Below are 55,982 nucleotides of genomic sequence, written 5' to 3'. Positions count from 1 at the left end.
TCGGCGCACTCGCAGCGACAATCCTGTCGTTCTGCGGGTATGGTGGAGGCACGACTCGGGTTGTGCACGTAAAGGAGGGTTCACATGGTGCTGATGCGTCAAGAGATCGGCGACGTACTACGTGACTTCCGGTTGCAGAAGGGCCGCACGCTGCGTCAGGTAGCGGGCGAGGCCAGTGTCGCACTCGGGTACCTCAGCGAGGTCGAGCGCGGTCAGAAGGAGGCGTCCAGTGAGATTCTCGCTGCCGTCGCCGATGCGCTGGATACGCCGCTGTCGGTCATTATGGGCGAAGTGAGCGAGCGACTCGCGGTGGTCGAGGGGCTGTCGCTCCCGATGGTTCACCGGGTGCCCGACACTGTGCCAGCGGAATTGGTCTCGGGCTTCGCGCCCGAATTGGTGTCTTAGTTCGTGCGTATGGATTGCGCCCGGAGCACCGCGCCGGATAGCGCCCGCCCCCATCGGGGCGGGCGCTTCGCTGTGCTCAGGGTTGGTCATGGTCGCGAAAGAGCACGCACGTGCGCATGAGTGAGTTCCGCCGGGCGTGCCGCGCGGAGTTCGGGTCGGAGTATGCGCCGATCCTGCTGCGAGATCACTGGCTCTCGGTACTCGGGGGGACGGCTGACGAGGCGATCGCGCGCGGCGTGTCCCCTCGCGCGGTGTGGGATGCGCTCTGCGCCGACCTGCAAGTTCCTGTGGCGCGCAGACACGGCCGCGGACTCCCTGATCCGCGAGGCGAAGCTGGTCGCGCGCTTTAGAGGCCGTTCAGCCAGTCGGGCTGAGCGAATCGTTCACTGATGTCTGCCAGCAGGCGGCCGCTGTGAAGACCGTCTGCTGCAGCGTGGTGCACCTGCAATGCGAGCGGGAGCAATACGCGGCCATCACGTTCCGCATATCTGCCCAGCGTGAAAATGGGTGCCAGGTGCTGCGTGCTCTTCGGAATGCTCAGTGCAAACGACGTAAAGCTCGCCCACGGCAGGCTGGAAATGTCGAAGGTGTTCGGCGGGGTGTCGTGCTGAGGAAACATCTGGGTGGCGCGAGATGCGCGATCGATGAGTTCGCTCGCGCGATCGTGAAACTCGGTGAAGTCGCGGGAGTAGGGCGCCCAAACTGCGCTGAACGTCTCTCGCTCCGGGTTGAGCACGGTGAACATGGGGTGCGTGCACTCCCAGATCGCGGGGGCGCCTGAAGCCATCGCAGTCATGCGGAACGGGTCGTGGCGCTGCACGGCATCGGAGATGGCCCAGATCTGAGCGGCGTATGCGCGCTTCCGGTACGCGCGTGTCGCGGCGACGAATTCGGTGACATCGACCTCGACGGTGATGGCGTAGCTGCAAGGAACCCGCGAAAAGTAGTGTTCAAAGGCTTCGCGGCGGGGCCAGTGCTCGAGGTCGATCGGTACGGCGGTATCCATGCTTCATTGTCCCAGGGGGTACCGGCGGTCGGGTGCGGCGGACACGCCGTGCACATATTCGAAACTGTGTTCGAATGGTGTTATGTTCGTCCACAGGTGGTTGTGTGCACGTATTCATCCACAGTTCCGTCAAACTGAGCTCGAATGTCGGTGGCGGAATCTAGGGTAATCAGCACACGGCACCCAACGCCTTGTCTGCCCCAATCGGGGCCGAGACAGTATGCAGGCACCACCACCCAGCGGCTCGCCGCGCAGATGAAAAGGAACCCAGCCATGGCAGCACCGAAAGATCGCGAGAAGGCCCTTGAAGCAGCACTCGCGCAGATCGACAAGAACTTCGGCAAGGGCGCGATCATGCGCATGGGCAGTCAGGAGCGCGCGCCGGTCGAGGTGATTCCCACGGGCTCGGTCGCACTCGATGTCGCCCTCGGTATCGGAGGCATCCCGCGCGGCCGTATCGTCGAGATCTACGGCCCGGAATCTTCGGGCAAGACCACGCTGACGTTGCACGCAATCGCGAACGCGCAGCGAGCCGGAGGCATCGCTGCGTTCGTCGATGCCGAGCATGCGCTCGACCCCGAGTATGCGAAGAAGCTGGGTGTCGACATCGATGCACTGCTCGTGGCACAGCCCGATACGGGTGAGCAGGCGTTGGAGATCGCAGACATGCTGATCCGGTCAGGCTCGGTCGACCTGGTCGTCATCGACTCGGTTGCGGCGCTCGTGCCGAAGGCCGAGATCGAGGGCGAGATGGGCGACGCACATGTCGGTCTGCAGGCTCGACTCATGTCGCAGGCCCTGCGCAAGATCACCGGTAGCCTCAGCGCGACGAAGACGACCGCGATCTTCATCAACCAGCTCCGCGAGAAGGTCGGGGTCTTCTTCGGCAGCCCAGAGACGACCTCAGGCGGTAAAGCACTGAAGTTCTACGCGTCGGTGCGACTCGATATCCGCCGTATCCAGACTCTGAAAGACGGTACTGACGCGGTCGGCAACCGCACGCGCGTCAAGGTCGTCAAGAACAAGATGGCGCCGCCCTTCAAGCAGGCGGAGTTCGACATTTTGTACGGCATCGGCATCTCGCGTGAAGGTTCGCTAATCGATTACGGTGTCGAGCAGGGCCTCATCAAGAAGAGCGGCGCCTGGTTCACCTATGACGGAGACCAGCTGGGCCAGGGCATGGAGAACGCTCGTCGCTTTCTGATCAATAACCCTGATATCGCGCTCGAGATCGAAGAAAAGATCCTGACGAAGCTGGGCGTGAACGGGCGCAAGGAAGAGACTCCTGCGGAGCCCGCCGCTGCGGCGAATGCAGCTCCCGAACAACGGGCGAGCGCGTAGCCCATGGCCGTGCGCTTCTTGCCTCCGTCTGACGCGGAGCGCCCGCGTCAGACGGAGGACCGAGGTGACCTCGCCGAGGTGATCGAGCTACGCTCACAGCTGCGGCGCCCTGATCGGGTTGCCGCCGCCTCACCGGAAGCGGCAGAGCCGCGCACGGGGGGCGAGCCTACGGTGTCACAGGATCGTGCTGATTCCGAGGCGACGATGGGGACGCGACCGATCGTTCGTGCGGATTTCGGAGGCGTCGCGTCGCTGCTGCAGACCTCGCTTGAGGAGTCGGCGGCCACTGAAACCGCGAGCGTGCCCGACCTCGACGACGAGCCCGAGAAGCCGATGCGTACTGCGCATGAAGACGGCGTGCGCGTGCTCGGCCGGCGAGCGCGCTCCAGCGGGGAGCTCCGCGCGGAGCTCATGCGACTCGAGCACGATGCAGATGAGATCGAAACGGTGATTGACGAGTTCACCCGCAGTCTGTATCTCGATGACCTCGATCTGGCCCGCGCGCTCACGGAGAAGCTGCGTGACGCGAAAGGGGCGAGTCGCTCCCAGATTCGGGTCAAACTGAGAGCCCGCAAACTCCCCGATGATGCCATCGAAGCGGCTCTCGGTGAGCTTGACGTCGATCAGGAATTCGAGCTGATGCGCGAGACAGCGAGGCAACGAGCGGCGAAACTCGGTGGGTTGGAGCAGCACGTCGCCGAACGCCGACTGCTCGGCTTCCTCGCTCGACGAGGCTGGTCGGGTGAGCCCGCGATGCGCGCGGCGCGCGAAGCACTCGAAGGGTCACGCCGAGCTTCGCGAGGCTCGAGGGGTGGGTCTGGCGTGCGGTTCCACTGACCGGTGCCAGCGTTCAGCGTAGGAGCGTGGCCCCCAGTACGCAGGTGTGCCCGTCGCTCGCGTTGTGTTGCGTCGCCGCGTAGCCGTTTCGCGCGGCGAATTCGGCCGCCGCATCGAACTGCTCGACGTGCAGCTCGATCAGCAGGGTCCCCGCCTCCAGCTCACGTGCATCCTCGATCAGTCGGCGCACGTGATCCAACCCATCAACGCCGGCAGTCAACGCGGTGCGCGGTTCATACTCGGATGCTTCTCGCGGCAAGAGGGCGAGCGCGTCGTCCGGTACGTACGGCGGCACCGCCGCAATCACATCAATCCGTTGATCGCATTGCCGAAGCAGCGTCGACAGCCCGTCGCTGACGCGCGCCTGCCCATCCGGTCCGAGGTTCACCGATGCATGAGCGACGGCGCGTGCATCATGATCGACCGCCCACACTGCAGTGCTCGGACATGCGCGTGCCACCGACGTCGCGATGGGAGCGACCCCGCAATAGGCCTCTACAAAGACAGTCGATACACCAGCGCGTGCCACTCGCTGCACCCGCTCGACGGCGAGCGACGCCAGAAAGAGCGAACGCTGACGCGGCACGAACTCGCCTGGGCCGACCGACAGTCGGAGGCCGCCGAAATCGACCCACCCCACCAAAGGCTCGAGAGGCTCACCCGCGGCCCGGCGTCGCTCCATCGATTCGAGCAGACGCCAGTCACCCGCTGCCCGTTCCAGAAGGATTTCGGCTTCTTGCTCGGCGAAGACGCTGCCGGCGGCCCGCAGCCGCGCGGTCACCCGCTCGTGCGACCAATGCTCCGCTGCTGCGGCATCAGAGGAACTCGGCATGCGTCGAGTGTACGCGCGCACCGGAGATGATCTCGCGGGTACCGCCCGCGCCCGTCAGGGAAGGCGCCGAGCCCGTGAGTACACTGAATCCCATGAGTTCCGCCCTTGCCGACCCCATCGAAATCGCTCCGTCGCCAGCCGCATTGCGCAGCGACGGCACGCGACGGAGCTTCACGGTGCGCACGCTCGGCTGCCAGATGAACGTCCATGATTCCGAGCGCCTGTCGGGTTCTTTGGAGGCCGCGGGGTACGTCGAGGCCGAGCGCGCAGACGACGCCGATGTCGTCGTCATCAACACCTGCGCCGTGCGTGAAAACGCGGCCAACAAGCTCTACGGCAATCTCGGGTACCTGGCTGGGGTAAAGCGCGAACGCGACGGCATGCAGATCGCCGTGGGTGGGTGTCTGGCTCAAAAAGACCAGGGCACGATCGTTGAAAAGGCGCCCTGGGTTGACGTGGTCTTCGGCACCCACAACATGGGGTCGCTGCCGGCTCTCCTTGAGCGCGCACGCCACAATGCCGAAGCGCAGGTCGAGATTCTCGAGTCGCTCGAGGTCTTCCCGTCGACACTGCCGACGAAGCGCGATTCGGCGTCGAGCGGTTGGGTGTCCATCTCGGTCGGGTGCAACAACACGTGCACGTTCTGCATCGTTCCCTCCTTGCGCGGTAAGGAGAAAGACCGCCGCCCCGGCGACATTCTCGCCGAGGTGCAGGCGCTCGTCGACGATGGTGCGATTGAAGTCACGCTGCTCGGCCAGAACGTCAACACGTACGGCGTCGAGTTCGGCGACCGTGGAGCGTTCGCGAAGCTGCTGCGCGCGATGGGAGATATCGAGGGGTTGGAGCGCGTGCGCTTCACGAGCCCGCACCCCGCGGCGTTCACCGACGACGTGATCGATGCGATGGCCGAGACCCCCAATGTGATGCCAGTGCTGCATATGCCGCTACAGTCAGGCTCCGACACGATTCTGAAGGCGATGCGCCGCTCCTACCGGTCGAAGAAGTTCTTGGGGATCCTCGACGCCGTGCGAGAGCGCATTCCGCACGCTGCGATCACTACCGACATCATCGTCGGCTTCCCCGGAGAGACCGAGGAAGACTTCGCCGACACGCTCCGTGTGGTTGAGCAGTCGCGATTCGCCAGCGCTTTTACGTTCCAGTACTCGATTCGCCCGGGCACTCCCGCGGCCGAGATGGACGGGCAACTGCCGAAGGCCGTGGTGCAAGAGCGGTACGAGCGGCTGCACGCGCTGCAGGAGCACCTCTCGTTCGAAGAGAATCAGGCGCAGATCGGTCGCACGGTCGAAGTGCTGGTCTCGGCCGGCGAGGGCAAGAAAGACGCGGCGACTCGCCGGCTCTCCGGGCGCAGCGAAGACAACCGCCTGGTGCACTTCGCCGTTCCCGAGGGTGCAGACGAACCTCGCCCGGGCGACGTGGTGCGCGTCGAGGTGACATCGGCGGCTCCGCACTTCGTCATTGCGGATTCCGGCCTCCCGACTGAATCCGGCGTCGCAGGCACGTACGCTGTGCGTCGAACGCGCGCGGGCGACGCCTGGGATCGCCGGCAGGCCGAGAGCTGCGGCGTGCCGGCAGCGCCGGCCTCGGGCGACACGGCGCCCCGCGTAGTGAGCCTCGGGCTTCCCGCGATCCGCACGCGATGATCGCGCCGCAAGACGCTGCTTCACCGCGTCTCTGGGCGATCGTCGGGGCAACCGGCACCGGCAAGTCCGCGCTCTCGCTCGACCTCGCTGAACGGCTTGCCGCATCGGGGGTGCGCGCGGAGATCGTCAATGCCGATTCCATGCAGGTGTATCGCGGAATGGATATCGGCACAGCGAAACTGCCACCCGGTGAGCGCCGGGGGATCCCGCATCATTTGTTCGACGCGCTCGAACCCCGAGACGAGGCGACGGTCGCCTGGTATCAGCCCCGGGCCCGCAGCGTGATCGAGGAGATTCACGCGCGCGGTGCCGATGCGGTCCTGGTCGGCGGATCGGGGCTGTACGTCTCAAGCGTGCTCTTCGACTTCCAGTTTCCGCCCCGCGATGACGCGTTGCGCGCCGCACTGGAGGCCGAACTGGCAGAAGACGGCGTGCAGGTGCTGGTTGAACGGTTGCGCGCGCATGACGCGGCGGTAGCCGATGCGGTCGACATACGAAACCCGCGTCGGGTCGTGCGGGCGCTTGAGGTCGCGCTGCTCGGTGGAGATGCGCAGGTCACGCTGCCAGCGGAGCCGAAACTCTGGCACGATGGTGCGCCCGGTGCGACCCGCATCGTCGGGGTGCGCGCGGAACGAGCGAATCTCGTCGAGCGGCTCGACCGACGCGTCGAGCAGATGTGGACCGAGGGTATTGTCGACGAGGTGCGCGGCTTGCTGCCCCACGGGATCGCCGAAGGGCCGACCGCCTCGCGCGCGATCGGCTACGCGCAGGCGCTGGCGCAGCTCGAAGGTCGCCAGACGCAGGGCGACGCCATCGCCGAGACGCAGGTGCTGACCCGGCGCTATGCGCGCCGCCAGGTGAGCTGGTTCAAACGCTACCCCGCGGTCGAATGGGTGGAAGCGGGGGAGCTTCCGCGATCCTGCACTGCCTCGGCCCCCGCACACCCGCCGAGATCAGCACCTGACCGCGAGGAGTGACGCATGACGAACCTTCCCCAATCGACCGTGAGTGAAACACCGCAGATCCGCGCCTGCGCAGACGACGATCGCGACGCCGTGATTGGGCTGTGGGAGGCAGCCGGGCTCACCCGTCCGTGGAACGACCCGCACGCTGATTTCGCCCGCAAACGACTCGTGCAGCCGGAACTCTTTTTGGTCGCGGTCGACGGCGGAACGATCACCGGAACGGTCATGGCCGGCTATGACGGGCACCGCGGGTGGTTGTACTACCTCGCAACCGATCCGGCACGTCGCGGCGCCGGGATCGGGTCGTCGCTCGTGCGCGAGGCCGAGCGTCGCCTCGTCGAGATGGGATGCCCGAAAGTGCAGCTCATGGTGCGTCCCGACAACTCCGGCGTGATCAGTTTCTATGAGGGCCTGGGCTACGGCGAGGGCGAAGTGCTGCTGCTCGGCAAGCGCACGATCGAGGACGCACCACCCGCGTAAACTGGGCGGTATGGCGACGCTCGCATTCACCAAGGGACACGGCACTGGCAACGACTTCGTGCTCTTCACCGACCCCGATGGCGAACGGGCGTTGACCCCGGAGCAGATCCGCTTTCTGTGTGATCGCCGGTTCGGTATCGGTGCTGATGGCGTGATTCGCGCCGTGCGCTCGCGGGCACTGCCCGAGGGTGCCGCGATCCTCGCCGAAGAGCCCGATGCCGAGTGGTTCATGGATTACTGGAACGCCGACGGTACGCCGGCCGAGATGTGCGGCAACGGCGTGCGGGTCTACGCGCACTACCTCATCTCGGAAGGGCTCGTTGCGCCCGAGCGCCGCGACACCCTCCCGATCGGCACGCGCGCGGGCGTGAAAGACGTGCTGGCCGGAGTTTCGGGGTACACGGTCGACCTGGGGCGCTGGCGGCTCGCAGGTGAACGCCTGGTCGCCGCGCGGGGGCTCGACGTGGCGCGACCGGGGCTCGGTATCGACCTCGGCAATCCGCATGTCGTGACGGCGCTGGCGGATCCCGCGGAGCTCGAGGGGCTCGACCTTGCGCGGGTGCCCGCGCTCGACCCGGTGCCCGCCGACGGTGCGAACGTCGAGTTCGTCGTGCCCGAAGAACCGCTGATCCAAGACGGGGTTGCGCGCATTCGCATGCGTGTTCACGAGCGCGGCGTCGGCGAGACGCTGTCGTGCGGCACCGGCACCGCGGCAGCTGCACTCGCGTTCCGCCACTGGGGTGGCGAGGGCATGCCCAACCACTGGCGCGTCGACGTTCCGGGCGGCCGGTTGGCCGTGCGGATGTTTCCAACGGAAGAGGGCGAGCACGTGTCGCTCAACGGGCCGGCAGAGCTCGTCTACTCGGGCGAGATCGAACTGCCCGACGCCTGACGCGCGTTTAGCGCTCGATACGGATGATGTGGAAGCCCTTGTCGCGGGCCGCCCGCTCCACCTCGAGTCCGGTGAACTCCTCGGCGATCCAGCGCTGCAGCGAATCCGCTCCGAGATGCTTCGCAACCACGAGGTGAGCGAAGCCGCCCTCGTCTAAGCGCGGCAGCCAGGTGCGCAGAATGTCGTGCAGGGCCTCCTTGCCCACACGGATGGGCGGGTTCGACCGAATCTCACCGAAGCGCAGATCGGCCGGCACCTCATCGGGTGCGGCAACATGCACATTCGTGAGCCCGAGACGAGTGACGTTGCGGCGAGTGAGCTCGCGCGAGCGCTCGTTCACATCGATCGCCCACACGTCGCGCTCAGGCGATTCGAGTGCGGCGTCGAGCGCGATCGGGCCCCAGCCGCAGCCGACGTCGAGCACCGGTGCTGCGCCCGCGCGGCCGAGGGTTTCGGCCGCGGGCAGCTCGCGGAGCAGAATCGCCGTGCCTCGATCGAGTTGCTCGGGGCTGAAGACGCCGCCGGCGGTGAGCACGGTGCGGGTCGCGCCCGCGAGTTCGACCTCGATCTCGCGGGGTCGGAAGTCGCCATCGGGTGCTGCGGAGAAGTAGTGCTGCGTCACGTGACCAGTATCCCAGCCCGAAGTGGGATGCGCCGACGGCGAACGCGCGACGCGCCCGGGCGCACGCCGCGTACACTTGAGGTCAGATGACGAAACGTAGTGCAGAAGATGCAGGCCTCGCAGTCGAGGACGCTCCCGTGACCGGCGAGCGCGAAACCACCCCCGCCGACTCGGTCGATCCGCTCGACCGAGTGCTGGCGCGCGCCCGCGCGACGGGCTCCGCCACGGTGATCCGCGATCTGACGAGCGGCGCGCAGGCGCTCGGCGATGCCGCGCACGACGAGCTCGGAGCGAACCTCGACGCGATTCGCATGGAGCGCGAAGATCGCGCCTCCCTGAAACGCGTCGTCGGGCTCTCGACCGAGCTCGAAGATGTCACCGAGGTCGAGTATCGCCAACTGCGGCTCGAGAACGTCGTGCTTATCGGCGTCTACTCCCAGCGCACGACCGATGACGCAGAGAATTCGCTGCGAGAGCTCTCGGCGCTCGCCGAGACCGCGGGCGCCCGAGTGCTCGACGGACTGCTGCAGCGCCGTGCGAACCCCGATCCGGCGACGTATCTCGGCAAAGGCAAGGCCCAGGAGCTGGCAGAACTCGTCGCGGCCGTCGGAGCCGATACGGTCATTGCCGACACGGAGTTGGCCCCCAGCCAGCGCCGCGCGCTCGAAGACGTGGTGAAGGTGAAGGTGATCGACCGCACCGCGGTGATTCTCGACATTTTCAGCCAGCACGCGAAGAGCCGCGAAGGTAAGGCGCAGGTCGAACTCGCTCAGCTGCAGTACCTGCTGCCGCGACTGCGCGGGTGGGGCGAGTCGATGTCTCGCCAGGCCGGCGGCCAGGTCGGATCGGCAGGCGCGGGCATGGGATCGCGCGGGCCGGGTGAGACCAAGATGGAGCTCGACCGACGCAAGATTCACACGCGCATGTCGAAGCTGCGCAAGCAGATCGCCGGCTTCGCCCCCGCGCGCGAGGCGAAGCGCGCGAACCGCAAGCGCGGCGAAGTGCCGTCGGTTGCCATCGCCGGGTACACGAACGCGGGCAAGTCGAGCCTGTTGAACCGATTGACCGGCACCCAGGAGCTGGTACAGAATCAGCTGTTCGCGACGCTCGATACGGCGATCCGCCACGCCGAGACCGCGGATGGCCGCACGTTCACCTACGCCGACACGGTCGGGTTCGTGCGCAACCTGCCGCATCAGCTCGTCGAGGCATTCCGATCGACGTTCGAAGAGGTGGGCGACGCCTCGGTGATCTTGCACATCGTCGACGGATCGCACCCCGACCCCGAAGCGCAGCTGCGCACCGTGCGCGACGTCATCTCCGAGGTCGACGCGCAAGACATTCCCGAGCTCGTCGCCTTCAACAAAGCCGATCTGCTCGATGATTCGCAGCGGTTGGTGCTGCACGGCCTCGTGCCCGATGCGGTGTTCGTGTCGGCGCGCACGGGTGAGGGAATCGAGGAGCTGCAGCGGCGCATCGATGCGGCTCTGCCGGTTCCGGATCGCGAGGTCACGGTCATCGTGCCCTACAACCGCGGAGATCTCGTCGCCGAACTGCACGAGCGCAACCGCGTGCTCGAGACGGAGTACGTGGAGGCGGGCACCCGGGTGCGCGCCTACATCACCGCCGAGATGGCGTCGAAGATCGAACCGTATCTGATCTAGGAGCGTGTGTTCCGGGCGCCGACTGCAGCGCGGCGCCCCGAACACACGTTTCGCCGTTGTCTCGACGCGTTCCCGTGTGGCAGCGTTACACCGAGCCGACGGCCGAAGCGCCGATCGCCTGCGGGTAGGAGGCGGGGGCACGCTCGGTCAGGTGTCGCAGTGCCTCGGGCACCGGCCGACCCTGGGCCTGCATCGTCTGCGCCCAGAGCCGACCGGCGCGGTACGACGAACGCACGAGCGGGCCGGCGAGTACCCCGTCGAATCCGAGCGACTCCGCCTCTTGCTGCAGCTCGACGAATTCTTCTGGCCGCACCCATCGGTCGATCGGGTGGTGCAGCGACGATGGGCGCAGGTACTGCGTCAGCGTGATGATGTCGCACCCGGCGTCGCGCAACTCGACCATGGTGTCGGTGATCTCGGCGCGGGTCTCGCCCATGCCGAGAATGAGGTTGGATTTCGTCACCATGCCGGCATCGCGGGCGAGCGTGATGACGCCGAGTGAGCGCTCGTAGCGGAACCCCGGTCGGATGCTGCGGAAGATACGCGGAACGGTTTCGAGGTTGTGCGCGAACACCTGTGGAGCGGCCTCGAAGACCTGCGCCAGATCTTCGGGTCGCCCGCCCAGGTCGTCGGCGAGCACCTCGACGCCGGAGCCCGGATTGAGTTCGTGAATCTGCCGGATCGTCTCGGCGTACAGCCACGCTCCGGTATCGGGCAGGTCATCGCGCGTCACGCCCGTGATCGTCGCGTACTTCAATCCCATGGTGCGCACCGACTCGGCGACGCGGCGCGGCTCGTCGCGGTCGAGCGGCAGCGGTTTGCCGCTCGTGATCATGCAGAAGTCGCACCGACGCGTGCAGATTGACCCGCCGATGAGGAAGGTCGCCTCGCGATCTTCCCAGCACTCGAACACGTTCGGGCACCCCGCCTCTTGGCAGACGGTGTGGAGCTTCTCGCTGGCGACGAGGTTGCGCACCTCTTGATACTCGGGGCCCAGTCGTGCGCGGGTCTTGATCCACTCGGGCTTCTTCTCGATGGGCGTCTCGGCATTGCGTGCCTCGATGCGCAACAGCTTGCGACCCTCGGGCTCCGGGCGCACGCCGGTCGAGGGGAGGCGCCGCACGCTCATGCGATGAGCTCCGCGATTGCCTCGATCACGAGTGGGTACAGGATCGGGGCGACTTCGGCCGGCCGCACCGTGCGCCCGGCGAGCGCGCTGATGGTGGTCACTCCGGCATCGCGAATGCCGCACGGTACGAACTGCGTGAACGGGGCAAGATCGTTACTGCAGTTGATGGCGAGGCCGTGCGTGATGACTCCGGCCCGCGCATGCAGGCCGATTTGGGCAACCTTCGCCGGGGGATCGGCCGGTGCCGTCGCGTCGCACCACACACCGGAACGCCCCTCCACGCGGTACCCGTCAACGCCGAGCGCGTCGAGTGTGGCGATAATGGCGGTCTCGAGCGAGCGGACGAGATCGACCACGCCGGCTCCCGGCCGCAGCCGTACGATCGGGTAGGCAACGAGCTGCCCCGGTCCGTGCCAGGTGACCCGGCCGCCGCGGTCGACTGGGACGACAGGCGTACCGTCGGGGGGGTACTCGTCGCGGTCAGCGCGTCTGCCAGCCGTGTAGACCGCGGAATGCTCGAGCAGCAGGAGCGTGCCGGAGTCGGCGCCGCGGGTCACCCGTTCCGCCGCTGCGGCCTGCAGGCGGAGTCCGTCGGCGTACTCCACGAAGTCTGGCGCGAGGCCAATGACGTCCACGCGGGGTGGTGTTCCGAATCGGGCGACGGCGTGCGGCGATGCGGAGGAGGTCGCAGGTGCTGCAGCGATGCTGGACATGCGAACAGATTAGATACACTCGGTACAACAAATCAAATCGCGTGAAAAAGGCGCGCACATCGATGAAGTGACGTGCGCGCCTCGGGTCGTGGGGTGCAGGGATTGGTTGCGTTGCTATACCGAGCGGAAGACCGCTACTACGCGACCGAGTACTTCGGCGTGGTCGCCGAGAATCGGCTCGAACGCGCTATTGCGCGGGAGGAGCCACGTGTGACCGTCGCGGCGACGGAATACCTTGACCGTGGCCTCGCCGTCGAGCATCGCGGCGACAATGTCGCCATTCTCCGCTTCGCGCTGCTGGCGAATGACGACGAAGTCACCATCGCAGATCGCAGCATCGATCATCGAATCGCCGACGACGCGGAGCATGAAGAGCTGGCCGTCTCCGACGAGTTGCCGGGGGAGCGGAACGATCTCTTCGACTTGCTGGTCGGCGGTGATGGGCACGCCTGCTGCAATCTGGCCGACGAGCGGCACGTATGCGGCTTCCTCGACCTGCTGGGTCGGGGCGTCTGCGACTGCGTTCGACGTCGAAGCGAGTTCGACGAGGATCTCAAGGGCCCGAGGGCGATTCGGGTCTCGCCTGATATAGCCGCCCAGCTCGAGGCGGCTGAGCTGATGGGTCACGCTGGAGAGTGAGGAGAGGCCGACCGCATCCCCGATCTCGCGCATGCTCGGCGGGTAGCCGCGGCTCTCGACGGAGCGCGCGATGCACTCGAGAATCGCCTGCTGCTTTTCGCTCAGGGGCTTCGTGGAACGGGGCACGGCGGTGTCGCTCATTGCGGTCCTTTCTCGAGCCCAGGGGGCTATCTGGCGGCGGCGATCCATGAATGTCGGTGGTGCCTGATTCAGTGATCCCGTTGACGAAACCATAGCCGCGACATTCGAACACGGGCAAACACGTGTTCGAGTGTCGGAGAAAAAGATCGAAACATATCTTCGAACTCGGGCTTGAAGTTTCGATTCATCGAATATATATTCGAAACAGATGTTCGCACGGATGCACGTTCGTGGCGATCACAACCGAAGGGACACCATTATGAGCGCAATCGCGACCCTGACTCACGAGGCAATGCCGGCGCCGCGCGCGGCAACGGCGGCGTTTCGACTGACACGTCGTGGCCGTATGGTGTTCGGCGCGCTCGCGACGGTGCTGGTTGCCGGAGTGCTCGCCCTGTTGGCAGCCTTCGCGGCACCGGAAGCGATGGCAACGGCGCAGGGCTCCGATGGTCAGCAGTTTGAATATGTGGTGGTGCAGCCGGGGAGCTCGCTCTGGTCGTTGGCGACAGAGCTCGACCCCTCCGCCGACCCCCGAGACCTGGTCTCGGAGATCGTGCAGCTCAACCAGCTCGACGGGTCGTCGGTGCAGGCTGGCGAGGCGATCGCTGTGCCGCTGCGATACTCAGAGAACCCGTTGGTCGTGTCGGGCGACGAACTCGGAGCCTGAGGTTCTCACGCCTCTAGACTGGTTCGGTGACCAGTCTGAGCGACCTTCCTCTCCGTGACAACCTCGTCGGCAAAGAGCCATACGGGGCTCCGCAAGATGCGGTTCCCGTCAGCCTGAACGTGAACGAGAACACGCATCCGATTCCGGAGCACGTCGCCATTGACATCGTGCAGTCGCTTGCACACGCGGTGACTGACGTGAACCGATACCCCGATCGTGAATTCACCGAATTGCGTGAGGCGTTGGCCGGGTATCTCGGGCACGGTCTCATTCCGGAGCAGCTCTGGGCGGCGAACGGGTCGAACGAGGTGTTGCAGCAGATACTGCAGGCCTTCGGGGGGCCTGGTCGCAGTCTCCTCAGCTTTACGCCGACCTACTCCATGTACCCGTTGCTCGCCTCGGCCACCGACACCGCGTGGATTCCGGTCGAACGCCCCGCCGACTACGCGCTGACGCCCGAGCTGGTGGTCGCTGCGCTGCGCGAGCACCAGCCCGACATCGCGATTCTCTGCGGCCCGAACAACCCCACCGGCACTCCGCTCGATCGCGCCGTCATCGAAGCGGCTTACGACGCCTTCGACGGCATGCTCATTGTTGATGAGGCCTACCACGAGTTCGATGCGCAGCACGAGAGTGCGGTCACGCTGCTCCCCGGGCGTCACCGGCTGATGGTGTCTCGCACGATGAGTAAGGCGTTCGCCTTTGCCGGAGTGCGCCTTGGCTATCTCGCGGCCGATCCCGCGGTTGTCGACGCGCTGCGGCTCGTGCGTTTGCCATATCACCTTTCCGCGCTGACGCAGGCGGCAGCCACGGCAGCGATTCGTCACGCCGATGCTATGCTTGCCACTGTCGCCGACATCCGGTCGCAACGCGATCGGCTGGCCGAGGCGCTGGTGCAGCTCGGCTACCGCGTGCACGATTCGGGTGCCAATTTCCTCTTGGTTGGTGGGTTCGCCGACCCCGAAGCGACCTTTGCCGCGCTGCGTGAGCAGGGCATCCTGATTCGCAACCTGAGTATTCCAGGGCACCTCCGCATCACGGCCGGTACCGAGGCCGAGACGAGCACGGTGATCGCCGCGATCGCCGCGCTCGGCGTCGGCGGAGCCCGCTCCTGAGCGAGCTCCCGCAGCCGGATAGACTGAACACCATGACCGCAGCACCGCGCACCGCCTCTCTCGAGCGTTCCACGAGCGAGTCGCAGATCAGCCTGAGCCTCAACCTCGATGGGTCGGGCAACTCCGACATCGACACGGGGGTTCCGTTCTTCGATCACATGCTGACGGCGTTCGCGCGCCACTCGCTCACCGATCTCACGATTCGTGCGACGGGCGATGTGCACATCGACGTACACCACACGGTCGAAGACACAGGCATTCTGCTCGGGCAGGCGATCCTCGCCGCGCTCGGCGACAAGTCGGGCATTTCACGATACGGCGATGCGCTCGTGCCGCTTGATGAGGCGCTCGCCCAGGCGGTTGTCGATATCTCGGGCCGACCGTACCTCGTGCACTCGGGCGAGCCCGCAGGGTTCGAGTTCCACCTGATCGGTGGGCACTTCACCGGGTCCATGGTGAGGCACTTCTTCGAGGCGCTCACCCTCAACGCACGTCTCACGGTCCACCTCCGTGTGATCGAGGGGCGCGACCCGCACCACATCGCCGAAGCGGAGTTCAAGGCTCTGGCGCGCGCATTCCGCGTCGCCAAGGCGCTCGACCCCTTGGTCAGCGGAGTTCCCTCGACCAAGGGTGCTCTGTGAGCGCAGGTGCTGGAGCCGGCAAGACGGTCGTCGTACTCGACTACGGTTCGGGCAACGTGCACTCTGCGGTGAAAGCACTCGTGCGCGCTGGTGCTTCAGTCGAACTCACGCGTGACCCCGCAGTGGTGATGGAAGCCGACGGCCTGCTGGTTCCCGGAGTCGGTGCGTTCGACGCGGTGATGCAACAGCTCAGCGCCGTTCGCGGCGACGAGTTGATCGACCGTCGTCTGGCTGGTGGGCGGCCGGTGCTCGGCATCTGCGTGGGCGAACAGGTGATGTTCGAGCGTGGCATCGAGCGCGGTGTCGAGACCGAAGGCCTCGGCCAGTGGCCGGGCACCGTCCGTGAACTTGACGCAGAGGTGCTGCCGCACATGGGCTGGAACACGGTGGTAGTGCCCGAGGGGTCGCGGCTCTTCGCCGGAATCGAGCAGGAGCGCTTCTATTTCGTGCACAGCAACGCGGCGACGGAATGGACGCTGGAGGGGCGCACGGAGGCGACCCGGCCGCTGGTGACCTGGGCCGAGCACGGGGAGCGCTTCGTCGCCGCGGTAGAGAACGGTCCGCTTGCTGCGACACAGTTCCACCCTGAGAAGTCTGGCGAAGCGGGCATCCGTCTGCTCCGCAACTGGATCAACACGTTGTAATCTGCACCCGCGCGTCTGTGCGCGGAACCGGCGCGTTGCGCGCGGAATCGACTCGAGGAGAATTCCACATCATGACCGAACTGGCCGAGGGCCCGAAGCTCCAACTGCTGCCCGCCATCGACATGGTCGACGGCAAAGCCGTGCGTCTCACGCAGGGCGAGGCCGGCACCGAGACCAATTACGGCAGCCCGGTCGACGCGGCGCTCGACTGGATCGATCAGGGCGCTGAGTGGATCCATCTCGTCGATCTCGACGCGGCATTCGGTCGGGGCAGCAACGTCGCGGTCGCGCGCAAGATCATCAAGCGCGCCGGGTCCGTGAAGATCGAGTTCTCCGGGGGCATTCGCGACGACGCCTCTCTCGAGGCAGCTCTCGATATGGGGGCGACGCGCGTCAATCTCGGTACCGCCGCGCTCGAAAACCCCGAATGGACCCAGGCCGTCATTGCGCGTTTCGGGGAGCAGATCGCCGTGGGTCTCGATGTGCGCGGTGAAACACTCGCCGCCCGGGGATGGACGCAGGAGGGCGGCAACCTCTGGGACGTGCTGGAGCGCCTCGAATCCGTGAATTGCGCGCGCTATGTCGTCACCGATGTCACGAAGGACGGCACGCTGCAGGGTCCGAACGTCGATCTCCTCGCAAAGGTCTGCGCGCGCACCGATCGTCCGGTCGTCGCCTCGGGAGGCGTCTCGAGTCTCGATGATCTCGCCGCACTGCGCCAGCTCGTCCCCGCCGGGCTCGAGGGGGCGATTGTCGGCAAGGCGCTCTACGATGGGGCCTTCACGTTGCCCGCAGCGCTCGACGTTGCCGGCCGCTGAGCCTGCTCGACTGACCGAGCACCGCCAGCTCGAGGCATCCTGAGCGGAACTCCGCGCAGGTGAACGGAGGATTCGATGGCCATCAAGAAACTCCCGTCGACGGGTGACGCGCCGCGAGCAACCGGTGTCCCCGAAAGTTTGGTCGCGGGGGGAAACGGCGATTCAGCGGGGTTCCCCTGGGAAGGGCGCACCTTCGATCACCACGACACCGCGTTCGCGGGTGATGACGGGAGCACCCCGGAGGGGGTGACCTCGCTCATCGAGGCGGTGCGGCGGTCGGCGGCGAGTGCCGCTTCCGCGGCGACAGCGGGCGACTACTGGGACGCCGTTCGCGATGTCGCAGATGCGCACGCCGACGCGATCGCCGGTCTCGGCACCGAACGGTTCCTCGTACCGATGCTCGCGGAAGCCGGCGCGCTCGGAGAGACGCCCGATGGGCGCACCGTCGAGAAATCCCAGGAACTCTCGATCGTCACGGTCGCGGCACCCGACGGTCGTCGGGTGCTCCCCATTTTCAGCTCAGTCGAGACGCTCGCCCACTGGAACCCGGAGGCTCGGCCGATTCCCGTGCCCGGTGCGCAGGCGGCGCTCGCGGCGGCGCAAGACGGTACCGCGATGATCATCATCGATGCGGGAACCCCGGAGCGTGAGTACGGAGTTCGGCGTACGGCGCTGCAAGCGCTCGCACTGGGGGAGCGCGTGCTTCCCGCCTGGGCTGACGCCGAGGTGCAGGAGGCATTCCGTGAGATCGGTTTGGCCGATCCGCGTATCGATTTGGTCTGGCTGGCTCCCGACGATCTGGAGGGCCGCCTACTCACACCCGAAGTATCGGTGCTGGTCCGTCTGAAGCCCGGCGCGGAAGCGGAGCTCGCGGATGTGCTTGAGCAGGTGCAAGCGCGAATCGCCGCATCCGAGATCGTGGCGGATCGCGTGGACTCCTTGTCTCTGCGTCCGACGCACGCGGCGTAGGCGCGCTCACCCGAAGTTGATGAGCAGGATGTAAGCGGCGGTGCCTGCCGCGATGCTGACGAGTGCGCGGCGGCGACTGATCAAATGCACGATGATGGTGATCGCGGTCGCGACGAGCACTGCCCACCAGCGCTCGGGCGCGGCGACGATCTGATCACGGAGCACGACCACCGCCAGGATGAGCAGAATGCCGGCGGGCATCCATGTGCCGAGTCGTGCGATGAATCGTGAGCGGCGCAGCGGCTGCACCACGGCGAAAGGCAGTGCGCGCAGCGCAAGCGTGATGACCCCGGCGGTTGCGATCGCGACGATGAGGAAGACGGTGTCAGGCATCGTGCCCCTCTGGCGGCTCCGTATGCGCCGCTGCGGTATCGCGCTCCCTGATGCGCTGCCACAGGAAGCGCCCGGTCAGGAGCGCCGTGAAGAGGAGGAGTGCGACGAGCAGGGCGTAGTCGGGGGCGGTAAGGAGTGCTGCGGCGACTGAGAGCCCGGCAAGGAGCACGGTCGGGATCTCGCGTGTTCCGCGTACGGCGTCGAGCGTCATGACGACGAACAGCGCGACGAGCGCGAACTCGAACCCCTCGATCGGAGCGGGCAGCAGGCCTGCCGCAGCGACGCCGAGCATCCCACCCGCCACCCAGTAGGCCTGCATGGCCAACTGCCCGGTCACGATGCGCGCGGAGGTCACTCCCGCGTCATCGCGGAGTACGTACGTGGCGTAGGCCTCGTCGATCATCGCGTAGATCGCGTAGGCCCGAGCGGGGCCTCGGTTGACGTGGTCGATGGGAAACGAGAGTGCGTAGAAGACGTGCCGGAAGTTCACGGCGAACACCGTGACCGCGATCGTCACGAGCGGCGCTGCGGTGGCGAGCATCGACACCAGCAGGAGCTCGACGGAGCCCGCGAACACGCCGATGGACAGCGCCGGGGCCACCCACCAGGGAAGGCCGGCCTGAATGACCAGCACGCCGAGCGCGAACCCGAGCGGAGCAATGCCGATGCCGACACCCAGAGAGTCGCCGATTCCCGCAGCGATCTGGGACCGTCGCGAGCCGCCAGGCTCCGCCGCTGCGCGCGACACGGAGTCTCGCACGAAGCTCGAGTTAGTTGACGGGCCCGGTGTACTTCTCGCCCGGACCCTTGCCCGGCTCGTCAGGAATTGCGGACGCCTCGCGGAAGGCGAGCTGCACCGAACGCAGCCCGTCGCGAAGCGGGCGGGCGTGCGAGTCGCTGATCTCGGGCGCACCCGCCGTGATCAGACCGGCGAGGGCATTGATGAGCTTGCGGGCCTCATCGAGATCGGTCTGAGTCTCGGGGTCATCCGCCAGGCCGCACTTCACGGCGGCGGCGCTCAGCAGGTTGACGGCCGCGGCGGTAATCACCTCGACCGCGGGTACCTCGGCGATGTCGCGCGTCGCCTGGGCGAGGTCATCGCGCTCATGCTCAGCGCCGGGAGCGGTCTCGTGCGGGTGATCGGCGGCGTGCTCGCTCATCGTGTCCTGTTCTTTCGCGCGGTAGGTGTGCTACCATAGGTTCGGTTCTCGGCGTTTTGCCGGGATACGGAAGAGGAGATTCTCCCACCCGGCACCGCTTTAAGGTTACCGGGTAGTTGACACCCCGCCGGTCATCCGGCAGCTCGACAAAGGGTGTAGGGCAGCGCGTGCGCGGCCCTGATCTCAATTTCCGTGGCTCCGCATCGGAGCGTCCACCCATTGAGATCAGAGGAGCCGGCGATCAGCGATCCCCGTACGAATGACAAAATCCGCGTCCCCGAGGTGCGACTGGTAGGACCCAGTGGCGAGCAGGTCGGCGTCGTGCCGATTGAGACTGCGCTGCGCCTGGCGGCGGATGCCGATCTCGATCTCGTCGAGGTTGCTCCCGGCTCGAAGCCTCCGGTCGCCAAGATCATGGACTTCGGCAAGTACAAGTACGAAGCTGCTCAGAAGCAGAAGGAAGCCCGTCGCAACCAGGCGAACACGGTGCTGAAGGAAGTTCGCTTCCGCCTGAAGATCGATACGCACGACTACGAGACCAAGACCAAGCGCGCTGTCGGCTTCCTGTCGCAGGGTGACAAGGTCAAGGCCATGATTCTGTTCCGCGGTCGCGAGCAGTCGCGTCCGGAGATGGGTGTGCGCCTGCTGCAGCAGTTCGCAGAAGATATTGCGGAATTCGGCACTGTCGAATCCAACCCCCGGATCGATGGCCGCAACATGGTCATGGTTGTCGCGCCGGTCAAGAACAAGTCCGAGGCCAAGGCGGAGCAGAACGCCCGCCGCGCCGAGGAGAAGGCCACTCGCCGGGCTGACAAGTCCACTGGAACGGTTCCGGCCGGCGAATGAACTGCGGGGCGCTGCTCGCGCAGCGCCCACCCGCAATCCGCGGCCGTGAGGCTCGCACACAACAAGGAGAAATCGATGCCCAAGCAGAAGACCCACTCGGGGGCCAAGAAGCGCTTCAAGCTCACCGGTTCCGGCAAGCTGATGAAGCAGCAGGCCGGCATGCGCCACAACCTCGAGGTCAAGTCCTCGAAGCGCAAGCGCCGCCTGAACGCCGAGCAGGTGCTCGCCAAGGGCGACGCCAAGCAGGCAATGAAGCTCCTCGGCCACTGAGCCGACGCGAGCGCACAGCTTTCATCTAAGAATTTTTGTAAGGAAGAACTGAAATGGCTAGAGTCAAGCGGGCGGTCAATGCCCACAAGAAGCGTCGCGTCATCCTCGAGCGCGCCGAGGGCTACCGCGGTCAGCGTTCGCGCCTGTACCGCAAGGCAAAAGAGCAGGTTATCCACTCGCTCGTCTACTCGTACAACGACCGTCGCAAGAAGAAGGGCGACTTCCGTCGTCTCTGGATCCAGCGCATCAACGCGGGTGCCCGTGCGAACGGCCTGACCTACAACCGCTTCATCCAGGGCCTGAGCCTGGCCGGCGTCGAGGTCGATCGCCGCATGCTCTCCGAGCTGGCCACCAACGAGCCCGCAGCATTCGCCGCGCTCGTCGAGGTCGCGAAGAACGCGCTGCCCGAGGACACCTCGGCTCCGAAGGCTGCGTAATCGTCGCATCCTGAGTCGGCTGCTCGCGCAGCCACACCGCAGAGAACCCCCGCTCCATTCGGAGCGGGGGTTCTCGCGTTTCACGCCGGTACGCTGGGAGCGTGAATGATGCGATCCTGAGCAACCCGAAGTCCGAGCGCGTACGCCGTATCGCCTCGCTCGCCCGCAAGAAGGATCGCCAGTATCACGGCCGCTTCCTCGTAGAGGGGCCGCAGTCGGTGCGCGAACTGCTCGTACACCGCGCCGATCTGGTGGAAACGGTCTATGCGACTCGAGGTGCCGAGCCTTGGCAGCCCGAGCTCGATCGACTCGCGTCCGAGGCGGGCGTGCGTCTCGAGCACGCAACGCCCGAGGTGATCGCGGCAATGGCCGAGACCGTGTCGCCGCAAGGAGTGGTCGCCGTCGCGCGGATGTGGGAGAGCGATCTCGCCGAAACTCTGTCGGGCGCGCGGCTGGTGGCGATCCTGCACGAGATTCGCGACCCCGGGAACGCCGGCACCGTGTTGCGCGCCGCCGACGCCGCCGGTGCAGATGCGGTCGTGTTCGCGGGAGAGAGCGTTGATCCGTTCCACCCGAAGGTCGTGCGTTCGACGACTGGGTCACTCTTCCACCTGCCCGTCGTGGTCGCCGGGAGCCTTGCCGAGGTCATTGGGGCCGCTCGCGAGGCCGGCCTCGCGTCCATTGCGGCGGATGTACGGGGAGCTGACCTGCTCGCCGCCCGCGTCGACGGGGTACTCGACGGCCCGGTCGCCTGGGTGTTCGGCAACGAGGCGCGGGGCCTCACCGAGGCGGATCGAGCGCTCGCCGATCGATCGGTGCGGCTCCCGATCTACGGAGCCGCAGAGTCGCTCAACCTCGCCACTGCGGCGAGCGTGCTGCTCTACGAAACGGCGTTCGCGCAGCGCGCGGCGACCGGCGAAGCCGCGGGCGACTGAGATGCCGGTCATCGACCTGAACTGCGATCTCGGTGAATCGTTCGGGGCGTACACGTTCGGCAACGACGCCGCCGTGCTCGAGACCGTGACGAGCGCGAACGTCGCCTGCGGGTTTCACGGAGGCGACCCGCACGGCATGCGTGAAACGTGCCGAGCGGCAGCGGTGGCAGGGGTGACGATCGGCGCGCATCCGGGGTACCGCGACCTCGCTGGTTTTGGGCGCCGCTTCATCGAGTACGCGCCGCAGGAGTTGACCGATGAGGTGATCTACCAGCTCGGTGCGCTGCGCGCCATTGCCCGCAGCGTCGGCGAAGATGTCGCGTACGTCAAGCCGCACGGGGCGCTGTACAACGCGATCGCGACGCACGAGGGGCAGGCGCAGGCGGTGGCCGAAGCCGTCGCGGCGTTCGATGCGGCGCTGCCGCTCCTGGTGCAGCCCGGCACGGCGATCGCGCGGGCGGCGACGCACGCCGGAGTGCGCGTGATCGCCGAAGCGTTCGTCGATCGGGGGTACGCCGCCGATGGGCGCCTGGTGCCGCGAAGCGCGCCCGGTGCGCTGCTCGACCATGACGCTGCGGTCGCGCAGGCGATCGAGATCGCCGCGCACGGCAGAGTCACCGCGATCGATGGATCGGTCGTCTCGCTGCCCGCTGAAAGCCTGTGCCTGCACGGTGACCACCCGTCGGCCGTGCAGCTCGCGGCCGACGTGCGCGCGGCGCTCGAGGCACGCGGAATCGAGATTCGCAGTGCCGTCTGACGATCCGTTCGGTGCGGCGCCGCCCGGGGTTGGCGCCCCGCTGATTCGGCCAATCGGCGACCGCGCGTGCATCATCGACCTGCCCTCGCTGGACGCGGTGCTCGAGATGGCCGAGTCGTTGCGCGCGGCGGCGCTCGACGGCGTGATCGACATCGTGCCGGCGTCGCGCACCGTGATGATGCGGTGCCGTGATCGGCGCAGTCTGCGGGCGGCGATGGACGTCGCGCGCCGGGCAGCGGCGCAGACGAGCGGCGCCCGCGATGCCGGTGCACCGGGGCGTCATTTCGAGGTTCCCGTTCGCTACGACGGGATCGATCTCGCTGAGGTGGCGCGGCTGACGGGGGTGAGCGTCGATACGGTGATCGCCGCACACACGGGCGCGTCGTGGACGGCGGCCTTCGGCGGATTCGCCCCGGGATTCGTCTACCTCACCGGGGGCGACGAGCGTCTTCGCGTACCGCGTCTCGATACGCCGCGCACGACCGTGCCGACCGGGTCCGTCGCGATCGCCGCGGAGTATTCGGCCGTGTATCCAGGCGCCTCGCCGGGCGGATGGCGGGTGCTCGGGCGCACCGACGTGCCGTTCTGGGATGCGGAGCGCGAGCCCGCGGCGCTGGTCGCACCCGGCGACACGGTGCGCTTCCGTGCGGTGCGGGAAGCGGTCGAGGTGCTCCGGTCGCCGGTCACTGAAGCGCCCGTTTCTCGTGAGATTGCGGATCACCCGGAGCCGAGCGACACCGCGCTGCGGGTGCTCGACCCCGGTCTGCTGACACTCGTGCAAGACGCCGGGCGGCCAGGCTTTGCCGCAGTCGGGGTGACCGCCTCTGGAGCCGCCGATCGCGGTGCATTGCGGCGGGCCAATCGTGCGGTGGGCAATGCCGATGGTGCGGCGGCGTTCGAAACGCTGAATGCCGCGCTGTCGATTCGGGCTGAGCGGCCCATCAACGTCGCCCTCGCGGGTACGAACGCGCATGTCACGATCGTGGACGCTTTAGGGCTGCATCGCGTCGTTCCCAATGATTGCGCGGGGAGCGGCCTGATCGAACTCGCTGCGGGGGAGACCCTCGAGGTCGGGGCCGCGACTCGTGGGCTGCGAAGTATCGTCGCCGTGCACGGCGGCCTCGCGGTGCGTACGGTGCTGGGCAGTGCCGCGCACGACACGCTCTCGGGGCTCGGCGTGCCGCCGGTCAGCGCCGGTCAGTGCTTCGGGCTGGGCACGGCTGACGGTGCGACGCGCGGTGCGGCACATGGCGCGGATGCAGTCGGCGCCGATGGTGCGGTTGAGACGGCAGACGAAGCCGGAGGCTGGGTGCCCGTCGAACCTCGCGCCGACGGAGTGTGCGTGCTGCGCTTCGTGCCCGGGCCGCGCGCCGACTGGTTCGGTGCCGAGGCGCTCGAACGGTTTGCCGGTGGCACCTGGTCGCTTTCTGCCGATGCGAATCGGGTCGGGCTGCGGTTCGACGGTGCGCCGCTCGCGCGCGCGAGCAACGCCGATCTGCCGAGCGAGGGGACGGTGCGCGGGGAGATTCAGGTGCCGCCGAACGGTCAACCGGTGCTCTTCCTCGCCGATCACCCGGTGACCGGCGGGTACCCCGTGATCGGCACCGTCGTCGACGCCGACACCGACCTCGCCGCGCAGTTGCGCCCGGGCGACGCGGTGCGCTTCGTGCCGGTCGAACCCGATGCGATGCCGGATCGTCGTGCGTTCGAGCGACAGCCCGCAGTGCACCGCCGCACCGGCGCACCCGTGCGCTTTTCCATCGAGGTCGATGGGCGCCGGCGCGCCGTGTCGCTCCCCGAACCCGTCGCCGCGGCGCTCGATCAGGCATGGGTGCAGGGGCAGGTCGACGCCGTCGACGTCTTCGCCGCCGCGCTCGCCGCAGCGACTGCCGAAGCGCACGACCGACGGTAAGATCGTTACTCGTGGCAGACACGAATCCCATCACCCAGGAAGCGGCCGACGCAGCCGTCGAGGCCGCGCTCGCGGCCTTCGCTGCGTCAGGCTCCGTCGCCGAGCTGAAAGCCGCGCGCACCGCGCATGTCGGCGACGGTTCGGCCATCGCTCAGCTCAACGCGCAGATGCGCGCGGTGCCCAAAGATGAGAAGGCCGCGACCGGCAAGCTCATGGGGCAGGCACGCGGCCGCATCGAGGGCGCGTACCAGGGTCGCGAGAGCGATCTCGTCGCGCAAGAGGCCGCTGCGCGCCTCATCGCCGAGACCGTCGACGTGACCGCGGCGCCCGTGCGTCGCACCGCGGGCTCGCGCCACCCGTTGACGCAGCTGCAAGACGAGATCTCCGACGTGTTCATCGGCATGGGCTGGGAGATCGCCGAGGGGCCCGAGCTCGAGCACGAGTGGTTCAACTTCGACGCGCTCGGGTTCGATCCGGATCACCCGGCGCGCGCGATGCAGGACACGTTCTTCGTGGATCCCGCCGACCGTCACCTCGTGCTGCGCACGCACACCTCACCGGTGCAGATCCGCTCGCTCCTCGACCGTGACCTCCCGGTCTACGTCGTCGCGCCGGGCCGCACCTACCGCACCGACGAGCTCGATGCGACGCACACCCCGGTCTTCAGCCAGGTCGAGGGCATCGCGATCGATCGCGGTCTCACCATGGCGCATCTCCGCGGCACCCTCGAGCACTTCGCGCGCCAGATGTTCGGCGCCGAGGCAGAGATCCGTCTGCGCCCGAACTTCTTCCCGTTCACCGAGCCGTCCGCCGAGATGGACGTGTGGCAGCCGCACGCCAAGGGCGGCGCGCGCTGGGTCGAGTGGGGCGGCTGTGGCATGGTCGACCCGAACGTGCTCGCCGCGGCGGGCATCGACCCCGAGGAGTACCAGGGCTTCGCTTTCGGCATGGGCATCGAGCGCACGCTGCAGTTCCGTCACGACATCAACGACATGCGCGACATGGTCGAGGGCGATGTCCGTTTCAATCGTCAGTTCGGAGGACTGGTCTAATGCGCGTTCCGCTCAGTTGGCTCGGCGAGGTCGTCTCGCTTCCCGAGAACGTCACCCCCGAGCAGGTGCACGCCGATCTCGTGCGCGTGGGCTTCGAAGAGGAGTCGATCCGCCGCTTTGAGGTGACCGGCCCCGTGGTGGTCGGCGAGGTGCTCTCGCGCGAGCCCGAGGAGCACTCGAACGGCAAGACCGTGAATTGGTGCCAGGTGCGCGTCGCTCCCGAGGGGCTCGAGGCCGCCGATGGTGGAGCCGACGTGCGCGGCATTGTCTGCGGCGCACACAACTTCGAGGCCGGTGACAAGGTCGTCGTCTCGCTGCCTGGCGCCGTGCTGCCCGGAGGATTCGAGATCTCCGCGCGCAAGACCTACGGGCACACGTCAGACGGCATGATCGCCTCGGCGCGCGAGCTCTCGCTCGGCGACGACCACGACGGCATCATCGTGCTGTCGCGCCTCGGGCTCGACCCCGAGGTCGGCGCAGACGCGAAGGCGCTGCTCGGGCTCTCTGACACGGCGGTGGAGATCAACGTCACCCCTGATCGCGGGTACGCCTTCTCGATTCGCGGCGTCGCCCGTGAGTACGCGCACGCCACCGGGGCCTCGTTCACCGACCCGGCGTCAACCGTGACGCCCGTGTCGGCGTCGGGTTTCGCCGTCGCCATCGACGATCAGGCGCCGATTCGCGGCCGCGTGGGCGCCAGCGGGTTCGTGACGCGCGTGGTGCGCGGCATCGATCAGTCGCGCCCGACCCCGCCCTGGATGGTGTCGCGCCTGCAGCTCGCGGGCATCCGCTCGCTCTCGCTCGAGGTCGACATCTCCAACTACGTGATGCTCGAACTCGGCCAGCCGCTGCACGCTTACGATCTCGCAAAGCTCACCGGTGGCATCACCGTGCGCCGTGCCGCCGCGGGCGAGACGCTCGTCACACTCGACGGTCAAGAGCGCACGCTGCACGTCGAAGATCTCGTCATCACCGACGAGTCTGGGGTCATCGGGCTCGCTGGCGTCATGGGCGGCGAATCGACGAAGGCCGACGCCTCGACCGTCGACGTGCTCGTCGAGGCCGCCACGTTTGATCCGGTGTCGATTGCGCGCACCGCGCGTCGCCACAAGCTGCCGAGCGAGGCGTCGAAGCGCTTCGAGCGCGGGGTCGACCCGCTCGTGGCGCGCGCCGCCGCACAGCGCATGGTCGATCTGCTTGTCGAACTCGCCGGCGGCACCGCTGACGCGCTGGGTTCTGAACTCGTCGCCGACTGGCAGCCTGCCGAGGTGCGGCTGCCCCTGGCGCGGGTCAACGGGCTGCTCGGCACGGACTACACCGACGATGAGGCGCGTGTCGCGATCCAGACGATCGGCTGCAGCATCACCGCCGACACCGACGGCGTGCTCGTGGTGACCGTCCCCAGCTGGCGCTCGGATCTCAGTCGCCCGGCCGACCTGGTCGAAGAGGTGGCGCGCATCGTCGGCTACGATCGCATTCCGTCGGTGCTGCCGATCGCACCCGCCGGTCGCGGGCTCACGCGCGAGCAGCGCCTCCGTCGCCGCGCCGCCGACACGATCACTGCGGCCGGCCTGGACGAGGTGCAGAGCTACCCCTTCGTCTCACGTTCGCAGCTCGACGCGTTCGGCGCGGGTGCCGAGCTGCAGACCGCGGAGTCGGCAGCCGTTGCAGCAGACTCCGCTGCTGCACCGATAGCGGCGATCAAGCTGGCGAACGCGCTCGACGCGCAGTCGCCATTCCTGCGCCGCTCGCTGCTGCCGGGTCTCGTCACCGCGGCCCAGCGCAACGTGTCGCGCGGGCTCACCGACCTCGGTCTGGTCGAGTTCGGGCTCGTGTTCGAACCGCGAGCGACCGGCGAAGCGCTGGGCACGCAGTCCGTTCCGCCGCTTGCGGAGCGCCCCTCGGCAGAGGTTCTGGCCGAGGTGAACGCCTCGATTCCGTCGCAGCCGCGCCGCGCCGCCGGCCTGTTACTCGGCGACGCAGTTGCGAAACAGCCGGGCGAGGCGCCCCGTGCGTTCGACTGGAGCGACGCACTGGACGCGGCGCGCACGATTGCCGGCGCGGTCTCGGCCGAGCTCGTGGTCGCGCAGGGCGCGCACCGTGCCTTCCACCCGGGCCGCACCGCCGAATTGGCGATCCGCGTGACCGACGGTTCCGATGTCGACGGTGACGAGGGTGGCCTCGTCGTCGTGGGCGTCGCCGGCGAGCTGCTGCCCGAGCTCGTCGCCGAGCATCACCTGCCCGGTGCCGTTGCCGCCTTCGAGCTCGACCTCGAGCGCATCATCGAGCTGGCCCCGCGCCAGCCCGAGACGGCGCAACTGTCGACGTATCCGGCCGCGACCCAAGACCTGACGATGGTCGTCGCCGAAGACATCGCCGCGGGCGACGTGCTCGCGGTCGTCGCTGCGGGGGCCGGCGAGCTGCTCGAGACTGCGCGCATCGTCGACGACTACCGCGGTACGGGCATCGAGCCCGGCACGAAGGCGCTGACGTTCGCGCTGCGCTTCCGGGCCGAAGATCGCACGCTCAAGGCCGAGGAAGCCAGCGAGGCCAAGCTCGCGGGCGTCGCGGCGGCCGAGCTCGCGTTCGACGCGAAACTGCGCGACTAACGACGCGGCACGGCGTGCCCCGGGAACTGGAGGAAGTGATGGCGGGTCTGACCCCCTACCTGCTGTTCCCGGGCAACGCCGCCGAAGCGCTCGCGCACTACCGTACGGTGTTCGGCGGTGAGCTGCAGTCGCACACCTTCGCCGAGTTCGGGCGCAAAGACGGCCCTGGCGACGCGATCGCCCACGCCACGCTCACCGGTCCCGTCACGGTGTACGCCGCCGATGCCGGGCCTGACGAAGACGCCGTGCACATGGGCGGGATGTTCTTCGCCTTGCTCGGCGCCGCGGAACCCGAGACACTGCACCGCTGGTTCGACGAGCTGGGGGCCACCGGTCGGGTGATCCTTCCGCTCGAATCGCGCCCCTGGGGTGCGAGCGACGGCCAGGTCGTCGACCAGTTCGGAGTTCGGTGGTTGATCGGATACGACGCCGAGACAGGAGCACGCGCGTGAGTATCATCGCAGTAGCCGGCGGCACCGGCACGGTCGGCACCCACGTGGTTGAGGTGGCTCGTGAGCAGGGCTTCGACGTGCGCGTGCTGTCTCGTGCGAGCGGCGTCGATCTGGTGTCGGGCGCTGGCCTCGACCTCACCGGCGTCGACGCGGTGATCGATGCGTCGGGCACGACCACGACGTCGGCCGCGAAGTCACGAGCATTCTTCGCCGCAGCGAGCGCTGCGCTGCTGGCGGCGGGCGCCGCTGCGGGCGTGCGCCACCATGTCGCGCTGTCGATCGTGGGCGTCGATCGCGCCCCGCACGGCTACTACGCCGGGAAGGCCGTGCAGGAGACTGCGGTGACCGCCGGCACAGTGCCCTGGAGCGTGCTGCGCGCGACCCAGTTCCACGAGTTCGCGGCGCAGATGATCGACCGCATGCGGCTCGGCCCGTGGGTTGGCGCGCCCGCCATGCGCTCGCAACCGATCGCCGCGCGCACCGTGGCCGAGCACCTGGTCGCGCTTGCGGTGGGGGAGCCCGTCGGGCTCGCGCCCGATCTGGTCGGCCCCCGCGAGGAGCGGATGGCGCAGATGATGCGGGCGCTGCTCGCACACCGCGGGGACGGCGCGCGCGTGATCGAGCTGCCGCTGCCGGGCGGGTTCGGCCGGGCGCTCCGAGACGGCAGCATCCTACCGAGCGACCCCGCCCATGCCGAGATCGCGGGGCCCGCCTTCGACGCGTGGCTCAGTGCGCAGCCGACGCGATCCTGACCGCGTTCAGTCTGCAGCCTTCGGCGCGAGACTGAACATCCACGGCACGCCGAATCGGTCTTCGAGCATGCCGAACGTGTCACCCCACGGCGCCTGAGCGAACGGCTCACGAATCTCCGCGCCCTGCGAGATGCCGTCCCAGAGCGCGCGAATGCGGGCATCGTCGTCGCCCGAGATACAGACGGAGTTGCCCGGCTTGGCCGCGTCGGGAAGCTCCGACATCGACGCGGGGTAGTCGGCGGCCATGATCGTGAGACCATCGGGGGTGTCGATCTGGCCGTGCATGATCTTCTCGGCCTCGGCCGGGTCGCCCATCATGCCGGGAATCGCGTCGTACTGCATGATGCGGATCTCGCCGCCGAGCACCGAGTGGTAGAACTCGAGGGCCTCGCGCGCGGTGCCGTGAAAGTTGAGGTAGGGATTGAGGCTGATGGACATGGGGTCTCCTTGCAGCTCGGGAGATCCGGAAGCGGACCTCTGCCCACATTGTGCCGCGCCACCCGCGAATTGTCACCGGTCGGACACCCGCTGACCCCTTGTCGCGGGGCAGCAGCGGGCCGATACTGGGAGCAGCGCGACGGTGCCCGGTACACGGATCGGGTGCGCAGCAAGGCAGCGGAGCCGAAAGGAACGGATCATGACCGACCAGTTCATCGTGCCGAACATCTGGTGCACGCGAAACGCGGAGGAGGTCGGTCAGTTCTACGCCGACGTGCTTCCCGACACCACGACCGAGGTCGAGTCGCGCTACCCGCAGACCGGGCTGCTCGATTTTCAAGAACCGTTCGCCGGGCTGCCGCTCACGGTCGCGGTGAACGTCGCCGGATACCGGTTGACCCTGGTGAACGCGGGCGACGAGTTCTCACCGAATCCGTCGATTTCGTTTTTTCTGATGTTCGGTGCGGATCGCTTCGGCAGCGTCGAGCAGGCGCGTGAGGCGCTTGACCGTGTGTGGGTCGGGCTGCAGCCCGGGGCGACCGTGCTGATGGCACTCGACGAGTACCCGTTCAGCGATTACTACGGCTGGGTGCAGGATCGCTACGGCGTGAGCTGGCAGTTGGGTCTCGCCGACCCGGTGCGCGACGACGGTGCTTTTGTGATTCCCTCGCTGCTCTTCGGCGGTGCGGCCCAGAATCGCGCAGGCGAGGCCCGAGCGAAGTACGCCGAGGTGTTCCCCGAGTTCGAGGCGGGCGGCGCATACCCCTACGGCGAGGCGCAAGGGCCGGCGACTCCCGAGGCGCTCATGTACAGCGAATTCCGCATTCAGGGGCAGACATTCGGGGCGATGGACTCGGGTGTCGAGCAAGATTTCTCGTTCACCTGTGGCGTCTCCCTCGAGGTGCACTGCGCCGATCAGGCGGAGATCGATCGCATCTGGGACGCGCTCTCGGCGGTGCCCGAGGCGGAGCAGTGCGGCTGGTTGGCCGACGAGTTCGGGGTGAGTTGGCAGATCGTCCCGGCGAACATGGGGGAGCTCATGGAACGCCCAAACGCGTTCGAACACCTGCTCCAGATGCACAAAATCGTCATCGACGACCTGTGAACTCGAACGCCCGTTCACCTGACGCGCGTGCGCGGTAAGAGAGGACTACACTCGCAGGGTTGAGGATCGAACAGGACGGAGACGGACTGATGCGGGTGCGGGCGACGGCGGTCAGCAAAGGACCGGGTGGGCGGGCGCTCCCGCCGAGCGATGTGACGATGTCATCGGGCACAGCGGTGTTCGTGGAAGCCGAGACGGCCCAGCGCCCAACCGTGCTCGGCCTGATCGTCACCGGGCGCATGAAGCCCGACAGTGGCGAGGTCGCGATCGACGACGTTCCTGACGCGAAGCAATTGCGGCGCCGGATCGCGCTTGTCGACGCCCCCGACGTCAGCGAGCCGCACAGCGACGTTCTGCTAGCCGACGTCGTCGCGGAGGAGCTCATGTTCGCGGGCAAGTTCGGCGGCCCTCCGGCGGTGCGCCGCGAGCTCGAGCGCCTGGGACTGCGCCATCACGCGCGGCTCCCCATCGGTGATCTCGCGCCGGGCGACCGGGTGCGGGCGCTGTGCGAGCTGGCGCTGCAGCGACCGGGCGTCGAGGGCATCGTGCTCGTGTCGCCCGACCGCCACGGGGGAGACCCCGAGGAGTGGTGGCGCACCGCCTGCGAACTCGCTGACGCCGGTGCCGCGGTGCTGGTGATCGCCGGCCGCGCCGCGCGAGCGGCAATCGCTGCGCACCCCGACGGGTGGGGCACGGGTGAAGTCATGCCGCTGCGCGAGTTCGTCGCGATCACCGAGGAGACGTCATCGCGCACGCGTGCGCTGACGCAGCACGTGGAGGATGAGGCGTGAAGATTCCGCAGATGATTCGGGCCGAGTTCGCGCGCCTGTGGGCGACGAAGATGGCGCGTCTCGCGTTCGTCGCGCTAATGTGCGTGCCGTTGCTCTACGGCGGCCTCTACCTGTGGGCGAATCAGGATCCCTACGCCAAGCTCAACCAGGTGCCCGTCGCGCTGGTCGTCTCCGATCAGGGCGTGAAGCAAGGTGACGACGTACGCGTCATCGGCGACGAGGTCGCGAAGAACCTCGTCGAAGACGGCAGCTTCGACTGGCACGAGGTGAGCGAGAACGACGCCGAAACGGGTGTGAATAACGGGGTGTACGACTTCGTCGTAACGCTGCCGAAAGACTTCTCGGAATCGCTGCAGTCGTCGCAGACGGACGACCCACACCGAGCCGAGGTCGTGCTCACCACGAACGACGCCAACAGCTACCTCGCGACCACGATCGGCGAGCAGGCGGTGCAGCGCATTCAGAAGCAAATCGTGCAGTCGGTGAACCGCGAGGCGGCGAAGTCGCTGCTCGACGGGATCGCGGAGATCCGTGGCTCGCTGATCGAGGCGCGCGACGGCGCCACGAAGCTCACCGACGGGGCGCAGAGTGCAGAAGATGGCGCCGGAAAGCTGCACGAGGGTGCACAGCAGGCGAAAGACGGCTCCTCGCAGCTCGCGACCGGTCTCGGCCAGTTGCGCGACGCGACCGCATCCCTGCCCGAGAACACAGAGGCACTCGCGAGCGGGGCGGCGCAGGTCGCCGCCGGGAACGCGACGGTCGCCCAGTACGGCCGCGATGCGGCCGGGCTCAGCCAGCAGGCCGTCGACGCGCTCGCGGGGGATCGCACCGCGATCCTGCAAGATCTGACCGATGCGGGGGTCGATCAGAGCGTCATCGACCGCGTGAGTGCGGCGATGGATCGGGTCGGCGGCGACCTCACGAACGTGAACGCCCAGGTGCAGGGCGCGAGCGCGCAGCTCGACACGCTCGCGAGCGGTGCGCAGCAGGTCGCCGACGGCTCGCGACAGCTCGCGGATGCCACGCCGCAGTTGACGAGCGGCATCTCCTCGGCCGCCGATGGTTCCGTGGCGCTCGACGACGGGCTCGCGCAGCTCGTCTCGGGTTCGGGAGAGCTCCAGGCCGGTCTCGGCACGCTCACCGACGGCGCCGGGCAGCTGCGCGACGGGCTCGCCGATGGCGTGAAGAAGCTTCCGGATAGCTCGGCCGAACTCCGTGCCGATCAGGCCAAGAACATCGCGCAACCGGTCGACGTGCAGACGAGTCGCGTGACGTCCGCGGGCAGCTACGGTGCCGGGCTCGCGCCGTTCTTCATGAGCCTGGCGGCCTGGATCGGCATCTATGCGCTGTTCCTGATTCTGAAGCCGGTTTCGCGTCGCGCGGTCACCGCGCTGCACACGCCGCTGCGCATCACGATCGCGGGCTGGGCCACGCCCGCACTGCTCGGAGCGACGCAGATGCTCGCGCTGTTCGCGATCGTGGCGTTCGCGCTGAGGTTCGACTTCTCGCACCCCGTCGCGGCCTACGGCACTATCGCGCTCGCGTCGGCGACGTTCGCCGCGATCATCCTCGCGCTGAACGTGTGGCTCGGCAGCGTGGGGCAGTTCCTCGGCCTGGTACTCATGGTGGTGCAGCTCGTCACCGCGGGCGGCACGTTCCCCTGGCAGACGCTGCCCGCTCCGCTTGCGACGCTGCACCACTACCTGCCCATGTCGTTCGCGGTCGACGGGCTGCGGCAGCTCATGTACGGCGGTGATCTCGCCGACGCGGCCAGTGAGGCGTTGAAGCTCGGCCTGGTGCTCGTGATCGCGGTGCTGATCTCGGCGCTCGGGGTAGCGAAGACGTTGCGCTCGCGCACGCTGAAAGACCTGCAGCCCAGCCTGATCGGGTAGCGAACGCACGCGCTGCGTATACACTCGGCGAATTATGAGCCAGAGATCTGGCGCAATGGGGCTAGTTTGTATACGCTAGCGGTATGACGGGACCCAGCGAGCGCACGAGCGATCGGGTGTATCGCGAGCTCCTGCGCGACATTCAGACGGGGGCACTCCGCCCCGGCAGCGTGATCGGCGAGGTCGAGCAGGCCGCTCGCCGGGGCGTGAGTCGCACCCCGATGCGCGAGGCCATCGGGCGCCTGGTTGCCGACGGCCTGATCGCGCAGCAGTCCGCGCGCGTGCTGGTCGTTTCCGGCTTCGACGCCGGCGATGTGCGCGCGCTGTTCGAGACCCGGCGCGCGCTCGAAGAGGCGGCCGCCCGGCTCGCTGCCGAGCGCGGCGACCCGCAGGTGTTTCGCGAGATCGCCGACGCCTTCGATGCCGCGCACCCCGACGACGGGGCTGCGGGCACCGATGACTACTACGCGCTCATCGCGCGCTTCGACGCCGCAATCGATGCCGCCGTGCAGAACACGTACCTCACACAGGCTCTGCGCCCGGTGCGCACGCATTTGGTGCGCGCCCGCGGACTCGCCCGAGACAACCACGATCGGCTCATGAGCTCCGTCGCCGAGCACGCGCTCATCGCCCGCGCCATCGCCGACGGCAACGCCGAACTCGCCGCCCACGCCACGCACGTGCACCTGCATCGCGCGCTGACCTCGATCCTCACCTCAATCGCCGACACGGAAGAGAGTGCCTCCGCATGACCGTCACCCACCACGTTCGCGTGTACCGCAGCGATGAAGCGCTGCCCCGCGAGGAGCAGCTTGCGCAGAAGATCGCCCGCGTCGCCACCGATCCCGTCGAGGTCGATGCCGACGTCGTCGACATGATCATCAACCGCATCATCGACAACGCCTCTGTCGCGGCGGCGTCGCTGACCCGCGCCCCGATTGTCTCGGCGCGTGCTCAGGCGCTCGCGCACCCGGTGTCGCGCGGCGGTGCGGGCAGCTCGATCTTCGGCCTGGCGGGCGCGGGAGCGGATGCGGCGCTCACGAGCCCCGAGTGGGCGGCGTGGGCGAACGGGGTCGCGGTGCGCGAGCTTGACTACCACGACACCTTCCTCGCCGCCGAGTACTCGCACCCCGGCGACAACATTCCGCCGATCCTCGCCGTCGCGCAGCACGTCGATGCTGACGGGCGCGCGCTGGTACGGGGCATCGCGACCGGATACGAGATTCAGATGGACCTGGTGCGCGCCATCTGCCTGCACCGCCACAAGATCGACCACGTCGCGCACCTCGGGCCGTCGGCCGCCGCTGGTATCGGCACGCTGCTCGGCCTCGAGACGTCAGTGGTTGCCCAAGCCGTCGCGCAGGCGCTGCACACGACCACCGCCACCCGGCAGAGCCGCAAGGGTGAGATCTCGACCTGGAAGGCGCACGCCCCCGCCTTCGCCGGCAAGATGGCCGTCGAAGCGGTCGACCGTGCGATGCGTGGCGAGACCTCCCCGTCGCCGATCTATGAGGGCGAAGACGGCGTCATCGCCTGGATGCTCGACGGCCCGACGGCCGCGTACGAGGTGCCGCTGCCGGCCGCAGGGGAGCCGAAGCGCGCGATCCTCGACAGCTACACGAAAGAGCACTCCGCCGAGTACCAGGCGCAGGCCTGGATCGACCTCGCCCGCAAGCTGCACGGCGCGCACCCCGAACTCGCCGACCCGGCGAACGTCGCGCGCATCGTGCTGCACACGAGCCACCACACCCACTACGTGATCGGCTCGGGTGCGAACGACCCCCAGAAGTACGACCCGACGGCCTCGCGTGAAACGCTCGACCACTCGATCCCGTACATCTTCACGGTCGCGCTGCAAGACGGCGGGTGGCACCACGTCGACTCCTACACGCCCGAGCGGGCCGGCCGCGCCGACACCGTTGCGCTGTGGCAGAAAGTCACCACCGCCGAAGACGCCGAATGGACCCGTCGCTACCACTCCGAAGACCCCGACGAGAAGGCGTTCGGCGGCCGCGTCGAGATCGAACTCGTCGACGGCTCCACCATCGTCGACGAGATCGCCGTGGCCGACGCGCACCCGCTCGGCGCGCGCCCATTCGTCCGCGACAACTACATCGCGAAGTTCCGGCTGCTCGCGGGGCCCGTGCTCGAACCCGCCGAGATCGAGCGGTTCCTGGAGCTCGTGCAGCGGCTGCCAGAACTCACCCCCGCCGAAGTGCGCGAGCTGAACATCGTCACGCGATCCGGCACCCTCGATCTCGCCGCCGCACCGAAGGGACTCTTCTGATGCTCTACGCCCAGACCCCCGCGCACGAGAAGCGCCGCGCCTTCCGCGAGCGCCTCGACTCGGGGGAGCTGCTGCGCTTTCCCGGCGCCTTCAACCCGCTCTCAGCTCGGCTCATCGAGCGCAAGGGATTCGACGGCGTCTACATCTCGGGCGCCGTGCTCTCGGCCGACCTCGGACTGCCCGACATCGGGCTCACCACGCTCACCGAGGTGGCGGGTCGCGCCCAGCAGATCGCGCGCATGACCGAGCTCCCTGCCATCGTCGACGCCGACACCGGCTTCGGCGAACCGATGAACGTCGCGCGCACCATCCAAACGCTTGAGGATGCGGGGCTCGCGGGCGCCCACATCGAGGACCAGATCAACCCGAAGCGCTGCGGGCACCTCGACGGTAAGGCGGTGGTCGACGAGAGCACCGCCATCAAGCGCATCCGCGCGGCTGCCGACGCGCGCCGCGACCCGAACTTTCTCATCATGGCGCGCACCGACATCCGAGCCGTCGACGGGCTCGACGCGGCGGTCGACCGCGCGAAGGCCCTCGTCGACGCGGGCGCCGACGCGATCTTTCCGGAAGCCATGCGCACCCTCGACGAGTTCGCCGCGATGCGCGCCGCGCTCGACGTGCCGATCCTCGCGAACATGACGGAGTTCGGCAAGAGCGACCTCTTCTCGACCCAGCAGCTCGCCGACGTTGGGGTCAACATCGTCATCTGGCCGGTATCAATGCTCCGGATTGCCATGGGAGCCACCGAACGCGCCCTCGACGAGCTGAACCGCGTGGGGCATCTCACCGGCAAACTCGGCGAGATGCAGCACCGCGCCGACCTCTACGAGCTCGTGGACTACGAGGCGTACAGCCGGTTCGACACCAACGTCTATACCTTCGAAGTGGAGCGATAGACCGGGCTATTCCGGTTCGCACCGAACCGCACTCGCCAGAGTCGCAGCAATCGCACGTCGCACGTCTCACGCCGCAAAGGAGCGCAGCATGGATGCAGAGATCAAGAAGGGCCTCGCTGGGGTTGTCGTCGATACGACGGCGATCTCGAAAGTGAACCCCGAGACGAACAGCCTGCTCTACCGGGGGTACCCGGTGCAGCAGCTCGCCGATACCCAGCCGTTCGAGGCCGTTGCACACCTGCTCTGGCACGGCGAGCTGCCCTCGGCGGAGCAGCTCGCGGAGCTGCGCGCGACCGAGCGCGTGCACCGCGCGCTCACGCCCGAGGTGCGCGCCGCGATCGACCTGCTGCCGCTCGACGCCCACCCGATGGACGTGGTGCGCACGGCGGTGAGTGCGATCGGGGCGATCGACCTCGCGGGCTCGGGGTCGGTGCTCGACGCGTCGGGGAGTGCGGAGCAGAACCTCGAGCGCGCCGTACGCCTCTTCGCGGCGCTGCCCGCCATCGTGGCCTACGGGCAGCGACGACGCCGGGGCGAGGCGGTCGTCGAGCCCCGAGACGATCTCGAGTACTCGGCGAACTTCCTCTGGATGACCTTCGGGAGCGATCCCGAACCGGTTGCCGTCGATGCGTTCAACCGCTCGATGATTCTGTACGCCGAGCACTCGTTCAACGCGTCGACGTTCACGGCGCGCGTCATCACGTCGACGCTCTCGGACTTGTACTCGGCGGTCGCGGGGGCGATCGGGGCGCTCAAGGGTCCGCTGCACGGCGGAGCGAACGAGGCGGTGATGCACATTCTCGACGAGATCGGGTCGGCCGACCGGGTGGTGCCGTGGCTCGACACCGCGCTCGCCGAGAAGCGCAAGATCATGGGCTTCGGGCACCGCGTCTACAAGCACGGCGACTCGCGGGTGCCGACGATGCGGGCGGCGCTCGACCAGCTCGTGGAGCACTTCGAGCGGCCCGACCTCGCCGAACTGTACGCGACGCTCGAGAGCGAGTTCGTGGCGCGCAAGGGGATCTACCCGAACCTCGACTACCCGTCGGGGCCGGCCTACCACCTCATCGGCTTCGACACCCTCACCTTCACGCCCCTCTTCATCGCGTCGCGGGTCACCGGGTGGACCGCGCACATCATGGAGCAGGCGGCGTCGAACGCGCTGATTCGACCGCTCTCGGCATACGACGGCCCGGCGGAGCGCAACGTGCCAGACTGGACCGCATGAGCGACTACACGACGATCATCGCTGAGACGCAGGGACGCGTCGCGACCATCACCCTCAACCGGCCCGAAGCGCTGAACGCCTTGAACGGCACGCTGGTGCGCGAGCTCATCGACGCCGCGACCGGGTTTGACGCCGACCCCGCGATCGGCGCGATCGTGCTCACCGGCTCGGCGAAGGCCTTTGCTGCGGGTGCCGACATCAAGGAGATGGCGGAGCTCGGTTACGCCGACATGCTGCTCGGTGGGCCGTTTCCGAGCTGGGGCGGGTTCGAGCGCATGCGCACGCCGCTGATCGCCGCGGTCGCCGGATTCGCGCTCGGCGGCGGCTGCGAACTCGCGATGATGTGCGACATCATTCTGGCCGCCGACACCGCGAAGTTCGGGCAGCCCGAGATCAACCTCGGCGTGCTGCCGGGCTTCGGCGGGTCGCAGCGCCTGCCGCGAGCGATCGGCAAGTACAAGGCTGCCGAAATGGTGCTCACCGGGCGCATGATGGGCGCCGAGGAGGCCGAACGCTCGGGTCTCGTCTCCCGAGTGGTGCCCGCCGACGAGCTGCTGGCCGAGGCCGCGAAGGTCGCCGAGACCATCGCATCGAAGTCGCTGCCCGCCGTGTATGCCGCGAAAGACGCGCTGCAGGCGGCGCAGGAGATGCCGCTCGCCGAGGGCCTGCGCTTCGAGCGCCAGGCGTTTGCGGCGGCCTTCGCGACCGAGGATCAGAAAGAGGGCATGCGCGCGTTCGCTGAGAAGCGCGCCCCCGAATTCCGCGGGCGCTAGTCGCGCCCTACGCGTCGATCTGCAGCTCGCCCATCGCGTCCCAGCCCGTGCCGTCGACCTGCCGCGAGATGATCTGCGGGGTCGAGACCAGGTGCGGGCGCATGGACTCGAGCCCGGCCGCGAAGTGGTCGGACGAGACGTGCGGGCCGGCGCCCTCGTCGGTGAACGCCTCGATCAGTACGAACTCGTTCGGAGTCTCGAGGCTGCGCGACCAGTCGAACCAGAGGTTGCCGGGCTCGGCGCGAGTCGCCTCGGTGAACGCGCGCACGATCTCGGGCCAGTGATCGACGCTCTCGGGCTTGACGGGGAATTTCACGGTGATGACGTACATACGGCAAGCCTATCGGCGGCCAGTCATGCGTCCACAGGTGTCATCCGTCGATCCGATGCCGCTCCGAGTGGTTGAATAGGAGCACGCGTGCTTGCCGTGCGCGGGAGAGGGAGACGATGACGATCAGCGTCGCTGTGGCGGGAGCCAGCGGGTACGCGGGAGGCGAGCTGCTGCGTCTGCTCGACGCCCATCCCGAATTCGAGATCCGCACGGTCACCGGGCATTCCTCCGCGGGGCGCCCGCTCATCGAATCGCAGCCGCATCTCCGATCGCTTGCGCATCTGACGCTGCAGCCCACCACGCCAGAGGTGCTCGACGGGCACGACGTCGTCTTCTTCGCGTTGCCGCACGGTGCATCGGGCGCGCTCACGGCGCAGCTCTCGAACGTTGGCCTCGCGGTCGACTGCGGAGCCGATCACCGACTCACGAGTGCCGACGACTGGGCCGCGTTCTACGGCGGGGAGCACCACGAGGCGTGGACCTACGGGGTGCCCGAGCTCATCGTGCGCCGCGACACCGGCGAATCTGGCCGTCAGCGCGAGGCGCTCGTCGGTGCGACGCGCATCGCGGCTCCCGGTTGCAACGCGTCGACGGTGGCACTGTCGCTCGCTCCCGGCATCGCCGCCGGCGTCATCGAAGCGCGCGACATCGTGAGCGTGCTCGCGGTCGGGCCGTCGGGTGCGGGGAAGGCCGCGAAGACGCATCTTCTGGGAGCCGAGCTCATGGGCACGGCGAATCCGTACGCGGTGGGGGGCTCCCACCGTCATATTCCCGAGATTCAGCAGGCGCTGCGCGGAGCGGGCGCCCGCGATGAGCCGACCATCAGCTTCACCCCGGTGCTCGTCCCGATGAGCCGAGGCATTCTGGCCACGACCACCGCGCGCATCGCGCCGGGGGTGACCGCCGCAGAGGTGCGGGCCGCCTGGCACGACGCCTACGGCGACGAGCACTTCGTGCAGCTGCTGCCCGAGGGCACGCTGCCGCGCACCGCAGACACACTCGGCGCCAACACCTGCCTCATGAGCGTCGTCGTCGACGAGGCCGCGGGCCGCGCGGTGATCGTCGCCGCGCTCGACAACCTCGCCAAGGGCACCGCGGGTGCCGCGATCCAATCGGCGAACATCGCGCTCGGCCTTCCCGAGCACACCGGCCTTTCCGTGAACGGAGTTGCACCGTGACCGTCACCGCACCCCAGGGCTTCCGCTCCGCCGGTATCGCCGTCGGCCTCAAGAGCACCGGCAAGCCGGATCTCGCGCTCGTGGTCAATGACGGCCCGTCGCGTGCGAGCGCAGTCGTCTTCACCACGAACCGCGCTCAGGCGAACCCCATCCTGTGGAGCCGCAAGGCAGCGCAGGGCGGCGCGGCTTCGGCCATCATTCTGAACTCGGGCGGGGCGAACTGCTTCACCGGCGACTTCGGCTACGAAACTACCCGGCTGACGGCCGAGGCCGTGGCGACGGAGATCGGTGAGACCGATGCCGAGCGGGTGCTCGTCTGCTCGACCGGGCTGATCGGTACCGGCGACCAGGTGTTCCGCGACAAGATCGTGGGCAACGTCCCGGCGCTCGCCGCCGCGCTCGCCGCCGACGACACGACGGTAGCGTCAGCGATCCTCACCACCGACTCGGTTGAGAAGACCGCGGTGCACCAGGGTGACGGATGGGTCATCGGCGCCATCGCAAAGGGAGCCGGCATGCTCGCGCCGGGTCTCGCCACGATGCTCGTCGTGATCACCACCGACGCGCTCCTCGACGACGCCGCACTCGACCGCGCCCTGCGCGCATCGACCGCGACCAGCTTCGATCGCCTCGACTCCGACGGCTGCATGTCGACCAACGACCAGGTCACCCTGCTCGCGAGCGGCGCCTCGGGGGTCGTGCCCGACGAGGCCGACTTCACGGCGGCGCTCGCCGCGGTGTGCGACAGCTTGGCCGCTCAACTGCAGGCCGACGCCGAGGGCTCGAGCCATGACATCGACATCGAGGTGCGCGGAGCAGCTTCGGCCGCCGATGCGGTCGAGGTCGGGCGATCCGTCGCCCGCAACAACCTGTTCAAGGCCGCAATCTTCGGCAACGACCCGAACTGGGGCCGCGTTCTGGCCGCGATCGGCACCACGCAGGCCACATTCGATCCGTACCAGGTCGACGTCGCATTCAACGGTGTGCGACTGTGCCACGCCGGTGCGCCCGACCGCCCGGTCGACGAGTGCGACTTGACGCCCCGGCGCACGCACGTCGAGATCGACCTGTTCTCGGGCGAGCACACGGCGACCATTCGCACGAACGATCTCACGCACGACTACGTGCACGAGAACAGCGCGTACTCGAGCTAGGAGCCTGATGTCCACGACCACGAAGCCGCTCGACCACGAGCGCGCTCGGGCCATGACCGAGGTACTCATCGAGTCCCTGCCCTGGCTGAAGAAGTTCCGTGACACCATCATGGTGATCAAGTTCGGCGGCAACGCGATGGTCGACGACCGGTTGCTCGAGGCCTTCGCTGAGGACATCGTGTATCTGCGCCACACGGGCATCAAGCCCGTCGTCGTGCACGGCGGCGGCCCCCAGATCAATGCGATGCTCGGCCGACTCGGCATCGAGAGCGAATTCCGTGGCGGCTATCGGGTGACCACGCCCGAGGCGATGGACGTCGTGCGCATGGTGCTCACCGGCAAGGTGAATCCCGAGCTCGTCGACCAGATCAATGCGCACGGCCCGCTGGCGGCCGGTACGACGGGAGAGGACGCGGGTCTCTTCGTGGGCCGTCGCCGCCCGCCGTTCGAGGTCGACGGCGAGCTCGTCGATCTCGGGCTCGTCGGTGACGTCGTCGACGTGCGCGTCGAGCCGGTGCTCGCGCTGCTCGACGCGGGGCTGATCCCGGTCGTGTCGTCGATCGCTCCCGATGTCGACCGCCCCGGTGACTCCCTGAACGTGAACGCCGATGCCGCAGCGGGAGCGCTCGCGAGCGCGCTCGGCGCCGAGAAGCTCGTCATTCTGACTGACGTGGCGGGCCTGTACGCCGACTGGCCCGATCGCGATTCGCTGGTTTCGTCGATCACGGCGGGGGAGCTCGAAGAGCTGCTGCCGAGCCTCGAGTCGGGCATGATCCCGAAGATGCGTGCTTGCCTGGACGCCGTGCGCGGCGGAGTGTCGAAGGCGGCCATCATCGACGGGCGCGAACCGCACTCGGTGCTGCTTGAGATCTTCACCGAACACGGCATCGGAACCGAAGTCACGCAGTAGCCGCCCTGCCGATGTACGACGTCGCGCACACCTGGGCGGTGATCGCTGGCGCACTCTTCGGTGCGTGGTCGATCGCGCTGAGCATCGTCGATATCCGCTCGCATCGACTGCCCAACCGGTGGGTGCTCGCGGCGACGGCGACCGTCGTGCCCGCGCTGCTGATGAGCGGCAGCACGCGTTGGATCGCCGACGCTTCGCGTGCACCAGGCGCTGGCGAACGCGCTGGCGCCACGGTACTGCTCGACACGGTCGCTGTAGCCGGAGCACTGGGGCTCGGGTTCTGGCTGCTGTGGCGCTTCGCGCCATCGGGTCTCGGCGGCGGTGACGTCAAACTCGCACCGCTCATCGGTGCGATGCTGGGATTCGCGGGCGGCTGGCAGGGAGCGCTGATCGGGGTGTTCGCCGCGTTCGTTGCCGCGGCGGCGTGGGGGCTCGTGATGCGCGCCCGTCGTCCGAGTGCTCGTGCCGCAGTGGCGTTTGCCCCGTGCCTGTGCCTGGGGGCATGGCTCGTGATCTGGATATTCGGGCAGTAATTGGGTCACCGCCCGGGTATTCTTCCGAATTTCGGAGCACGATGCAAGGGGCAGACAGACGCCCGACCCGCTCGATAGCGTGGCAAGCGGAGGCGAAGTCGCCACACCAGGCCACCTCTCCGCGTCTCCGCGCGGAGCGCGCACCCGGCGACCTCGCGTTCACGGCGCGGGAGGGGCCCGTGCCGGTTACGCATCGGTCGGATGGAGTTCTCATGCACACCACACGATTCGCGCGATCACGGACGATCCGCGCGACGACGGGCCTCGCGGCCGCGGCACTGCTGCTCACCGCGTGCGCGGGAGGCAACGGCGGCAGTTCGGGGGATGCCGGAGCCGGCGACGCCCCCGCGGGCGACGAGTTTGCCGGGACATCGCTCAGCGTCGCCGCGTCGTGGTCGGGTGCGGAGCAGAAGAACTTCGAGGCGGTGCTCGATGAGTTCAGCCGCCAGACCGGTGCCGACGTGTCGTACACGAGCTTCGGCGACAACGGCCCCACGTACATCAGCGGTCAGCTCGAGGGCGGTTCGCCGCCCAACGTCGCCGTGCTCGGCCAGCCGGCGCTGATGCAGTCGCTCGCTGCAGACGGCGACATCAAACCGGTCGCCGATGAGGTTTCGACAGCGGTCAACGACAACTACTCGCAAGACTGGATCGACCTGGGCACGGTCGACGATCAGCTCTACGGCGTCTGGTTCAAGGCCGCGAACAAGTCGACGGTCTGGTACAACGCCGATGTCTACGATGAGGCGGGCGCTGAGGCGCCGGAGGACTGGGATGGGTTCACCGAGCAGCTCGGGCTCGTCACCGATGCCGGCTACGCGGGCGTCTCGGTCGGGGCCGATGTGGGGTGGCCGCTGACCGACTGGTTCGAGAACGTCTACCTGCGCACGGCCGGGCCCGACAAATACGACCAGCTCACGAAGCACGAGATCCCCTGGACCGACGACTCGGTGAAGGAAGCACTCACGGTGCTCGGCGAGCTCTGGGGGAGCGACCTGGTGCAGCCGGGAGGCGATCAGCGCGACTTCCCGACGAGCGTCACCGAGGTCTTCGGATCTGACCCCCAGGCCGGCACGGTCTTCGAGGGCGACTTCGTCGCGGGCAACATCACCGCAGACGGCAACTCCACCGTGGGCGAGAACGCGCTGTTCTACGACTTCCCGTCGATCAACGGGTCGAAGCCGGCGGTCGTGGGCGGCGGTGACGTCGCGGTCCAGTTCGACGATGACGAGGCGACCACGGCGCTGATGGCGTTCCTCGCCTCGCCCGAAGCCGCGGAGATCTGGGTGCCGAACGGCGGCCTGACCTCCCCGAACACCGGGGTGGACACCTCGCTGTACCCCGACGACACCTCGCGCCAGATCGCCGAGGCGCTGACGGGCGCCGAAGATTTCCGATTCGATCTCTCCGACCTCGCCCCGAGTGCCTTCGGCGGCACGCCGGGCCAGGGCTTCTGGCAGGAAATGATCTCCTTCTACCAGAGGCCGGATGACGTCGACGGAGCTGCGCAGCGCCTCGAAGCTGCCGCGGCAGCCGCGTACGCGAAGTAACCGACGATGACTCGGACGCAGACGGTTCCGATTGCGCTGCGCAGTGGTGCGGTGCGCAGTCGGAGCCGGCTGCGCCAGTGGCTGCTCATCGGGTCGTTCCTCGGCCCGGCGCTGCTGGCGCTCGGTGCGCTCGTCGTGTACCCGATCGTGTACACGGTGATCCGCTCCTTTTTCGATCGCTCGGGTTCGGCCTTCGTGGGGTGGCAGAACTACGTCACGATGTTCACGAACGATACGACCTTCACCGCGATTCGCAACAACCTCGTGTGGGTCATCGTGGCGCCGGTGACGGTGACCATCATCGGGCTGCTGCTTGCGGTGCTCGTCGACAAGATCGGCTGGAAGACGGCCTTCCGGTTGATCGTGTTCATGCCGATGGCGATTTCGATGCTCGCCGCGGGGGTCATCTTCCGCGGTATGTTCCAGGAGAGCCCGCAGCTCGGCGTCGTAAATGCCGCAATCACGAGCGTGCAGAGCATCTTCACGGATCAGGCCAGTTACCGGGGCGCGAAGCCGCGCGAGGGCACGGGCATCGAAGCCGACCAGGGGGTGATCGCGTCTTCCGAGACGGTCGCCACCGGCGACGTGCAAAACTTCCCGCTCATCGGGGTGAAGCGCAGCGCGCTCCCCGAAGGGTCGGTCGACGCGAAGGAGTCGACCGCGGCGAGTGATACTCAGATCTCGGGCACCGTTTTTCTCGACCTGATTCGGGGCGGGGGCGGCACGCAGGGCGAACTCGAAGCGGGCAAGACCGGGCTCGCCGGGGTGCGCGTGGATGCGGTCGACGCCGATGGTTCGATCCGCGGCTACGCGACGACGGGAGCCGGCGGCACCTACACGATCGAGGGTCTCGAGGCCGGAACCGAGTACCGCGTCGCGCTGCCGGCGTCGAACTTCGGAGAAGGCGCAGCGGGAGTCTCCTGGCTGAGCGCGTCGTGGATCAATGTGGTGGTGATTCTCGCGTACATCTGGATCTGGGCCGGGTTCGCGATGGTCATGATCGCGTCGGGTCTTTCCGCGATGGATCGGTCGCTGCAGGAGGCCGCGCGCACCGACGGTGCGAACGAGTGGCAGGTCTTCACCCGCATCACGGCGCCCCTGCTCGCGCCGGTGCTGCTCGTGGTGTTCGTGACCCTGATCATCAACGTGCTGAAGATCTTCGACCTGGTGTACGTGATACCGCCTGGCGCTTCGAAACCCGCGGCGAACGTGATCGCGGTTGAGATGTGGACGGTCTCGTTCGGTGGCGGCAGCAATCAGGGGCTGGGCTCGGCGCTCGCGATCCTGCTGCTGATTCTCGTGCTGCCGTCGATGATCGTGAATGTACGCCGTTTCCGATCGGAGCGAGGACGATGACGACGCAACTGGAACCTCCCGTCACCGGTGCAGGATCGCCGAAGCCCGCCGGCACGAAGCCCCCGGGGGCGGTGCGGCGACGCACCCAGACGCTCGGCGCCCGCATTGCGCGGGTCGCAAGCAGCGGAGTCGTGCACCTCGTGCTGGTGCTCATCGCGATATTCTGGCTCGTTCCGACGGTCGGCCTGCTGCTCACCTCGTTCCGCACCGCCGGCGACAATGCGTCGAGCGGCTGGTGGACGGTGCTCACGAAGCCCGCCGAGATCACCCTCGAGAACTACGCGAATCTGCTGACCAACGCGACGATCACGGGATCCTTCTGGAACACGATTGTGATTACGGTGCCGACGACGATCCTCGTGGTGATCATCGGCGCGCTCGCGGCGTACGCGTTCGCGTGGATGAAGTTTCCCGGCCGCGACTGGCTCTTCATCGCGGTGATCGTGCTGCTCGCGGTGCCGCTGCAGGTCGCGCTGATTCCGCTCGCGCGGTTATTCGGCGCGATGGGCATCTTCGGGAGCGTGGTCGGAGTGATCCTCTTCCACACCGCGTTCGGGCTGCCATTCGCGATCTTCCTCCTGCGCAACTTCTTCGCGCAGGTTCCGGAGGAACTGCTCGAGGCCGCGCGCATCGACGGCGCGCGCGACTGGTTGATCTTCTTCAAGATCATGCTGCCGCTCGGGCTCCCGGCGATCGCTTCGCTCGCGATCTTCCAGTTCTTGTGGACGTGGAACGACATGCTCGTCGCCCTGATTTTCACGAATACGGACTCCCAACCGCTGACGGTGGCGATCCAGTCGCAACTCAGGCAATTCGGAGCGAATATCGACGTCCTTTCGGCTGGTGCCTTCCTGTCGATGATCGTTCCGCTGATAGTGTTTTTCGCGTTCCAGCGGTATTTCGTGCAGGCGCTCCTCGCGGGCTCGCAAAAGTAGTATCTGGAAGGGGAATACCGGGTGATCGATCGGTACGATGCGTATCTCTTCGACCTCGACGGGGTGATCACGCCCACCGTCGAACTCCACAAACGAGCCTGGCAAGAAACGTTCGACGCGTTCTTCGCCGCCCGCGGGGAGGTGCCGTATGCCGAGCGAGAATACTTCGCCTCGCTCGACGGGAGGCCTCGGTTTTCCGGTGTCGCGGCGCTGCTCGCAGCACGCGGCATCGTGCTGCCCGAGGGCTCGCCGACCGATGACGGCCTTACTTCGGTGCGGGGGATCGGTAACCGGAAGAACCTGGCGTTCGTCGAGGTGCTCGAGCGCGATGGCATCGACGCGTACCCCGGTTCGCTGAGGCTGCTGGATCACCTGGCCGAGCGCGATGCTCCGCTGGCGGTGGTATCGAGCTCGCAGAACGCCGAGGCCGTGCTGCGCGCCGCCGGGCTCCGCGACCGTTTCCGTGCGGTGGTCGACGGCGTCGTGTCGGCGCACGAGGGCCTGCCCGGCAAACCGGCGCCCGACACGTATCTCCGCGGCGCGGACCTGCTCGGCGCCGCCGTCGATCGCACGGTCGTCTTCGAAGACGCCGAGTCGGGTGTCGCGGCGGGCCGGGCGGGGGCATTCGGGCTCGTTGTCGGGGTCGATCGCGGCGCGGGTCGTGAGGCCCTCACCGCGTCGGGAGCAGATATCGTCGTCGCCGATCTGGAGGAATTGCTCGCATGAGCCATGAGTCGTTTGAAAGTCCGGTCAAAGAGTTGCAGCGGGATTTCGGTGACGACCCGTGGCGTCTCGTCGTCTCAGGAATCGACCCCGAGCTCGCTGGTCAAGACGAGTCGATCTTCGCTCTCGGCAACGGGTACCTCGGCATGCGCGGCAACCATGAGGAGGGCCTGCCGCTCGGCAGCCACGGCACGTTCTTGAACGGGCTGCACGAGACCTGGCGCATTCGCCATGCCGAAGACGCCTACGGCTTCGCGGAGCACGGCCAGACGATCGTCAATGTGCCCGACACGAAGACGATTCGCATCTACGTCGATGATGAGCGGTTGAACCTGCAGTCGTCAGACATTCTCGATGTGCGGCGCGTGCTCGATCTGCGCGAGGGGACACTGACCCGCTCCTTGCTCTGGCTCACGCCGACGGGCAAACGCGTGCGAGTCGATACGCGGCGCATGGTGTCGTTCGCCTCTCGGCACCTCGCCACCCTCGAAATGCGCATCACCGTGCTCGACGCGGATGCCGAGGTCACGGTGAGCAGCCTCATCGTCAACCGCCAGGATCTCGGTCGTGTGCATACGGAGTCGCCGCGCGAGGCCGGCGCCGGGTTCGACCCGCGGAAGACCGACCAGTTCGCCGACCGTATTCTCGACCCCGGCCCGCTGCTGCACTCGGGGGAGCGCTCCGTGCTGAGCTACCGCGTGCGCGACTCCCGTATGACGCTCGGCGTCGGCGTCGATCATCACTTCGATACCGGCACCGAAGAGCAGTGGCGGCACCGCATCGACAAATCGCAGGATCGAGTTCGCCACGTGTATCAGGGCACGGCTCGGGCCGGCAAGACTGTGCACCTGCTGAAGACCGCGGCGTATCACCACTCGGCGACCGCTGCGCTGTCGGAGATGCTCGATCGCTGCATCCACTCGCTGAACAGCGCCGCAACAGAGCCGCGCGAGACTCGTTGGGAACAGCAGCGCGCCTACATCGCCGATTTCTGGGAGCGCAGCGATGTGCGCGTCGACGCCGACCCCGGAGTACAACAGGCGATCCGGTGGAACCTGTTCCAGGTCGCGCAGGCCTCGGCCCGGGCAGACGGGCGCGGGATCCCGGCGAAGGGACTGACCGGCTCCGGCTATAGCGGGCACTACTTCTGGGACACCGAGATCTACGTGCTGCCGTTCCTCACGTACACCTCGCCGTTCTGGGCGCGCAACGCACTGCGCGCCCGAGAGCGGATGCTGCCGCAGGCGCGCAAGCGGGCCGCGACCCTCAACGAAAACGGTGCGCTGTTCCCGTGGCGCACCATCAACGGCGAAGAGGCCAGCGCCTACTACGCGGCCGGCACCGCGGGGTATCACATCAACGCGGACATCACCTATGCGCTCGCGCGCTACGTCGCGGCGACCGGCGACCTCGAGTACGTGCTCTCGGGTGCCTCCGACGTCGCGATCGAGACCGCGCGGCTGTGGGCGAGTCTCGGATTCTGGCGGCGCGACGACGACGGCACCGAGCGTTTCCACATCCACGGTGTCACCGGTCCGGATGAGTACACCACCGTGGTCAACGACAATCTCTTCACGAACGTCATGGCGCGGTTCAACCTGCGATTCGCCGTGGAGGTCGCGCGACGTCTCCTCGCCGAGGCTCCGGCCGAGTATGCGGTGCTCATCGACCGCCTCGGCATCACTGCTGAAGAGATCGACTCGTGGGAGCGTGCCGCCGAAGGCATGGCGGTGCCTTACTCCGAGCAGCACGGCATTCACCCGCAGGACGCGCATTTTCTGGATCGAGAAGTGTGGGATCTGGCAGCCACCCCTCCCGAGCAGAAGCCGCTCTTGCTGCACTTCCATCCTCTCGTCATCTACCGTTTCCAAGTGCTCAAGCAGGCTGACGTGGTGCTCGCGCTGCTCCTCGCCAGCAACGAGTTCGGGCGCGACGAGAAACGCCGGGACTTCGAGTACTACGACGCGCTGACCACGGGGGATTCGACGCTGTCGGCGGTGGTGCAGTCGATCATCGCGGCAGAGGTCGGCTACCGTGACCTCGCGTACCGATACTTCGATCACGCGCTTCGCGTCGATCTCGATGACCTGCACCACAACGCGTCGGACGGGTTGCACATCGCCTCGACCGGCGGGGTGTGGATGGCGCTCGTCCAGGGCTTCGCGGGCATGCGCGACGCCGGTCGTCAACTCACGTTCGATCCCCGGCTGCCCGACCACTGGGGCTCGCTCGAGTTCCGTCTCGAATGGCGCGGGCAGCGGTTCGAAGTGCGGCTCGAGCGCGAAGCGATCAGTTTCACCCTGATCTCGGGCGAAGGCCCGATCGTGGTGCGTGTGCGCGATGCAGATGTGCGCATCGTCGCCGGAGAGACGACACGAGTCGCCCTCGCCGACCAGGGGCCCGACCTCGGAGCGTTCGGCGGACTTTCGGCAGGGATCCTGCCGCGGCAGGGCGACAGCGGCACGATGCCGCAGTTGTCGGCCGAAGTTCCGGTCGTCACCACGTCGATCCCCACGCGACCGGTGCACGGAGGGCACGACGCTCACTGAGCGAGCGACCAGGAGCGCCGCGAGTAGGATGGAACCTGTCGGGCATTCCCGGCATCTCCCGAGTGAAAGGCGGGTCCCGTGACTTACGTGATCGCTCTTCCGTGCGTCGACGTGAAAGATCGCGCGTGCGTGGACGAGTGCCCGGTCGACTGCATCTACGAGGGCGAACGGTCGCTCTACATCCACCCCGATGAATGCGTTGACTGCGGCGCCTGCGAACCGGTGTGCCCGGTCGAGGCGATCTATTACGAGGACGACCTGCCCGAAGAATGGGCCGATTACTACAAGGCCAACGTCGAATTCTTCGACGAGATCGGCTCGCCGGGCGGAGCCGCGAAGACCGGCGCCTACGACTTCGATCACCCGATCATCGCAGCACTCCCGCCCCAGGGCGAGTAAGGACACCATGCGCCAGCCGCTGCCCGACTACCCGTGGGACGCGATGGAGCCGTACGCGGCGACCGCGGCCCGACACCCCGAGGGGGCGCTGAACCTTTCGGTCGGATCGCCCGTTGACCCGACTCCCGGTTCGGTGCGCGATGCGCTCGCCGCAGCCACTGATGCGCACGCCTACCCGGCAACCGCCGGTACCGGAGAGCTTCGCGCCGCGATCTCGGAGTGGTTCGCGCGTCGCCGAGGCGTGGCGGTGGAACCGAGCGGCGTGCTGCCGACGGTCGGCTCGAAAGAGCTCGTGGCGCTGCTGCCATTCTTGCTCGGTATCGGTGCCGGGGAAGCCGTCGTGTTCCCCCGGATCGCCTACCCGAGCTACGCGACGGGGGCGGCGCTCGTCGGCGCCGATGCGGTGGCGTCGGACGACCCCGCGGAATGGCCCGAGCACACGAAGCTCGTCTGGATCAACTCGCCGGGCAACCCCGACGGCCGGGTGCTCGACGTTGCCGCGCTGCGTGCAGCGGTGACTCGAGCCCGCGAACTCGGGGCCGTCATCGCCGGCGACGAGTGCTACGCCGAATTCGGCTGGGACGCGCCATGGGATGCGGAGCGTATCCCGTCGATTCTTGACCCCCGTGTCGTCGGCGACGACCACACCGACGTGCTGAGCGTGTACTCGCTGAGTAAACAGTCGAATCTCGCGGGCTATCGAGCCGCATTCATCGCGGGCGACCCCGATCTCATCTCCCGGCTGCTGACCGTGCGCAAGCACGCCGGTCTCATGCTACCCGCGCCGGTGCAAGCCGCCATGACCGCGGCACTGCGCGACGAGGAACACGTCGCTGCGCAGCGCGAACGCTATCGCGCACGTCGTGCCGTGCTGCGCCCCGCGCTCGAAGCGGCGGGCTTTCGCATCGAGGGGAGTGAAGCTGGCCTGTACCTCTGGGCGACACGGGGCGAAGACGCGTGGGACGCCGTTGCGGAGTTCGCCACGCTTGGGATCGTCGTCGGGCCGGGGCACTTCTACGGAAGCCACTCGCCGCAGCACGTGCGACTCGCTCTGACCGCGAGTGACGCCGATATTTCGGCCGCCGCCAACCGAATCCGAGTCGCCGCGACACGAGCGGCGTGACCCGTCTCGAATCGACATTTCGCTTCACATCAAGATATTCTGAGCCGGGGGGCGTCACCGCTGCGCCCTCGACCCAGGTTCCCCCGGAGCCACTAGGGTGATAGGAATGGCCGTGTCACATCCGACGCAGCGCCAGCATTGAGACCTCACGAGGAGACGACGTGACCGAATCGACGCAGGGCCCGGCCACCGCCAAACTGACCTTTCCCGGGGGCAGTGCCGAGTTTCCGATCGTCGAGGCCGTCGATGGTCACTCCGCGATCGATGTCAGCACGCTCACCAAGCAGAGCGGCCTGACGGCACTCGACTACGGCTTCGTGAACACCGCGTCGACCAAATCCGAGATCACTTACATCGACGGTGAAGAAGGCATTCTGCGCTATCGCGGGTATCCCATCGAAGAGCTCGCACGTCACTCGACCTTCCTCGAGGTGGCCTACCTGCTGATCTACGGCGAACTGCCCACGGCCGACGAGCTGGGTGCGTTCGACGAGGAGATCCGTCGGCACACGCTGCTCCACGAAGACATGCGCTACTTCTTCGAGGGCGTGCCGCACACCGCGCACCCGATGGCGGTGCTCTCGGGCGGTCTCCAGACCATGTCGACCTATTACGAGTCGTCGCTCGACACCGCGGTGCCCGAGTTCGTCGAGGTCAACACGATCCGACTCCTCGCGAAGCTGCCAGTACTTGCCGCGTATGCGCACAAGAAGTCGATCGGCCAGGCGCTCCTCTACCCCGACAACAACCTCAACTTCGTCGAGAACTTCCTGCGCCTCAACTTCGGCAACAAGGCCGAGAAGTACGAACTGAACCCGGTGCTCGTCGACGCACTCGACAAGCTCCTCATTCTGCACGCCGACCACGAGCAGAACGCGTCGACGTCGACGGTGCGACTCGTCGGGTCGACCGGCGCGAACATGTTCTCCTCGGTCTCCGCCGGCATCAACGCGCTCTCGGGCCCGCTGCACGGTGGAGCGAACGAGGCCGTGCTCGACATGCTCGCGCGCATTCGCGACTCCGGGCAGAGCGTCGAGACCTTCGTTGAGAAGGTGAAGAATAAGGAAGACGGGGTGAAGCTCATGGGCTTCGGGCACCGCGTCTACAAGAATTACGATCCGCGTGCGCGCATCGTCAAGGAGAGCGCCGCAAAGGTGCTCGAAGAGCTCGGCGTCAATGATCCGCTGCTCGGTCTGGCACAGGAGCTCGAGCAGATCGCCCTCGAAGACGACTACTTTCGGGAGCGCAAGCTCTACCCGAACGTCGACTTCTACACCGGGGTCATCTACAAGGCGATGGGCTTTCCGACCCGCATGTTCACCGTGCTCTTCGCGATCGGGCGACTGCCCGGTTGGATCGCGCAGTGGCGCGAGGCGCGCGGGGACGGCCAGACCAAGATCGGCCGCCCCCAGCAGCTGTACATCGGGTCGCAGGAGCGCCACCTCGAGCGGTAGCCCGACGCGGCGCTGTCGCGCGACCCCCTGGCGGGCCTCGCGACGCGCTCGCTAGGGTGGATGGTATGGACTCCTCGACGCCCATACCAGCTCTTGAACTCCGCGGTCTCGCGAAACGTTTCGGCGAGAAGATCGCCGTCAACGGCATCTCGCTCGCGATCCCGACCGGCTCCTGCTACGGTCTCGTCGGCCCCAACGGGGCGGGGAAGACCACGACGCTCTCGATGGCGACCGGCCTGCTGCGCCCGGAGTTCGGCCAGGCGCTGATCGCCGGGGTCGACGTGTGGCAGCACCCGACGGAGGCGAAGCAGCTCGTCGGCGTGCTCGCCGACGGCGTGAAGCTCTTCGACCGGCTCACGGGCGAGCAGCTGATCACCTACACCGGTCTGCTGGCCGGTCTCGACGCCGCAACGGTCGCCGAGCGGTGCGCCGATCTGCTGCATCTGCTCGACCTCGGGGAGGCATCGCGCACGCTCGTGGTCGACTACTCCGCGGGCATGACGAAGAAGATTGCGCTCGCGTGCGCGCTCGTGCACGCGCCGCGCCTGCTCGTGCTCGACGAGCCGTTCGAATCCGTCGACCCGGTTTCCGCGGCCAATATTCGAGACATCTTGCAAGGGTTCGTGCGCGGAGGCGGCACGGTGATCGTCTCGAGCCATTCAATGGACCTCGTGCAGCGCCTCTGCGACCACGTCGCCGTCATCGCCGCGGGGCGCGTGCTCGCTGCAGGCACGGTCGATGAGGTGCGCGGCACCTCAACACTCGAAGAGCGCTTCGTCGAACTGGTCGGCGGGCGGCAGCACCTCGAAGGCCCGTCGTGGTTGAGTCAGGGGTGACCGCGGCGCCGGGTGGCGCCCGGATTCCCGCGCCCGCCTCAGCAGCCGTACCGGCCCAGCGTACGAGCGGAATCGCCCGCGTGCGCATCATGGTGCGCCTGCGCTTCGTCGTGCTCGGGAACACGCTGCGGCGCCATCCGTGGCAGCTCGTCGGCGCGATCATCGGTGCAGTCTATGGGCTCGGGGTCTTCACCGGAGCAGCAATCGGGCTCGTCGGTCTCGGCTTCGCGGACGCCGAGACCGCGCGCACAGCACTCATCTTGGGCGGCGTCGTCGTCGTGCTCGGGTGGTCACTCGGCCCGATTCTATCGACCGGTATGGATCGGACACTCGATCCCGCTCGCCTCACCTGGCTCCCCATGAGCCCGACGCTGCAGGTCAGCGGTATCGCAACGGCGAGCCTGCTCGGCATCCCTGGAATCTTGACGCTCGTGCTGTCAGCGCTCTCGGCGGCGGCGTGGGTGCGCGCGCCCGGCGCATCGGTCGTGGCGATCCTGCTCGCTCCGATCGCGACCGTTACCTGCGTGCTCGCGTGCCAACTCGTCGTGACGCTCATTACGCGCGCGTCGTCGAACCGGCGCTTCCGTGAGGTCATCGGTGGGCTGGTGCTGCTCGTGCTCGTGCTCGTCGGTCCGTTGATCTCCGGGATCAGCCAGGGAGTGGCGACGCTCTGGGATCGCCTGCCCGCGATTGCAGAGGGGTTCTCGTGGTCGCCGCTCGGCGCGGTGTGGGCGGTACCCGCGGAGGTGGCGTCGGGCGAATTCGGCATGGCCGCGCTCAAGTTGCTCATTGCGCTGGCGACCCCGGTGGTGCTGTTTCTGGGGTGGCGCCGACTGTACATCGCGAATACCGGCGCTGAATCGAGTGGCGCTCGCACTGTCGGGCGCGCGGGAACGGGCTGGTTCGGTCGATTCCCCGCAACCCCACGGGGTGCGGTGGCAGCGCGTGCCCTCACGTACTGGTTGCGCGACCCGAGATATCTGCAGAGCCTCATCGTCGTGATCGTGATGCCCGTGCTGTTCGGGTTCGTCTCGGGGACGACGGGGCTCCTCATCATGCTGCCCGGGTCGACGATCATCGTCGCGGCGCTGATCTCGCTCAGCACATTTACCGACATCTCGTACGATGGCACCGCTTTCACGGCGCACGTGCTGCGTGGTGTGCGCGGGGTCGACGACCGACTGGGCCGCGTCTGGGCAAACGCGATCATCGGCGTACCGCTGATCCTCATCATCGCCGTGGTGACGACCGCGATCGTCGGCCGGTTCGATCAGTTGCCGACGCTGCTGGGGCTCGCCGCGGTGGTGACGCTCGGCGGCTTCGGTGTTTCGAGTGTGTGCTCGGCGATCTTCGTGATGCCGGTGCCGCAAGCGGGCGACAATCCGTTCGCCTCGAAGCCGGGTGCCGGGGCGCTCAGCCTCATCGGCATGGGTGGATCGTATGGCGCGCTGGCCGTGCTCTCGATTCCGACGATCGCATTCGTCATCGCAGCCGGCGTCACGAATGATCCGCTGTGGGCCTGGGTGAGTCTCGGAGTCGGCGTGATCACCGGAGCCGCGGCGTTCTGGGGCGGGGTGCGCTGGGGCGCGGCGATCTACGACCGCCGGGCGCCCGAGCTGTTGGCGAGCGTGACCGCGCAAGGCTGATCGAACTCAGCCCCCGCGGTCACGCCCAGTTGTTCTCAGGCGTGTAGCGCCGCGTTGAGCTCGATACCGGTGCCCTCGCGGGGGAGCGCTTCGACCGCGCCCGTGCGCGAGTTGCGGCGGAACAGGAGCCCGGCAACCCCGGAGAGCTCGACGGCCTTGACCTCGGCGGGTGACCCCGGCGCTGCACTCGTACCGT

59 protein-coding genes (1 of these 59 only partly in view) are annotated in these 55,982 nt (G+C 67.6%); 47 read left to right on the top strand and 12 right to left on the bottom strand.

Annotation, left to right across the window (positions count from 1 at the left end; all coding sequences use genetic code 11):
* The first annotated feature begins 84 nt into the window (after positions 1–84).
* Together CH42_RS12410 and CH42_RS12405 are read left to right on the top strand one after the other, a co-directional pair.
* Positions 85–405, top strand: coding sequence for a helix-turn-helix domain-containing protein (locus CH42_RS12410; protein WP_053353429.1), 321 nt, complete (start codon positions 85–87; stop codon positions 403–405).
* A gap of 116 nt (positions 406–521) precedes the next feature.
* Positions 522–755, top strand: a complete 234-nt coding sequence (locus CH42_RS12405) for a DUF3046 domain-containing protein (protein ID WP_204374544.1) — start codon at positions 522–524, stop codon at positions 753–755.
* Here the strand turns inward: CH42_RS12405 and CH42_RS12400 are convergent.
* On the bottom strand, positions 752–1,411 hold the full coding sequence (locus CH42_RS12400; protein ID WP_053353427.1) for a CatA-like O-acetyltransferase: 660 nt from the start codon (positions 1,409–1,411) through the stop codon (positions 752–754). The two genes, CH42_RS12405 and CH42_RS12400, sit on opposite strands and share 4 nt — an antisense overlap.
* 273 nt (positions 1,412–1,684) lie before the next feature.
* Here CH42_RS12400 and recA point away from each other — a divergent pair, with 273 nt between their 5' ends.
* Together recA and CH42_RS12390 are read left to right on the top strand one after the other, a co-directional pair.
* A complete protein-coding gene (gene recA, locus CH42_RS12395; protein ID WP_053353426.1) occupies positions 1,685–2,752 on the top strand; it encodes a recombinase RecA in 1,068 nt (355 codons plus the stop codon).
* A 204-nt stretch (positions 2,753–2,956) separates the two neighbouring features.
* The gene (locus CH42_RS12390) at positions 2,957–3,589 is read left to right on the top strand and encodes a regulatory protein RecX (protein WP_162231089.1); all 633 of its coding nucleotides are present in this window, start codon (positions 2,957–2,959) and stop codon (positions 3,587–3,589) included.
* A 13-nt stretch (positions 3,590–3,602) separates the two neighbouring features.
* Here CH42_RS12390 and CH42_RS12385 read toward each other — a convergent pair whose 3' ends face one another.
* Positions 3,603–4,421, bottom strand: a complete 819-nt coding sequence (locus tag CH42_RS12385) for a N5-glutamine methyltransferase family protein (RefSeq protein WP_053353424.1) — start codon at positions 4,419–4,421, stop codon at positions 3,603–3,605.
* A gap of 92 nt (positions 4,422–4,513) precedes the next feature.
* Between CH42_RS12385 and miaB the strand changes: the two genes are divergently transcribed.
* The 4 genes from miaB to dapF are packed head-to-tail and all read left to right on the top strand — an operon-like array spanning position 4,514 to position 8,419.
* Positions 4,514–6,082 (top strand): tRNA (N6-isopentenyl adenosine(37)-C2)-methylthiotransferase MiaB, encoded by a 1,569-nt coding sequence (miaB, locus tag CH42_RS12380; protein ID WP_053353423.1) that lies wholly within the window; start codon positions 4,514–4,516, stop codon positions 6,080–6,082.
* A complete protein-coding gene (gene miaA / locus CH42_RS12375) occupies positions 6,079–7,059 on the top strand; it encodes a tRNA (adenosine(37)-N6)-dimethylallyltransferase MiaA (RefSeq protein WP_053353422.1) in 981 nt (326 codons plus the stop codon). The genes miaB and miaA overlap by 4 nt, the downstream gene beginning before the upstream one ends.
* Before the next feature lie 3 nt (positions 7,060–7,062).
* Positions 7,063–7,527, top strand: a complete 465-nt coding sequence (locus tag CH42_RS12370) for a GNAT family acetyltransferase (RefSeq protein ID WP_053353421.1) — start codon at positions 7,063–7,065, stop codon at positions 7,525–7,527.
* A gap of 10 nt (positions 7,528–7,537) precedes the next feature.
* The gene (gene dapF / locus CH42_RS12365) at positions 7,538–8,419 is read left to right on the top strand and encodes a diaminopimelate epimerase (RefSeq protein WP_053353420.1); all 882 of its coding nucleotides are present in this window, start codon (positions 7,538–7,540) and stop codon (positions 8,417–8,419) included.
* Positions 8,420–8,426: 7 nt separating this feature from the next.
* On the opposite strand, the gene CH42_RS12360 is transcribed toward dapF, so the two are convergent.
* Positions 8,427–9,041 carry a class I SAM-dependent methyltransferase gene (locus CH42_RS12360; RefSeq protein ID WP_053353419.1) on the bottom strand — a complete coding sequence of 205 codons (615 nt, stop codon included), beginning with the start codon at positions 9,039–9,041 and terminating at the stop codon, positions 8,427–8,429.
* An 86-nt stretch (positions 9,042–9,127) separates the two neighbouring features.
* On the opposite strand from CH42_RS12360, the gene hflX reads away from it, so the two are divergent.
* Positions 9,128–10,705, top strand: a complete 1,578-nt coding sequence (hflX, locus tag CH42_RS12355) for a GTPase HflX (protein WP_239684038.1) — start codon at positions 9,128–9,130, stop codon at positions 10,703–10,705.
* A gap of 85 nt (positions 10,706–10,790) precedes the next feature.
* Here the strand turns inward: hflX and lipA are convergent, their stop codons facing one another.
* The 3 genes from lipA to lexA all read right to left on the bottom strand — a co-directional run bounded on the left by lipA (position 10,791) and on the right by lexA (position 13,327).
* On the bottom strand, positions 10,791–11,804 hold the full coding sequence (gene lipA / locus CH42_RS12350; RefSeq protein ID WP_156316713.1) for a lipoyl synthase: 1,014 nt from the start codon (positions 11,802–11,804) through the stop codon (positions 10,791–10,793).
* A 26-nt stretch (positions 11,805–11,830) separates the two neighbouring features.
* On the bottom strand, positions 11,831–12,547 hold the full coding sequence (gene lipB, locus CH42_RS12345; protein WP_082309420.1) for a lipoyl(octanoyl) transferase LipB: 717 nt from the start codon (positions 12,545–12,547) through the stop codon (positions 11,831–11,833).
* 114 nt (positions 12,548–12,661) lie between these two features.
* Entirely contained in the window at positions 12,662–13,327 is a 666-nt protein-coding gene (lexA, locus tag CH42_RS12340) for a transcriptional repressor LexA (RefSeq protein WP_053353416.1), read from the bottom strand.
* Positions 13,328–13,586: 259 nt separating this feature from the next.
* Between lexA and CH42_RS12335 the strand changes: the two genes are divergently transcribed.
* The 6 genes from CH42_RS12335 to CH42_RS12310 all read left to right on the top strand — a co-directional run bounded on the left by CH42_RS12335 (position 13,587) and on the right by CH42_RS12310 (position 18,181).
* Positions 13,587–13,994 carry a LysM peptidoglycan-binding domain-containing protein gene (locus CH42_RS12335; RefSeq protein ID WP_053353415.1) on the top strand — a complete coding sequence of 136 codons (408 nt, stop codon included), beginning with the start codon at positions 13,587–13,589 and terminating at the stop codon, positions 13,992–13,994.
* 26 nt (positions 13,995–14,020) lie between these two features.
* Positions 14,021–15,109: a histidinol-phosphate transaminase gene (locus CH42_RS12330; protein WP_053353414.1), complete on the top strand. Its 1,089-nt coding sequence runs from the start codon at positions 14,021–14,023 to the stop codon at positions 15,107–15,109.
* A 32-nt stretch (positions 15,110–15,141) separates the two neighbouring features.
* A complete protein-coding gene (hisB, locus tag CH42_RS12325) occupies positions 15,142–15,750 on the top strand; it encodes an imidazoleglycerol-phosphate dehydratase HisB (RefSeq protein ID WP_053353413.1) in 609 nt (202 codons plus the stop codon).
* Complete coding sequence (gene hisH / locus CH42_RS12320) at positions 15,747–16,394, top strand: imidazole glycerol phosphate synthase subunit HisH (RefSeq protein ID WP_053353412.1); 648 nt, start codon at positions 15,747–15,749, stop codon at positions 16,392–16,394. Before hisB ends, hisH begins: the two co-directional genes overlap by 4 nt.
* Before the next feature lie 71 nt (positions 16,395–16,465).
* Complete coding sequence (gene priA / locus CH42_RS12315; protein WP_053353411.1) at positions 16,466–17,212, top strand: bifunctional 1-(5-phosphoribosyl)-5-((5-phosphoribosylamino)methylideneamino)imidazole-4-carboxamide isomerase/phosphoribosylanthranilate isomerase PriA; 747 nt, start codon at positions 16,466–16,468, stop codon at positions 17,210–17,212.
* Between the two features lie 75 nt (positions 17,213–17,287).
* Positions 17,288–18,181: an SseB family protein gene (locus tag CH42_RS12310; RefSeq protein ID WP_053353410.1), complete on the top strand. Its 894-nt coding sequence runs from the start codon at positions 17,288–17,290 to the stop codon at positions 18,179–18,181.
* A 6-nt stretch (positions 18,182–18,187) separates the two neighbouring features.
* Here CH42_RS12310 and CH42_RS12305 read toward each other — a convergent pair whose 3' ends face one another.
* Genes CH42_RS12305 through CH42_RS12295 form a run of 3 tightly spaced genes read right to left on the bottom strand, consistent with a single transcriptional unit; the run spans position 18,188 to position 19,674 of the window.
* Positions 18,188–18,514: a branched-chain amino acid transporter permease gene (locus CH42_RS12305; protein WP_053353409.1), complete on the bottom strand. Its 327-nt coding sequence runs from the start codon at positions 18,512–18,514 to the stop codon at positions 18,188–18,190.
* Positions 18,507–19,262 (bottom strand): AzlC family ABC transporter permease, encoded by a 756-nt coding sequence (locus CH42_RS12300; protein WP_239684037.1) that lies wholly within the window; start codon positions 19,260–19,262, stop codon positions 18,507–18,509. Before CH42_RS12300 ends, CH42_RS12305 begins: the two co-directional genes overlap by 8 nt.
* Before the next feature lie 22 nt (positions 19,263–19,284).
* A complete protein-coding gene (locus tag CH42_RS12295; RefSeq protein WP_053353407.1) occupies positions 19,285–19,674 on the bottom strand; it encodes a DUF1844 domain-containing protein in 390 nt (129 codons plus the stop codon).
* 192 nt (positions 19,675–19,866) lie between these two features.
* Here CH42_RS12295 and infC point away from each other — a divergent pair, with 192 nt between their 5' ends.
* From infC to CH42_RS12245, 10 genes are all read left to right on the top strand, one after another.
* Entirely contained in the window at positions 19,867–20,520 is a 654-nt protein-coding gene (infC, locus tag CH42_RS12290; protein ID WP_075201432.1) for a translation initiation factor IF-3, read from the top strand.
* Between the two features lie 75 nt (positions 20,521–20,595).
* On the top strand, positions 20,596–20,790 hold the full coding sequence (rpmI, locus tag CH42_RS12285) for a 50S ribosomal protein L35 (protein WP_024356294.1): 195 nt from the start codon (positions 20,596–20,598) through the stop codon (positions 20,788–20,790).
* Between the two features lie 53 nt (positions 20,791–20,843).
* The gene (rplT, locus tag CH42_RS12280) at positions 20,844–21,227 is read left to right on the top strand and encodes a 50S ribosomal protein L20 (protein WP_053353405.1); all 384 of its coding nucleotides are present in this window, start codon (positions 20,844–20,846) and stop codon (positions 21,225–21,227) included.
* 101 nt (positions 21,228–21,328) lie between these two features.
* Complete coding sequence (locus CH42_RS12275) at positions 21,329–22,162, top strand: TrmH family RNA methyltransferase (RefSeq protein WP_239684036.1); 834 nt, start codon at positions 21,329–21,331, stop codon at positions 22,160–22,162.
* Between the two features lies 1 nt (position 22,163).
* Positions 22,164–22,919 carry a LamB/YcsF family protein gene (locus tag CH42_RS12270; RefSeq protein ID WP_053353404.1) on the top strand — a complete coding sequence of 252 codons (756 nt, stop codon included), beginning with the start codon at positions 22,164–22,166 and terminating at the stop codon, positions 22,917–22,919.
* A complete protein-coding gene (locus tag CH42_RS12265; RefSeq protein ID WP_053353403.1) occupies positions 22,909–24,831 on the top strand; it encodes a 5-oxoprolinase subunit B/C family protein in 1,923 nt (640 codons plus the stop codon). Before CH42_RS12270 ends, CH42_RS12265 begins: the two co-directional genes overlap by 11 nt.
* Before the next feature lie 11 nt (positions 24,832–24,842).
* The gene (gene pheS, locus CH42_RS12260; protein ID WP_053353402.1) at positions 24,843–25,883 is read left to right on the top strand and encodes a phenylalanine--tRNA ligase subunit alpha; all 1,041 of its coding nucleotides are present in this window, start codon (positions 24,843–24,845) and stop codon (positions 25,881–25,883) included.
* Positions 25,883–28,492, top strand: coding sequence for a phenylalanine--tRNA ligase subunit beta (gene pheT / locus CH42_RS12255; RefSeq protein WP_053353401.1), 2,610 nt, complete (start codon positions 25,883–25,885; stop codon positions 28,490–28,492). Before pheS ends, pheT begins: the two co-directional genes overlap by 1 nt.
* Positions 28,493–28,530: 38 nt before the next feature.
* Positions 28,531–28,944, top strand: a complete 414-nt coding sequence (locus CH42_RS12250) for a VOC family protein (protein WP_053353400.1) — start codon at positions 28,531–28,533, stop codon at positions 28,942–28,944.
* A complete protein-coding gene (locus CH42_RS12245; protein WP_053353399.1) occupies positions 28,941–29,696 on the top strand; it encodes an SDR family oxidoreductase in 756 nt (251 codons plus the stop codon). The genes CH42_RS12250 and CH42_RS12245 overlap by 4 nt, the downstream gene beginning before the upstream one ends.
* A gap of 6 nt (positions 29,697–29,702) precedes the next feature.
* Here CH42_RS12245 and CH42_RS12240 read toward each other — a convergent pair whose 3' ends face one another.
* Positions 29,703–30,134, bottom strand: coding sequence for a VOC family protein (locus CH42_RS12240; RefSeq protein ID WP_053353398.1), 432 nt, complete (start codon positions 30,132–30,134; stop codon positions 29,703–29,705).
* A 199-nt stretch (positions 30,135–30,333) separates the two neighbouring features.
* On the opposite strand from CH42_RS12240, the gene CH42_RS12235 reads away from it, so the two are divergent.
* The 8 genes from CH42_RS12235 (at position 30,334) to CH42_RS12200 (ending at position 39,109) form a co-directional block, all read left to right on the top strand.
* On the top strand, positions 30,334–31,239 hold the full coding sequence (locus CH42_RS12235; protein WP_053353397.1) for a VOC family protein: 906 nt from the start codon (positions 30,334–30,336) through the stop codon (positions 31,237–31,239).
* A 59-nt stretch (positions 31,240–31,298) separates the two neighbouring features.
* Entirely contained in the window at positions 31,299–32,030 is a 732-nt protein-coding gene (locus tag CH42_RS12230) for a hypothetical protein (RefSeq protein WP_239684035.1), read from the top strand.
* The gene (locus CH42_RS12225; RefSeq protein ID WP_053353396.1) at positions 32,027–33,922 is read left to right on the top strand and encodes a YhgE/Pip domain-containing protein; all 1,896 of its coding nucleotides are present in this window, start codon (positions 32,027–32,029) and stop codon (positions 33,920–33,922) included. The genes CH42_RS12230 and CH42_RS12225 overlap by 4 nt, the downstream gene beginning before the upstream one ends.
* An 83-nt stretch (positions 33,923–34,005) precedes the next feature.
* A complete protein-coding gene (locus tag CH42_RS12220; RefSeq protein WP_053353395.1) occupies positions 34,006–34,674 on the top strand; it encodes a GntR family transcriptional regulator in 669 nt (222 codons plus the stop codon).
* Positions 34,671–36,209, top strand: a complete 1,539-nt coding sequence (locus CH42_RS12215; protein WP_053353394.1) for an MmgE/PrpD family protein — start codon at positions 34,671–34,673, stop codon at positions 36,207–36,209. Before CH42_RS12220 ends, CH42_RS12215 begins: the two co-directional genes overlap by 4 nt.
* Positions 36,209–37,108: a methylisocitrate lyase gene (gene prpB / locus CH42_RS12210; RefSeq protein ID WP_053353393.1), complete on the top strand. Its 900-nt coding sequence runs from the start codon at positions 36,209–36,211 to the stop codon at positions 37,106–37,108. Before CH42_RS12215 ends, prpB begins: the two co-directional genes overlap by 1 nt.
* An 88-nt stretch (positions 37,109–37,196) precedes the next feature.
* A complete protein-coding gene (locus tag CH42_RS12205; protein ID WP_053353392.1) occupies positions 37,197–38,336 on the top strand; it encodes a bifunctional 2-methylcitrate synthase/citrate synthase in 1,140 nt (379 codons plus the stop codon).
* Complete coding sequence (locus tag CH42_RS12200; RefSeq protein WP_053353391.1) at positions 38,333–39,109, top strand: enoyl-CoA hydratase; 777 nt, start codon at positions 38,333–38,335, stop codon at positions 39,107–39,109. The genes CH42_RS12205 and CH42_RS12200 overlap by 4 nt, the downstream gene beginning before the upstream one ends.
* Before the next feature lie 7 nt (positions 39,110–39,116).
* On the opposite strand, the gene CH42_RS12195 is transcribed toward CH42_RS12200, so the two are convergent.
* Entirely contained in the window at positions 39,117–39,440 is a 324-nt protein-coding gene (locus CH42_RS12195; protein ID WP_053353390.1) for a putative quinol monooxygenase, read from the bottom strand.
* 116 nt (positions 39,441–39,556) lie between these two features.
* Here CH42_RS12195 and argC point away from each other — a divergent pair, with 116 nt between their 5' ends.
* From argC to CH42_RS12125, 14 genes are all read left to right on the top strand, one after another.
* Entirely contained in the window at positions 39,557–40,618 is a 1,062-nt protein-coding gene (argC, locus tag CH42_RS12190) for an N-acetyl-gamma-glutamyl-phosphate reductase (RefSeq protein WP_053353389.1), read from the top strand.
* Positions 40,615–41,772: a bifunctional glutamate N-acetyltransferase/amino-acid acetyltransferase ArgJ gene (gene argJ / locus CH42_RS12185; protein WP_053353388.1), complete on the top strand. Its 1,158-nt coding sequence runs from the start codon at positions 40,615–40,617 to the stop codon at positions 41,770–41,772. The genes argC and argJ overlap by 4 nt, the downstream gene beginning before the upstream one ends.
* 7 nt (positions 41,773–41,779) lie before the next feature.
* A complete protein-coding gene (gene argB, locus CH42_RS12180; protein WP_053353387.1) occupies positions 41,780–42,682 on the top strand; it encodes an acetylglutamate kinase in 903 nt (300 codons plus the stop codon).
* 11 nt (positions 42,683–42,693) lie between these two features.
* Complete coding sequence (locus CH42_RS12175) at positions 42,694–43,215, top strand: prepilin peptidase (protein WP_053353386.1); 522 nt, start codon at positions 42,694–42,696, stop codon at positions 43,213–43,215.
* A 212-nt stretch (positions 43,216–43,427) separates the two neighbouring features.
* Positions 43,428–44,765, top strand: coding sequence for an ABC transporter substrate-binding protein (locus CH42_RS12170; protein ID WP_053353385.1), 1,338 nt, complete (start codon positions 43,428–43,430; stop codon positions 44,763–44,765).
* A gap of 6 nt (positions 44,766–44,771) precedes the next feature.
* Positions 44,772–46,121: an ABC transporter permease gene (locus CH42_RS12165; protein ID WP_053353384.1), complete on the top strand. Its 1,350-nt coding sequence runs from the start codon at positions 44,772–44,774 to the stop codon at positions 46,119–46,121.
* Entirely contained in the window at positions 46,118–47,056 is a 939-nt protein-coding gene (locus CH42_RS12160) for a carbohydrate ABC transporter permease (RefSeq protein ID WP_053353383.1), read from the top strand. Before CH42_RS12165 ends, CH42_RS12160 begins: the two co-directional genes overlap by 4 nt.
* A 21-nt stretch (positions 47,057–47,077) precedes the next feature.
* Positions 47,078–47,782 carry an HAD family hydrolase gene (locus CH42_RS12155; RefSeq protein WP_053353382.1) on the top strand — a complete coding sequence of 235 codons (705 nt, stop codon included), beginning with the start codon at positions 47,078–47,080 and terminating at the stop codon, positions 47,780–47,782.
* Positions 47,779–50,328, top strand: coding sequence for a glycoside hydrolase family 65 protein (locus CH42_RS12150; RefSeq protein WP_053353381.1), 2,550 nt, complete (start codon positions 47,779–47,781; stop codon positions 50,326–50,328). The genes CH42_RS12155 and CH42_RS12150 overlap by 4 nt, the downstream gene beginning before the upstream one ends.
* A 78-nt stretch (positions 50,329–50,406) precedes the next feature.
* Entirely contained in the window at positions 50,407–50,727 is a 321-nt protein-coding gene (gene fdxA / locus CH42_RS12145) for a ferredoxin (protein WP_053353380.1), read from the top strand.
* A 7-nt stretch (positions 50,728–50,734) separates the two neighbouring features.
* Positions 50,735–51,850 carry a succinyldiaminopimelate transaminase gene (dapC, locus tag CH42_RS12140; protein WP_053353379.1) on the top strand — a complete coding sequence of 372 codons (1,116 nt, stop codon included), beginning with the start codon at positions 50,735–50,737 and terminating at the stop codon, positions 51,848–51,850.
* A gap of 161 nt (positions 51,851–52,011) precedes the next feature.
* Entirely contained in the window at positions 52,012–53,304 is a 1,293-nt protein-coding gene (locus CH42_RS12135) for a citrate synthase (RefSeq protein WP_075201433.1), read from the top strand.
* A 65-nt stretch (positions 53,305–53,369) separates the two neighbouring features.
* Positions 53,370–54,140: an ABC transporter ATP-binding protein gene (locus CH42_RS12130; RefSeq protein ID WP_053353378.1), complete on the top strand. Its 771-nt coding sequence runs from the start codon at positions 53,370–53,372 to the stop codon at positions 54,138–54,140.
* On the top strand, positions 54,122–55,786 hold the full coding sequence (locus CH42_RS12125; protein WP_156322548.1) for a hypothetical protein: 1,665 nt from the start codon (positions 54,122–54,124) through the stop codon (positions 55,784–55,786). The genes CH42_RS12130 and CH42_RS12125 overlap by 19 nt, the downstream gene beginning before the upstream one ends.
* Positions 55,787–55,821: 35 nt before the next feature.
* Here the strand turns inward: CH42_RS12125 and dapD are convergent, their stop codons facing one another.
* Positions 55,822–55,982, bottom strand: the end of a protein-coding gene (dapD, locus tag CH42_RS12120; protein ID WP_053353625.1) for a 2,3,4,5-tetrahydropyridine-2,6-dicarboxylate N-succinyltransferase. The gene runs 796 nt beyond the window's last position; 161 of the gene's 957 nt are visible here — the last part of the coding sequence; its start codon lies beyond the right edge, outside the window — the gene reads right to left on this strand; the stop codon is at positions 55,822–55,824.

Origin of the sequence: Leucobacter musarum subsp. musarum, from assembly GCF_001273845.1 — a bacterium.
GTDB classification, from domain to species: Bacteria; Actinomycetota; Actinomycetes; order Actinomycetales; family Microbacteriaceae; genus Leucobacter; species Leucobacter musarum.
Note: the sequence above shows the minus strand (reverse complement) of the source record. Positions and strands in the feature narration are given on the sequence as shown.

Bases quoted from the DNA above. Each gene is read 5' to 3' on its own strand.
- CH42_RS12410 (WP_053353429.1), top strand. From the start codon at position 85: ATGGTGCTGATGCGTCAAGAGATCGGCGACGTACTACGTGACTTCCGG.
- CH42_RS12405 (WP_204374544.1), top strand. From the start codon at position 522: ATGAGTGAGTTCCGCCGGGCGTGCCGCGCGGAGTTCGGGTCGGAGTAT.
- CH42_RS12400 (WP_053353427.1), bottom strand. From the start codon at position 1,411: ATGGATACCGCCGTACCGATCGACCTCGAGCACTGGCCCCGCCGCGAA.
- recA (WP_053353426.1), top strand. From the start codon at position 1,685: ATGGCAGCACCGAAAGATCGCGAGAAGGCCCTTGAAGCAGCACTCGCG.
- CH42_RS12390 (WP_162231089.1), top strand. From the start codon at position 2,957: ATGGGGACGCGACCGATCGTTCGTGCGGATTTCGGAGGCGTCGCGTCG.
- CH42_RS12385 (WP_053353424.1), bottom strand. From the start codon at position 4,421: ATGCCGAGTTCCTCTGATGCCGCAGCAGCGGAGCATTGGTCGCACGAG.
- miaB (WP_053353423.1), top strand. From the start codon at position 4,514: ATGAGTTCCGCCCTTGCCGACCCCATCGAAATCGCTCCGTCGCCAGCC.
- miaA (WP_053353422.1), top strand. From the start codon at position 6,079: ATGATCGCGCCGCAAGACGCTGCTTCACCGCGTCTCTGGGCGATCGTC.
- CH42_RS12370 (WP_053353421.1), top strand. From the start codon at position 7,063: ATGACGAACCTTCCCCAATCGACCGTGAGTGAAACACCGCAGATCCGC.
- dapF (WP_053353420.1), top strand. From the start codon at position 7,538: ATGGCGACGCTCGCATTCACCAAGGGACACGGCACTGGCAACGACTTC.
- hflX (WP_239684038.1), top strand. From the start codon at position 9,128: ATGACGAAACGTAGTGCAGAAGATGCAGGCCTCGCAGTCGAGGACGCT.
- lipB (WP_082309420.1), bottom strand. From the start codon at position 12,547: ATGTCCAGCATCGCTGCAGCACCTGCGACCTCCTCCGCATCGCCGCAC.
- lexA (WP_053353416.1), bottom strand. From the start codon at position 13,327: ATGAGCGACACCGCCGTGCCCCGTTCCACGAAGCCCCTGAGCGAAAAG.
- CH42_RS12335 (WP_053353415.1), top strand. From the start codon at position 13,587: ATGAGCGCAATCGCGACCCTGACTCACGAGGCAATGCCGGCGCCGCGC.
- hisB (WP_053353413.1), top strand. From the start codon at position 15,142: ATGACCGCAGCACCGCGCACCGCCTCTCTCGAGCGTTCCACGAGCGAG.
- priA (WP_053353411.1), top strand. From the start codon at position 16,466: ATGACCGAACTGGCCGAGGGCCCGAAGCTCCAACTGCTGCCCGCCATC.
- CH42_RS12310 (WP_053353410.1), top strand. From the start codon at position 17,288: ATGGCCATCAAGAAACTCCCGTCGACGGGTGACGCGCCGCGAGCAACC.
- CH42_RS12305 (WP_053353409.1), bottom strand. From the start codon at position 18,514: ATGCCTGACACCGTCTTCCTCATCGTCGCGATCGCAACCGCCGGGGTC.
- CH42_RS12295 (WP_053353407.1), bottom strand. From the start codon at position 19,674: ATGAGCGAGCACGCCGCCGATCACCCGCACGAGACCGCTCCCGGCGCT.
- rpmI (WP_024356294.1), top strand. From the start codon at position 20,596: ATGCCCAAGCAGAAGACCCACTCGGGGGCCAAGAAGCGCTTCAAGCTC.
- rplT (WP_053353405.1), top strand. From the start codon at position 20,844: ATGGCTAGAGTCAAGCGGGCGGTCAATGCCCACAAGAAGCGTCGCGTC.
- CH42_RS12270 (WP_053353404.1), top strand. From the start codon at position 22,164: ATGCCGGTCATCGACCTGAACTGCGATCTCGGTGAATCGTTCGGGGCG.
- pheT (WP_053353401.1), top strand. From the start codon at position 25,883: ATGCGCGTTCCGCTCAGTTGGCTCGGCGAGGTCGTCTCGCTTCCCGAG.
- CH42_RS12250 (WP_053353400.1), top strand. From the start codon at position 28,531: ATGGCGGGTCTGACCCCCTACCTGCTGTTCCCGGGCAACGCCGCCGAA.
- CH42_RS12240 (WP_053353398.1), bottom strand. From the start codon at position 30,134: ATGTCCATCAGCCTCAATCCCTACCTCAACTTTCACGGCACCGCGCGC.
- CH42_RS12235 (WP_053353397.1), top strand. From the start codon at position 30,334: ATGACCGACCAGTTCATCGTGCCGAACATCTGGTGCACGCGAAACGCG.
- CH42_RS12220 (WP_053353395.1), top strand. From the start codon at position 34,006: ATGACGGGACCCAGCGAGCGCACGAGCGATCGGGTGTATCGCGAGCTC.
- CH42_RS12215 (WP_053353394.1), top strand. From the start codon at position 34,671: ATGACCGTCACCCACCACGTTCGCGTGTACCGCAGCGATGAAGCGCTG.
- prpB (WP_053353393.1), top strand. From the start codon at position 36,209: ATGCTCTACGCCCAGACCCCCGCGCACGAGAAGCGCCGCGCCTTCCGC.
- CH42_RS12205 (WP_053353392.1), top strand. From the start codon at position 37,197: ATGGATGCAGAGATCAAGAAGGGCCTCGCTGGGGTTGTCGTCGATACG.
- CH42_RS12200 (WP_053353391.1), top strand. From the start codon at position 38,333: ATGAGCGACTACACGACGATCATCGCTGAGACGCAGGGACGCGTCGCG.
- CH42_RS12195 (WP_053353390.1), bottom strand. From the start codon at position 39,440: ATGTACGTCATCACCGTGAAATTCCCCGTCAAGCCCGAGAGCGTCGAT.
- argC (WP_053353389.1), top strand. From the start codon at position 39,557: ATGACGATCAGCGTCGCTGTGGCGGGAGCCAGCGGGTACGCGGGAGGC.
- argB (WP_053353387.1), top strand. From the start codon at position 41,780: ATGTCCACGACCACGAAGCCGCTCGACCACGAGCGCGCTCGGGCCATG.
- CH42_RS12175 (WP_053353386.1), top strand. From the start codon at position 42,694: ATGTACGACGTCGCGCACACCTGGGCGGTGATCGCTGGCGCACTCTTC.
- CH42_RS12170 (WP_053353385.1), top strand. From the start codon at position 43,428: ATGCACACCACACGATTCGCGCGATCACGGACGATCCGCGCGACGACG.
- CH42_RS12165 (WP_053353384.1), top strand. From the start codon at position 44,772: ATGACTCGGACGCAGACGGTTCCGATTGCGCTGCGCAGTGGTGCGGTG.
- CH42_RS12160 (WP_053353383.1), top strand. From the start codon at position 46,118: ATGACGACGCAACTGGAACCTCCCGTCACCGGTGCAGGATCGCCGAAG.
- CH42_RS12150 (WP_053353381.1), top strand. From the start codon at position 47,779: ATGAGCCATGAGTCGTTTGAAAGTCCGGTCAAAGAGTTGCAGCGGGAT.
- dapC (WP_053353379.1), top strand. From the start codon at position 50,735: ATGCGCCAGCCGCTGCCCGACTACCCGTGGGACGCGATGGAGCCGTAC.
- CH42_RS12130 (WP_053353378.1), top strand. From the start codon at position 53,370: ATGGACTCCTCGACGCCCATACCAGCTCTTGAACTCCGCGGTCTCGCG.